This is a genomic window from Candidatus Poriferisodalis sp. (genome assembly GCF_965204125.1).
GTDB lineage: Bacteria > Actinomycetota > Acidimicrobiia > Acidimicrobiales > Poriferisodalaceae > Poriferisodalis.
In genome coordinates this window covers 1,941,271-1,998,941 of sequence record NZ_OZ241968.1, presented here as the reverse complement: position 1 = coordinate 1,998,941, position 57,671 = coordinate 1,941,271, and the positions used below count along the sequence as shown (strand labels likewise).

The 57,671-nt window shown below is 68.0% G+C and carries 46 protein-coding genes (2 of these 46 only partly in view); 17 read left to right on the top strand and 29 right to left on the bottom strand.

What is annotated here, in order from left to right; translation table 11 throughout:
* A protein-coding gene (locus ACOGXD_RS09370; RefSeq protein ID WP_419914472.1) for a recombinase family protein crosses the window boundary here: on the top strand, positions 1-320 show its end. 430 nt of this gene lie to the left of the window's left edge; the window shows 320 of its 750 coding nt (coding positions 431-750); its start codon lies beyond the left edge, outside the window; the stop codon is at positions 318-320.
* A gap of 321 nt (positions 321-641) precedes the next feature.
* On the opposite strand, the gene ACOGXD_RS09365 is transcribed toward ACOGXD_RS09370, so the two are convergent.
* The gene (locus tag ACOGXD_RS09365; protein ID WP_419914470.1) at positions 642-857 is read right to left on the bottom strand and encodes a hypothetical protein; all 216 of its coding nucleotides are present in this window, start codon (positions 855-857) and stop codon (positions 642-644) included.
* 163 nt (positions 858-1,020) lie between these two features.
* On the opposite strand from ACOGXD_RS09365, the gene ACOGXD_RS09360 reads away from it, so the two are divergent.
* The gene (locus ACOGXD_RS09360) at positions 1,021-1,848 is read left to right on the top strand and encodes an enoyl-CoA hydratase/isomerase family protein (RefSeq protein ID WP_419914468.1); all 828 of its coding nucleotides are present in this window, start codon (positions 1,021-1,023) and stop codon (positions 1,846-1,848) included.
* Positions 1,849-1,897: 49 nt separating this feature from the next.
* Positions 1,898-2,683: an enoyl-CoA hydratase gene (locus ACOGXD_RS09355; protein WP_419914466.1), complete on the top strand. Its 786-nt coding sequence runs from the start codon at positions 1,898-1,900 to the stop codon at positions 2,681-2,683.
* On the opposite strand, the gene rsgA is transcribed toward ACOGXD_RS09355, so the two are convergent.
* Both rsgA and ACOGXD_RS09345 read right to left on the bottom strand, forming a co-directional pair.
* Positions 2,670-3,788: a GTPase RsgA gene (gene rsgA / locus ACOGXD_RS09350; RefSeq protein ID WP_419914464.1), complete on the bottom strand. Its 1,119-nt coding sequence runs from the start codon at positions 3,786-3,788 to the stop codon at positions 2,670-2,672. The two genes, ACOGXD_RS09355 and rsgA, sit on opposite strands and share 14 nt — an antisense overlap.
* Positions 3,781-5,616, bottom strand: coding sequence for an ABC transporter substrate-binding protein (locus tag ACOGXD_RS09345; RefSeq protein ID WP_419914462.1), 1,836 nt, complete (start codon positions 5,614-5,616; stop codon positions 3,781-3,783). The genes rsgA and ACOGXD_RS09345 overlap by 8 nt, the downstream gene beginning before the upstream one ends.
* 144 nt (positions 5,617-5,760) lie before the next feature.
* Between ACOGXD_RS09345 and ACOGXD_RS09340 the strand changes: the two genes are divergently transcribed.
* Positions 5,761-6,939 (top strand): DNA recombination protein RmuC, encoded by a 1,179-nt coding sequence (locus ACOGXD_RS09340; protein ID WP_419914460.1) that lies wholly within the window; start codon positions 5,761-5,763, stop codon positions 6,937-6,939.
* Here ACOGXD_RS09340 and ACOGXD_RS09335 read toward each other — a convergent pair.
* From ACOGXD_RS09335 to ACOGXD_RS09265, 15 genes are all read right to left on the bottom strand, one after another.
* Complete coding sequence (locus tag ACOGXD_RS09335) at positions 6,936-9,272, bottom strand: xanthine dehydrogenase family protein molybdopterin-binding subunit (RefSeq protein WP_419914458.1); 2,337 nt, start codon at positions 9,270-9,272, stop codon at positions 6,936-6,938. The two genes, ACOGXD_RS09340 and ACOGXD_RS09335, sit on opposite strands and share 4 nt — an antisense overlap.
* A gap of 122 nt (positions 9,273-9,394) precedes the next feature.
* Positions 9,395-10,168: a 1,2-phenylacetyl-CoA epoxidase subunit PaaC gene (gene paaC, locus ACOGXD_RS09330; protein WP_419914456.1), complete on the bottom strand. Its 774-nt coding sequence runs from the start codon at positions 10,166-10,168 to the stop codon at positions 9,395-9,397.
* Positions 10,165-10,437: a 1,2-phenylacetyl-CoA epoxidase subunit B gene (locus tag ACOGXD_RS09325; protein ID WP_419914454.1), complete on the bottom strand. Its 273-nt coding sequence runs from the start codon at positions 10,435-10,437 to the stop codon at positions 10,165-10,167. The genes paaC and ACOGXD_RS09325 overlap by 4 nt, the downstream gene beginning before the upstream one ends.
* On the bottom strand, positions 10,434-10,940 hold the full coding sequence (locus ACOGXD_RS09320) for an iron-sulfur cluster assembly protein (protein ID WP_419914452.1): 507 nt from the start codon (positions 10,938-10,940) through the stop codon (positions 10,434-10,436). The genes ACOGXD_RS09325 and ACOGXD_RS09320 overlap by 4 nt, the downstream gene beginning before the upstream one ends.
* Positions 10,937-11,857, bottom strand: coding sequence for a 1,2-phenylacetyl-CoA epoxidase subunit PaaA (gene paaA / locus ACOGXD_RS09315; protein WP_419914450.1), 921 nt, complete (start codon positions 11,855-11,857; stop codon positions 10,937-10,939). Before paaA ends, ACOGXD_RS09320 begins: the two co-directional genes overlap by 4 nt.
* Before the next feature lie 97 nt (positions 11,858-11,954).
* Positions 11,955-13,319, bottom strand: coding sequence for an amidase (locus tag ACOGXD_RS09310; RefSeq protein ID WP_419914448.1), 1,365 nt, complete (start codon positions 13,317-13,319; stop codon positions 11,955-11,957).
* A gap of 88 nt (positions 13,320-13,407) precedes the next feature.
* Complete coding sequence (locus ACOGXD_RS09305; protein WP_419914446.1) at positions 13,408-14,094, bottom strand: ATP-binding cassette domain-containing protein; 687 nt, start codon at positions 14,092-14,094, stop codon at positions 13,408-13,410.
* Positions 14,094-15,869 (bottom strand): ABC transporter permease subunit, encoded by a 1,776-nt coding sequence (locus ACOGXD_RS09300; RefSeq protein WP_419914444.1) that lies wholly within the window; start codon positions 15,867-15,869, stop codon positions 14,094-14,096. Before ACOGXD_RS09300 ends, ACOGXD_RS09305 begins: the two co-directional genes overlap by 1 nt.
* Entirely contained in the window at positions 15,866-16,720 is an 855-nt protein-coding gene (locus ACOGXD_RS09295) for a branched-chain amino acid ABC transporter permease (RefSeq protein ID WP_419914442.1), read from the bottom strand. Before ACOGXD_RS09295 ends, ACOGXD_RS09300 begins: the two co-directional genes overlap by 4 nt.
* Before the next feature lie 109 nt (positions 16,721-16,829).
* On the bottom strand, positions 16,830-18,119 hold the full coding sequence (locus tag ACOGXD_RS09290) for a substrate-binding protein (protein WP_419914440.1): 1,290 nt from the start codon (positions 18,117-18,119) through the stop codon (positions 16,830-16,832).
* A gap of 185 nt (positions 18,120-18,304) precedes the next feature.
* A complete protein-coding gene (locus ACOGXD_RS09285) occupies positions 18,305-19,741 on the bottom strand; it encodes an ABC transporter substrate-binding protein (protein ID WP_419914438.1) in 1,437 nt (478 codons plus the stop codon).
* A gap of 9 nt (positions 19,742-19,750) precedes the next feature.
* On the bottom strand, positions 19,751-20,119 hold the full coding sequence (locus tag ACOGXD_RS09280; protein WP_419914436.1) for an ArsR/SmtB family transcription factor: 369 nt from the start codon (positions 20,117-20,119) through the stop codon (positions 19,751-19,753).
* Positions 20,120-20,261: 142 nt separating this feature from the next.
* A complete protein-coding gene (locus ACOGXD_RS09275) occupies positions 20,262-25,094 on the bottom strand; it encodes a fibronectin type III domain-containing protein (RefSeq protein ID WP_419914434.1) in 4,833 nt (1,610 codons plus the stop codon).
* A gap of 196 nt (positions 25,095-25,290) precedes the next feature.
* Positions 25,291-26,061 (bottom strand): S-methyl-5'-thioinosine phosphorylase, encoded by a 771-nt coding sequence (locus ACOGXD_RS09270; protein ID WP_419917383.1) that lies wholly within the window; start codon positions 26,059-26,061, stop codon positions 25,291-25,293.
* Positions 26,062-26,066: 5 nt separating this feature from the next.
* A complete protein-coding gene (locus ACOGXD_RS09265) occupies positions 26,067-27,413 on the bottom strand; it encodes an amidohydrolase family protein (RefSeq protein ID WP_419914432.1) in 1,347 nt (448 codons plus the stop codon).
* 48 nt (positions 27,414-27,461) lie between these two features.
* Here ACOGXD_RS09265 and ACOGXD_RS09260 point away from each other — a divergent pair, with 48 nt between their 5' ends.
* Genes ACOGXD_RS09260 through ACOGXD_RS09250 form a run of 3 tightly spaced genes read left to right on the top strand, consistent with a single transcriptional unit; the run spans position 27,462 to position 30,228 of the window.
* Entirely contained in the window at positions 27,462-28,424 is a 963-nt protein-coding gene (locus tag ACOGXD_RS09260) for a branched-chain amino acid ABC transporter permease (RefSeq protein WP_419914430.1), read from the top strand.
* Positions 28,421-29,635: a branched-chain amino acid ABC transporter permease gene (locus ACOGXD_RS09255; RefSeq protein ID WP_419914428.1), complete on the top strand. Its 1,215-nt coding sequence runs from the start codon at positions 28,421-28,423 to the stop codon at positions 29,633-29,635. The genes ACOGXD_RS09260 and ACOGXD_RS09255 overlap by 4 nt, the downstream gene beginning before the upstream one ends.
* On the top strand, positions 29,632-30,228 hold the full coding sequence (locus ACOGXD_RS09250; RefSeq protein WP_419914426.1) for a class I SAM-dependent methyltransferase: 597 nt from the start codon (positions 29,632-29,634) through the stop codon (positions 30,226-30,228). The genes ACOGXD_RS09255 and ACOGXD_RS09250 overlap by 4 nt, the downstream gene beginning before the upstream one ends.
* 52 nt (positions 30,229-30,280) lie before the next feature.
* Here ACOGXD_RS09250 and ACOGXD_RS09245 read toward each other — a convergent pair whose 3' ends face one another.
* The gene (locus ACOGXD_RS09245) at positions 30,281-31,117 is read right to left on the bottom strand and encodes an SDR family oxidoreductase (protein ID WP_419914424.1); all 837 of its coding nucleotides are present in this window, start codon (positions 31,115-31,117) and stop codon (positions 30,281-30,283) included.
* 52 nt (positions 31,118-31,169) lie between these two features.
* Between ACOGXD_RS09245 and ACOGXD_RS09240 the strand changes: the two genes are divergently transcribed.
* Both ACOGXD_RS09240 and ACOGXD_RS09235 read left to right on the top strand, forming a co-directional pair.
* A complete protein-coding gene (locus ACOGXD_RS09240) occupies positions 31,170-32,387 on the top strand; it encodes a CaiB/BaiF CoA transferase family protein (protein WP_419914422.1) in 1,218 nt (405 codons plus the stop codon).
* A gap of 54 nt (positions 32,388-32,441) precedes the next feature.
* Entirely contained in the window at positions 32,442-33,287 is an 846-nt protein-coding gene (locus ACOGXD_RS09235) for a response regulator (protein ID WP_419914420.1), read from the top strand.
* Positions 33,288-33,314: 27 nt separating this feature from the next.
* Here the strand turns inward: ACOGXD_RS09235 and ACOGXD_RS09230 are convergent, their stop codons facing one another.
* Positions 33,315-34,196, bottom strand: a complete 882-nt coding sequence (locus tag ACOGXD_RS09230; protein ID WP_419914418.1) for a thioesterase family protein — start codon at positions 34,194-34,196, stop codon at positions 33,315-33,317.
* Between the two features lie 151 nt (positions 34,197-34,347).
* On the opposite strand from ACOGXD_RS09230, the gene ACOGXD_RS09225 reads away from it, so the two are divergent.
* From ACOGXD_RS09225 to ACOGXD_RS09195, 7 genes are all read left to right on the top strand, one after another.
* Positions 34,348-35,172 (top strand): TRAP transporter small permease subunit, encoded by an 825-nt coding sequence (locus ACOGXD_RS09225; RefSeq protein WP_419914416.1) that lies wholly within the window; start codon positions 34,348-34,350, stop codon positions 35,170-35,172.
* A gap of 7 nt (positions 35,173-35,179) precedes the next feature.
* On the top strand, positions 35,180-36,748 hold the full coding sequence (locus tag ACOGXD_RS09220) for a TRAP transporter large permease (RefSeq protein WP_419914414.1): 1,569 nt from the start codon (positions 35,180-35,182) through the stop codon (positions 36,746-36,748).
* Between the two features lie 90 nt (positions 36,749-36,838).
* Positions 36,839-38,068, top strand: a complete 1,230-nt coding sequence (locus ACOGXD_RS09215; RefSeq protein WP_419914412.1) for a TRAP transporter substrate-binding protein — start codon at positions 36,839-36,841, stop codon at positions 38,066-38,068.
* A 60-nt stretch (positions 38,069-38,128) separates the two neighbouring features.
* Complete coding sequence (locus tag ACOGXD_RS09210) at positions 38,129-39,058, top strand: TIGR03621 family F420-dependent LLM class oxidoreductase (RefSeq protein WP_419914410.1); 930 nt, start codon at positions 38,129-38,131, stop codon at positions 39,056-39,058.
* 180 nt (positions 39,059-39,238) lie between these two features.
* Complete coding sequence (locus ACOGXD_RS09205; RefSeq protein WP_419914408.1) at positions 39,239-39,616, top strand: clan AA aspartic protease; 378 nt, start codon at positions 39,239-39,241, stop codon at positions 39,614-39,616.
* A gap of 44 nt (positions 39,617-39,660) precedes the next feature.
* On the top strand, positions 39,661-43,197 hold the full coding sequence (locus ACOGXD_RS09200; RefSeq protein ID WP_419914406.1) for a PD-(D/E)XK nuclease family protein: 3,537 nt from the start codon (positions 39,661-39,663) through the stop codon (positions 43,195-43,197).
* The gene (locus tag ACOGXD_RS09195; RefSeq protein WP_419914404.1) at positions 43,197-46,769 is read left to right on the top strand and encodes a UvrD-helicase domain-containing protein; all 3,573 of its coding nucleotides are present in this window, start codon (positions 43,197-43,199) and stop codon (positions 46,767-46,769) included. Before ACOGXD_RS09200 ends, ACOGXD_RS09195 begins: the two co-directional genes overlap by 1 nt.
* On the opposite strand, the gene ACOGXD_RS09190 is transcribed toward ACOGXD_RS09195, so the two are convergent.
* The 9 genes from ACOGXD_RS09190 to ACOGXD_RS09150 all read right to left on the bottom strand — a co-directional run bounded on the left by ACOGXD_RS09190 (position 46,745) and on the right by ACOGXD_RS09150 (position 57,449).
* A complete protein-coding gene (locus ACOGXD_RS09190; protein ID WP_419914402.1) occupies positions 46,745-48,115 on the bottom strand; it encodes an amidase family protein in 1,371 nt (456 codons plus the stop codon). The genes ACOGXD_RS09195 and ACOGXD_RS09190 overlap by 25 nt on opposite strands.
* A 113-nt stretch (positions 48,116-48,228) precedes the next feature.
* On the bottom strand, positions 48,229-49,287 hold the full coding sequence (locus ACOGXD_RS09185) for a TIGR03857 family LLM class F420-dependent oxidoreductase (protein ID WP_419914400.1): 1,059 nt from the start codon (positions 49,285-49,287) through the stop codon (positions 48,229-48,231).
* 63 nt (positions 49,288-49,350) lie between these two features.
* Positions 49,351-50,772, bottom strand: coding sequence for a hypothetical protein (locus ACOGXD_RS09180; protein WP_419914398.1), 1,422 nt, complete (start codon positions 50,770-50,772; stop codon positions 49,351-49,353).
* Positions 50,769-51,443 (bottom strand): RNA polymerase sigma factor, encoded by a 675-nt coding sequence (locus ACOGXD_RS09175; protein WP_419914396.1) that lies wholly within the window; start codon positions 51,441-51,443, stop codon positions 50,769-50,771. Before ACOGXD_RS09175 ends, ACOGXD_RS09180 begins: the two co-directional genes overlap by 4 nt.
* A gap of 93 nt (positions 51,444-51,536) precedes the next feature.
* A complete protein-coding gene (locus tag ACOGXD_RS09170; protein WP_419914394.1) occupies positions 51,537-52,748 on the bottom strand; it encodes a CaiB/BaiF CoA transferase family protein in 1,212 nt (403 codons plus the stop codon).
* A 24-nt stretch (positions 52,749-52,772) separates the two neighbouring features.
* Positions 52,773-53,630, bottom strand: a complete 858-nt coding sequence (locus tag ACOGXD_RS09165) for a TauD/TfdA dioxygenase family protein (protein WP_419914392.1) — start codon at positions 53,628-53,630, stop codon at positions 52,773-52,775.
* Positions 53,631-53,689: 59 nt separating this feature from the next.
* The gene (locus ACOGXD_RS09160; protein WP_419914390.1) at positions 53,690-54,694 is read right to left on the bottom strand and encodes an LLM class flavin-dependent oxidoreductase; all 1,005 of its coding nucleotides are present in this window, start codon (positions 54,692-54,694) and stop codon (positions 53,690-53,692) included.
* Positions 54,691-56,076, bottom strand: coding sequence for a cytochrome P450 (locus ACOGXD_RS09155; RefSeq protein WP_419914388.1), 1,386 nt, complete (start codon positions 56,074-56,076; stop codon positions 54,691-54,693). Before ACOGXD_RS09155 ends, ACOGXD_RS09160 begins: the two co-directional genes overlap by 4 nt.
* Before the next feature lie 5 nt (positions 56,077-56,081).
* Positions 56,082-57,449: an MFS transporter gene (locus ACOGXD_RS09150; protein ID WP_419914385.1), complete on the bottom strand. Its 1,368-nt coding sequence runs from the start codon at positions 57,447-57,449 to the stop codon at positions 56,082-56,084.
* Positions 57,450-57,574: 125 nt separating this feature from the next.
* Between ACOGXD_RS09150 and ACOGXD_RS09145 the strand changes: the two genes are divergently transcribed.
* Positions 57,575-57,671, top strand: partial view of a nitrilase-related carbon-nitrogen hydrolase gene (locus ACOGXD_RS09145; RefSeq protein ID WP_419914383.1) — the beginning only. It continues 746 nt past the right edge of the window; 97 of the gene's 843 nt are visible here — the first part of the coding sequence; its start codon is at positions 57,575-57,577; its stop codon lies beyond the right edge, outside the window.

The following is a 57,671-nucleotide window of genomic DNA, read 5'->3' as shown; positions in this document are numbered from 1 at the left end:
ACATGGCACGCGTCCGCACCAGCGAAGCACTCGAGATCGCCCGACAGCGCGGCACCCGCTTCGGACGACCCAGCCGCCACAGCGACACCGCCAAAAAGCTCGCATCCCGCCTGCGCTCAGCCGGCCACAGCCTCGCCCAGATCGCAGCAGCGCTCACCGACGCCGGCATCGCCACCCCCACCGGCAGCACCGCCTGGAGTCGCTCATCGGCAAGATCCCTGCTGCGCACCATCGACCACGACACCGCCGCCCAAGCACACCAACAGGCCTTCACGCGATCAGACAACGACGGCGACCCGCCAAAGCGGCACGCCGCGTAGACACCATCACCGCCCCGCTTGACACAGCACATCAAGCCTGTGCACAATACGAACGATTAAGGCACACCCCAAAACACCCTCTGACCAGCAGGTTCAGGCCGCCGCGCGGGTCCGGGGCCGAGGTTTGCACCCCGGAAATGACGCCCGAAGAACAACGAAAATCGACGGAATAGCACCACATCACTGCGGCCCGGGCATCCCAAGAACGCCGGCAACGACGCAGAACGGCACCCAGCCGCCGAAATCAGCCCCGGATGACCGCCCCGCTCCCGGCGAAACCGGTACCGACGTCCGACCTGCGCCGCCAGGCGGGGCAGATCGCTAGGCGAGAGTCGCCAGCACCTCGACAGTGTGCTCGTACGGCTGAGCGGTGAGGTGGGCGAAATGCGCTTCGTCGGAGCCGTAGATGACGCCCGTGCTCTGATCAGGCGGCAGAGGCGCGGCCCCGGCTGCAGCGCGGAGGTCTGCGATGGAAACCATGCCGTCATCGGCCGATGGGTCGGCGGCGGGATCAACTGGTTGCGGGGTTGCGGCCACGACGGCACCTATGCTCGCTATTCGTCATCATTGACGCTACAGCAGCCGCTAATGGGCACGAAAGCGATTTTCGCCGATGCTCCGCACAGCGTGTTCGGCCGCGTCGGCAGGTCATGCCTCAATGGCGACTCCTGGCCGAGCCCGGTTGCCTAGCATCGCCGCGATGTCAGAGAACCTTGCCGGCGACGGCACCGACGATTGCACGCCGACTGATGACCCGGACGCGGCCGTGCTCTATGAGGTCGCGGGCGGCGTGGCAACGATCACGCTGAACCGGCCCGACTACCGCAACGCGCTCAGCGTCGAGATCGTGAACGGCATCGGTGATCACTTCGAAGCGGCGCTGGCCGACCCCGGAGTGCGAGCGATCCTGTTCACTCACGTGGGCAACACATTCTGCGCGGGTGCGGACCTGCGTGCCGCCCAGCCCGGCGTGCCCCAGCCGACGCTGCGCCACAACTTCGTGGAGATCCTCGAGAAGATCATGACCTGCGACAAGCCGGTGGTGGGCCGGCTTGCAGGTCATGTCACCGCGGGCGGTGTGGGGCTGGCTGCAGCGATGGACATCTCGATCGCCGCCGACGACGCCATCATCGGCTTCACCGAAGTTCGCATCGGCGTGGCGCCGGCCGTGATCTCGGTGGTCTGCCTGCCGAAGCTGCGCCGGGCCGATGCCAGCGAGCTGTTCCTCGAGGGCGAGCGGGTACCTGCCCCCCGGGCAGCAGCGGCCGGGCTGATCAATCGAGCAGTGCCGCGCGACCAGCTCGACGACGAGGTGACGGAAACGCTGCGTCGCCTGGTGCGGGGCGGCCCCAACGCGCTGGCCAACACCAAGCAGCTCGTCACAAGAGTGCCGCAGATGCCCCGCAGCGAAGCATGGGAGTGGACTGCCGAGTTGAGCCAGCGGCTGTTCCAGAGCGACGAGGCAGCAGAGGGCATCGCCGCATTCCGCGAACGCCGCGACGCCAGCTGGGTCCCGCCCGAATCCTGAGTTCGGCTGATCCGCGCCGGATCGACTCCGGGCGGTAGCGTCAGCCGCCGTGAGCGGGCAGGTGCATCTCGAACGCGACGGCCACGTGGGCCGCATCATCCTGGACCATCCGGAGCGGCACAACGCCATCAGCGCGCAGATGTGGAACGGCATCACCGATGCCGCGACCGATCTGGAGAATGACCACGAGATCCGGGTAGTGGTGATCCGCGGCGCCGGCGAGCGCGCATTCGCGGCCGGTGCCGATATCAGCCAATTCGGCGAGCAGCGGTCTGACGCGAGCGGCAACCGTGACTACGACGACACGACGTCGAGAGCCCATGCCTCGCTGCTGGGACTGTCCAAGCCGCTCATCGCTGCCATCCACGGCTACTGCATCGGCGGCGGTCTGGCGGTGGCACTGACGGCTGATTTGCGCGTCGCGGCGGAGGATGCGCAGTTCACAATCCCCGCTGCTCGCTTGGGGCTCGGCTACGGCGCCGCAGGGATCGGAACGCTGATGCGGCTGGTGGGACCCTCAGCCGCGAAGCGCATCTTCTTCCTGGCCGATCGCTTCGGAGCGCAGGAGGCCCTGCAGATGGGTCTCGTCAACCGGGTGGTGCCCAAGGCGCACCTCGAAGCGTCGGTCACCGAGTGGACCGACCTCATCGGCCAGAACGCCCCGCTGACCATCGCTGCCGCCAAGGCGGCGCTGACCCAATGGCAGAAGCCGGAGTCCCAGCGTGACTTCACCGATGTGGAGGCAATGATCCGGACGTGCTTCGACAGCGAGGATTATCAAGAGGGCGTCGACGCGTTCATGAACAAGCGCCGCCCGGAGTTCAAGGGCCGCTGAGCGAGTCGCCTGCTTCCATGTCGGCGACGAGCTGGAGGTAGGTGCTCAGGCGCTCGGCCGCCAGCTCGCCGGATTGCACCGCAGCAATGACCGCGCAGTCGGGTTCGACCGTGTGTGAGCAGTCGGCAAAGCGGCAGTGCTGAGCGAGCGCCGTGACATCACCAAACGTCCGCTCTAGGCCGTCGAGCACGGACGCGCCCGCCGGGAGGCCCAGATCACCGCTCCAAGGGATCAGATCCTGCAGGCCCGGGGTGTCCACGAATGTCCCTCCGTCGGGCCCACCGACCGGTACAAGCTGGCGCCGCACTGTCGTGTGCCGACCGCGGCCGTCTGGACTCAGCGGGGCGACCGGCATCACATCGGCGCCGGCGAGCCGGTTGACCAGTGATGACTTGCCGACCCCGGACGGTCCGCCGAGCGCGACTGTCGCACCGTCGCCGGCCAAGGCGCCGAGGCCGTCGAGCCCGCGACCGTCGAGGGCGCTGGTTGCCAGAATCGGCACCTCGGCCGCTGCGGAGCCGAGTCGACGACGCAGCGCATCGACGGTCGCTTGATATTCGGCGCCCGACACCGTGTCGATCTTGTTCACGACGATCACCGGTCGAGCGCCGCCGCTGAACGCCGCCGTGAGGTACCACTCGATCCGGTGGCCTGCGGCGTCCGGCGCCACCGAGCCGGCAGCCCCAGCGAGTGCCGCATCGCTGGCAGGTGCGGCGGTTGTCACTACCGCCAGCACGTCGGCGTTCGCTGCCACCAGTTGCGGCCGCGCGCGTGGCCCCGCTGCGCGCCGGCACAGCAGCGAACTGCGATCCAACACGCTGGTGATCGCCACACGGCGGTCGTGCCGAACGTCGAGCGTGCGCACGACCCAGTCCCCGACGGTCGGGTAGTCGAACGGCGTTCGGGCAGCGCGGCGTGCCGCGGCGTCGAGTGCTCCGGTGACTTCGCCATTGCTGTCGAAGAGTTCGTAGGCACCGCGGTGCTCCACGGCGACGCGGCTGACGGTCTGCCCGCTCGGCACCTGGGGTAGCGGAAGGGCGCGACGCTGCCAGCCGAGCTGTGCCAGCGCCGGCGCGGCGGCGGATGGATCGGTGCTGTCACTCACGGCGCAGCCACACCTCGTCGTAGCGACCGACGCCGAGTCGTTGCCCTTCGACCACCCTGCCGTCGGGCAGCGACACTCGCCCCAGCCCGGCCACATCTGCCGGTGCCGCCACGACGCTCGACGAGTAGGCCAGGAACACGTAGGGAGCTTCATTGGCGAGTTCGGCCATGAACTGCGCTACTGCGTCGCGCCGGTCGTCTCCCGCATCCGTCGACTTGATCAGGCTCACCAAGGCACTCAAGTGCTCACCGGTGACGTTGGACGCGTTCAGCGGCGTGGTGCGCACCGGTCCGACAGCGGCCGACGCCAGCACCGCCGGGTCAGACTCGCCGCCCACCCGCCAACACGTTGCGCCGAAGTCGCCAGCGAACGACGGGCTCTGGACCACCGAGCCCATGACCCGGCTGACGAGTCCCGTGCGGGCCAGCGTTTCAACGTCGACGTTGACGAGACCGGTGCTCTCCCACTGGCGCTTCAGCTCGGCGGTCATCCGGCCGAGGGCGAGGTCGTCGGTGCACAGCACCCTGACTCGCACCGGCTCGCCCGGATCCCGGCCGTCGGAGCGTTCGGGATCCTCCGTGTACTCACGCAGCAGCGCATGGGCGCGCTCGGCGTCATGGCTCGGCCAGGCCGCTGCAACCTCCTCCGAGTACCAGATGCTCGCAGGCGACCACCATTGCGTTGCGGGCAGCGAGTCGACGTCAGGCCCAAGCGCAGCGACGAGCCGGGACTGGTCGGCAGCAGCCAGCAACGCTCGCCGCACGCGGATGTCGTCGAGCGGAGCGCGCAGCAGGTTGAACAGCACCGCTCCTGCGTTGTCGTCGTACCGCTGGACGGCAGTGAGCGGTCGGCCCCCGCCGTCGGTTGCCGCGGCCACCGCCGTGGACAGCTCGGCCGATCTCGACATCAGAATGTCACCGCGGCCGTCGAGCAGTGCTTCGAGCCGCTGGCGCTCGTCGGGGATCTCGGTGAAGACGATGTCGTCGGCCCACGGCAGTGTCGAGCCATCTGCCGCGGTGCGCCAGTAGTCGGGGTTCGCCTCCAAGACCGCCGGCTCCCCCACCGACCAGCGCCGGAAGACGAACGGCCCGGTGCCTACCGGCGCTCTGGCGAAGGTCTCCGGCTCGGACTCGGCGGCGACGGTCGAGAAGACCCGCCCGACGGGGCCGGCCAGTGCAGCGGGAAGGCCGGCGTTGGGTTCGCCCACTTCGATGACCAGCGTGAGCTCGTCGACGACGATGACCGAGGTGATGCGGGCCTCCCGCAGGTGGCTGCTGCTGGCTCGACCCGAGCGCAGGTAGTCGTCGATGCCGGTCTTGACCGTGAGCGCATCCAGCGGCTCGCCGTCGGTGAACGTGATGCCCGGCCGCAGCGTGACCGTCCATCGCTGCAACGAAGGGTCCGCGGACACCGACTCTGCCAGCCAGGGTTCCACCGATCCGTCGGGCGCCACGACGGTGAGCGTCTCGAGCACGTGGTCGAGCACATTGCGGCATGACCATGCGCAGACGTGATCCCACGGCGTCCAGCCGGTGATGGGCGTGGGGTCGGCAGCCAGCAGCACGCGCAGCGTGCCGCCCCGGCGCGGTGACGCGTCGGGCAACCGCTGCGTCGTCGGCACATCTGCCTGCCCGGTTTCGCCAGTCGTTGGGGTGTCGTCGGCAAGTCCCTCGCCGTCAGCGATCGTCGGCGTCGGAGCGGCCGACGTCGCCGGGGTGTCGTCAGTGGCGGTGCTGCACGCCCCGGCCAGCAGCAGAACCGTGGCCAGGGCCGGAATGCCGGCGCGCAGCGATCTCAGGAGACGCAGCCTTTGCTGCTCGTGACCCATGAACGCGTGCTGGCGTATGTGCTGTGCACCATTTCTGACGCTAGTGGCGCGATGATCATGACCGATTAAGGAGTGAGCCCTATGTCCACCGGTCTTGCCGTCGTGCTGGGTCTCCTGGCAGGTCTTGCCGTCGGGGCGGTCATCGTGTGGGCCGCGCTCTCCCGCCGGTTGGCCGATGAGAAAGTCGAGCGCGAGCGGCTCATGGGCGACATCGCCGAACGTGACCTTGAGCTGGTCAGGACGCGAGCCGCTCAGGAAGCGCAGCGTGGCCTGGATGAATCACGCTCGGAGCTGACCGAACAGTTCAAGGGCATCGCCGCACAGATCACCGAGTCGAACCGGGAAACCTTCCTGAAAGAACTCAACCAGTTGACGAACCGCCAAACCGAGGCAGCGGAGAAGAACGTCAAGCAGCTTCTCGATCCTGTTCATGCTGATCTTCGCGACTTGCGCAAGCACGTCGATCGAGCCGAAAACGCTCGTGAGAGTCTTGCGAGTGAGACGCAGCAACTGCGTCAAGTGCTTGGCGACTCGCGGATGCGCGGGGCTTGGGGCGAACAAGGGCTCCAGCGAATCGTCGAGCTGGCAGGGCTGCGCGAGCGGGTTGATTTCGTGACCCAGACCGCTATTGGTGCTGACTCGCAACTGCGGCCGGACATGGTTGTTCATCTTCCCGACGACGTAGACGTGGTGATCGACGCGAAGGCACCCCTCGACGCGTACAAGCGGGCGATTGAAACCAACGACGAACGAGAACGTGACGAATACCTGCGTCAACATGCCGAAGCCCTCCGGGGCCGTGCCAAGGAATTGGGCGATCGCAACTATGCAAACTCGCTGGAGAACGCTCCCGAATTTGTCTTGATGTACGTGCCGACCGATCCGATCTTGGACGCGGCGATCGACGCACGGGAAGACATCTGGGAGGAGGCCTGGACTAAGCACCGTGTGCTGATCACCAGCCCGAGTCTCTTGATCGCCGTGCTGAAGTCAGTCGCGTTCGCATGGAAGCGGCGTGATGTCGAAGAGAACGCCAAGCAGATCGCACAGCTTGGCCAGAGGCTCTACGAGCGCCTGGGCACTCACGTCTCCCATCTCGAACGGGTCGGCACCAATCTCGGCCGGGCCGTCACTGCCTACAACCAGAGCGTCGGTTCGCTCGAGGGTCGGGTGCTGGTCACTGCCAGAGAGTTCGACAAGCTGGGGGCGGTCGAGGCCGGCACCGAGATGCCTGACCTAGAACAACTCGAAGCCGGAGTACGGCCGCTTACCGCACCGGAACGACGTGCAATTGAGGACGCCGACGAAGGTGAGACGCCCTAGTTGTTCGAAGACGTGGCGTCGGTGATGGCTTGCCAGACGCGCTGGGGGGTGAGCGGCATGTCGATGTGGCGGATCCCCAGGTGGGCGACGGCGTCGACGACGGCGTTCTGGACTGCGGGCGTGGCACCGACGGTGCCCGACTCGCCGATACCCTTGGCGCCGAGCGGGTTGATGTGCGTGGGCGTCTCGAGCACCACGCGGTCGAAGAACGGCAGCTCTGCCGCAGAGATGATCGGGTAGTCGGCGAAGTTCCCGGTGAGCGGGTTGCCGTCGGGGTCGTAGACGAACTCCTCGTACAGCGCCTGGGCCGCACCTTGTGCGAGTCCTCCGTGCACCTGCCCGGCTGCGAGCAGCGGGTTGAGGATGGTGCCGGCATCGTCGCAGGCCACGAGCCGGCGAAGCTCCACCTCGCCGGTGTGGCGGTCGACCTCCACCACGGCGACATGGGTGCCGAAGGGGAACGTGGGTGCTTCGGAGTCGAACACCTCCTCGGCATGCAGCAGGCGCGGCCCCGCAGCCCTGTCGCCGTCCGAAGTGCCGTCGCTCTCTGACGCCTCGGCGGCCGACGCGAGATGTTCGGCGATCGCCGTCCAGCCCACCGACACCGCCGGCGTGCCCACAACGTGGAACGCGCCGGCCCCGGTGTCGAGCGTGATGTCCGCCGGGTCGGCTTCCAGCAGGGTCGCCGCCACCGAGCGGGCCTGATCGACCAGCGTGCCGGAGGCTTCCCAGATGGCCGTACCTGCCAGCTGCACCGAACGCGAGCCGCCGGTCACTTCGCCGCGGGGTACCTCGTCGGTGTCGCCATGGACGATGTGGATGCTCTCCATCGGCACCCCGGTGCGGTCGGAGATGAGCATGGCCCATGAGGTGTGGTGGCCCTGCCCGTAGGGCGATGAACCGGTGCGAGCCACGATGCGACCGCCCGCCAACAGTTCCACTGCCCCGTACTCGGAGCGTCCGATGCCTGCGGTGCGCTCGACGTAGGTCGCCAATCCGATGCCGAGCAGCTTGTCGTCGCCGTCCGCACGGCGGCGGGCCTGCTCTGCACGCAACTCGCTGTAGCCGGCCGCGTCGAGCGCAGCATCCAGGCTGGCTTCGTACGCGCCGGTGTCGTAGGGCATGCCGGTGCGGGTGGTGAGCGGGAAGACCTCCGGCTGCAAGAAGTTCTTCCGGCGCACCTCGGCGGGGTCCATGCCGATCTCGGCAGCGAAGACGTCGACCGCACGCTCGATGGCCGCCGCCGCTTCGGGCCTGCCGGCGCCGCGGTAAGGACCGGTCGGCGTGGTGTTGGTGAGCACCGAAACCGAGGTGAAGCCCAGCGTGGCGATGTCGTAACAGCCCGCGAGCATCGCCCGGCCGTTGTTCGGCAGCGCCGCACCCATGTTCCCGTAGGCGCCGGCCTGCTGCACCACGTGCACTGCAAATGCCGTGATGTGCCCGTCGCGGCTGCCGCCGATGCGGCAGTACTGGATCTGCCCGCGGCCGTGCACGAGACCCACCATGTCGTCGGTGCGCGAGGGCACCCACATGACCGGCCGGCCGGTGCGAGCTGCCAGCCAACCCAGCAGCGCTTCCTCGGGATGCGGGCGAGCCTTTGCCCCGAAGCTCCCTCCCACGTCGCGCGAGAGCACGCGCATCTGGGAGCGGTCGAGTTCGAGCATCTTGGCGAGTCCGGCGCGTACCGGGTGGGGTCCTTGGCCGGCATTGACATGGTGCAGGCGTCCGTCGTCGGCCCAGCGGCTCGCCGCAACGCGCGGCTCCAGCGGGCACGGCGCAATGCGGTTGTTGACCGTGCGGACCTCGGCGACCGCCTCGCATGAGTCGAAGTCGGCCTGCTCGCCGTCGAGCGACATGCGGATGACGACGTTCGGCTCCGCCATGCCGTCGAACAGTGCGGGGCCCTCGAGCGCTGCTTCAGGATCGACGATCGCCGGCAGCGGCTCGTAGTCGACGATGACCAGCTCCGCTGCGTCGATCGCCGCGGCCGGACTGTCGGCCACCACGACGGCGACGGGCTCGCCCACGAATCGCACCCGGTCGGCGGCCAGCATCGGCCGCACGATGGCGGCGTCAAAGGCCGGATTCGGCGACGGGTAGGGCGCCAGACTGACATCGGCTGCCGTGACCACATCGACCACACCGGGCGCGTTGCGTGCCGCGCTCACATCGATGCCGCTGATCTCGGCGTGGGGAACCGTCGACGTCACGTAACAGGCGTGCGCCATGGGTTCCCAGTCGGCATCGACGGCGAGGTTGGCGACGAACTGTCCCTGGCCGCGCAACAGCGACTCGTCCTCGCGCCGGACGACAGATGTTCCTCGCAATGCCATGAATGCCCTCCGTTGCGCGACCCGGCTCTGAGCCCCGGCGATTGTGGCAGGTCCGCGCTCGGCTCACCTGCGCCCGCCACGCCCCGGGCTTCGCCGGCGCCGCCGAACCGATGGGCGTGGAGCTACCAGACCGCCGTCGGGTCGATGGAGAGCACTTCGACCATTTCGGCGTGCAGCGCCGCAAAGTGCGCCGAGCGCCGACCTGCGCGGCCGTTCGCCGATGCTGCGTTGGCGCTGCCAGCGGGCCACTGTGGCTGGTATCCGGCGCTCGCCACAGCCTCGTCGACCGCTTCCTGCCATTCGGCACGCTGGTCGCTCAAGGGACGAGCCATGATGCCCGCAGCAACGAGGTCATCAGCAGCGCAGCCGGGCGGCAGCTCGAACAGCTCGCACGCCAGCGGCGTGAATTGATCGAACAGCGGGAGCAGCTGCGAACGACCTGCCTCGGTGCGCAGCAGCCGTGACAGCAACCCAGTCGCGTGGCGCAGGTGCGATCGTTCTTCGGCCAGGGCGCGACGCGCAACCGCGCCGAGGGCTTCCCACGAGGAGTCGGCCAGCGCTGCCCAGCGGACGGTCTCGGCGGTGTCGTACAGGAAGTGCCGGACCAGGGTTTCGCCCCAGTCGCGGCACGGCAGCTCGGTGAGGTGCGCGCTGCGGTACTCGTGCGCCTGGCGTCCATAGGCCAGCGCGTCGACGTCGTCGCCGAGCAGCCCGTACAGCGCCCGAGCATGACCCAGCTCGTCCTGGCTGATCGACGTGAGTGCCAGATCCTCCTCGAGGAACGGGCCGACAGCGATCCACCACGCCAGGTTCTGGCCGATGCACAGCTCGTCATCGGCGAGCGCCAGCACCATCTCGCGCGCGCCGTGCGTGCTTGCCGGGGCCGAGTCGGTCATGAGGCTGACTGGTCTCCGGCCTGCCGCAGATCCCGCAACAGCGCTCCGTCATTGTGGCGGTGAGGTCGGTCTGCCATCTCGAGCTCGACAGGGTCGGCGACCAGCAGATCCTCGCGGGCCACCACCCACATCTGGTCTCCCTCAGAGCGCCGGGTGTAGCAGTCGCGGGCGAAGCTGAGGGCCAGATCGTCGTCGGGCGCTTCGAGCGCGCCGACATGGATGAACGGATCCTTGCCGGGACGCTTGAGGAACACCTCGTAGGTCTTCATGCCAAAGCCGGCATATCAACCCTGCCGACGACCTCGATCGGGTTGCGGCAGCTCGGGCACCATTCCACGCTGCGGCACGGCGTGGGCCCGAAGTCTGACCGGTGCTCCAGGGCATCGTTGCCGCAGATAGGGCAGCTCGCGGTCGCCGACCGGCTTCGCACTGCCACTGAATACTCCCGAGCCAGGAAGCCCACCGCCGAAGGCGCGATCCGATCCGGCGTCCACACGGGGTCGTCGACGAAGGTCACTTCGATCGAGACGTCGGCACCGGCACACGCCGTTCGCGCAGCATCGGTGACATCCCGGGCGATGACATCAAGTGCGGGGCAGCCCAGCATGGTCGGCACGAGCTCGATCCGAACGGTCGAGCCGCCGTCGCTGCTGCTGACTCGTTCGAGGATCCCCAACTCCGCGATGGTCACCTCCGGGTATTCCGGGTCGCACACCTGCGACACCGATCGGCGCACAGCCGCGACGACGCCAGCGAGAACCGCTCGGCTCATGCGGGCACCGCCGCGGCCTCGTCCAGCGCGGAACGTACCCACGCTGCCCCATCCCAAGCGAGGCGCGCATCGTTCAAGCGGCGAGCACTGTCGGGCCCACGGCCGGCGATGGCTGCCTTCAGCGCATCCCAGTCGATCTTCCCGCTGACCCAACGACCGGTTTCGGAGTCCTGGTGCAAGTCCGGGTCGGGAATGGTGAAGCCCGCGGCGGTCAGCTGCGGCACCATCTTCTGCACAAACCGGTCCCGCAGATCCTCGTTGCGCTCAGACTTGATGTGCCAGCGCAGCAGCACGTCGTCGGGCCTCGTGTCGGGCCCGAACAGCTGCACTGATGGCCACCACCAGCGGTCGATGCCTTCCTGCATCATCTCGTGCTGCTGCGCGGTGCCTTTGGCCATCTTCAGCAACAGCTCCTCGCCGTTGCGCATGTGGAAGCCCTCCTCGGCGATGATCCGCCGCAGGATGCGCTTGTAGGGCCCGTAGCTGCAGTTCTTGAAGACGGCCTGCTGGCTGGCGAGCGCCGCCGCATCGACCAGGTACGCAATGGCGATCTGATCGCCCCACGAGTACGCCCGGTAATGGAACACGTTGTGAAACGTGGTGCGCCCCGCAAGCAGGTCGGCGGTCATCTCGTCACGGGTCTTGACGCCCATGTCGGCCGCCACCATGTACAGCAGGTGCGCGTGGCCGATCTCATCCTGGGTCTTGGCCAACGCAGTCAGCTTGTTCGTCAGCCCCGGCGCCTTGGCGATCCAGTCGCGTTCGGTCAGGCCGCCCATGTACTCGCTGTTGGCGTGCAGCTCGATGAACCGAAACACCGCCTCGCGGTATGCGTCTGGCATGTCGTCGTCGGGCTCCACCAGCCCGCCGTCATCCAGAAAGGCCTCGAAGTCGTCCATCGAGTCCCAGCTGCGCATGATCACCTCACTGTCACGGGGGACAGTGCGAATGCTACGCCTGCGCTGTGCAGGGTTGACCGCGCCCTGGACCCCGCGTCGCACATAGAGCGCTGTGTCACACCGGCGGTGCGTGGGCATGATGATCGGTGACCCGCTGGAAGGCCTCGCCCACCGCAGCAAGCGTCCGCTCGGCGTACGGCCTGCCGATGAGCTGGAAGCCGATGGGCAGACCGTCGGGAGCGAAACCGCCCGGCAGGGCGATGGCGGGCAGCCCGGCCCCGTTGACCGGGAAGGTGAACTGGGTTGTTGCGGGAATGAGCGGCACCCCGTCGAGCTCGACCGCGCCATGGGGCAGCACCTGATTGGGGTTGACCGGGGCGATGATCAGGTCGACGCCCTGCTCGTCGAACACGTCCATGCACGCCCGCTCGAACGTCACCCGCTGTGCCTGCGCTGACGCAAGCTCTGCTCCGGAGATCGCAGCACCCGCTTCGAGAATGCCCCGAACCTCCTCGCCGACCAGGTCGGTGTGGTCGGTGCGCAGCTCTTCGAGCAACGCCGCCGACTCGGCGAAGACGATCGTGACGCCCGCCGGCATGTGCTCGGCGCTGTTGGGCACCTGCACTGAGCTGATGTCGGCCACGATCGTGCGGAGCACGTCGACTGCTGCGTCCATCACCGCACCGACGTGAGGATCGACGTCGATCCCGTCGAAGAAGCTGTCGCTCGGCACGCCGAGGGTGAGTTCGCCCGGGTCCGCGGCGTCGCTCAGCGGCGTCTTGGACGAGAACGGGTCATCGGGCGAATGGCCTGCGATGACGTCCAGCAGGATCCGGCAATCCTCAGCGGTACGCCCCATCGGGCCGACCGTGTCGTAGGTCCATGAGAGCAGGTGCAACCCGTGTCGGGGCACGACGCCGCGCGTCGTCTTGATCCCTGTCGTGCCGCAGCAATTCGAGGGGATGCGTACCGAACCGCCGGTATCGGTGCCGAGCGCACCGAACACCTGCCGGGCGGCGAGGCTCGCTGCGCTGCCTCCCGAGGAACCGCCGGTCGAACGCTGCGGATCCCAGGGGTTGTGCGACGCCGGGCAGGAAACGCCGAACGCCAACTCGTGCGTGTTGGTCTTGCCGACGATCACGGCACCGGCCTGACGTAGGCGATGCACGACCGTGGCGTCGTGGTCTGGCACGAATCCCCGCAGGGCTTCGCAATTCGCCTCTGTCGGAACGCCTTCGGTGAAGAACAGGTCCTTGAGGGCGATGGGCACGCCGTGCAGCGGGCCGGCGATCCCTCCGCCGTCGAGCTGTTGGGCCACCGCACGCGCAGCATCAGCCCCGATCGAGGCAAATGCGTTGACCGTGGACTCCGTCCGCTCGATGCTCGCGAGGCAGGCGTCGAGCAACTCGACCGCACTCAGATCTCGGGCTCTGATGGCCTGCGCTGCCGCGGCGAGGCTCATCTGGGTCGGTTCGGTCATGGTTGCCGTCCTTTGTACTTGGTCGTCTGTTGTCGCATGACTGATGTGTTTGGGCTGATCAGGCTGGTTCGGTCTCGCTGGGTTGACCTCATAGGGCGAGGCGGCCCGACAGTCGGTCCGCCAGACCGGCCTCGCCGGCAGTGCCTGTGTCGACGATCTCGCCCTTCTCGAGCACGATGAACCGGTCGGCCAGCCGCAGCGCCAGCGCCAGGTGCTGCTCCACCAGCAGCACGCCGCGGCCCTCCTGCCTCGCCACCGCGAGGGCGTCGCTGAGCAACTCGACATTCGAGGGCTGCAAGCCCTCAGTCGGCTCGTCCATCAGCAGGATGGACGCAGTCGAAGCGAGCGCCGACGCCGCCGCGAGCATCTTCTGCTCGCCACCCGAGAGGGTGCCCGCTCGCTGAGCCTCGCGTCCCGCCAACGACTCGCCGAACATTGCCAGCACGCGGCCGTGCTCGGCCGCCGGATGCCCGCTCAGCCGCAGGTTGTCGCCCACCGAGAGCTGGCTGAACAGCGAGCGCTCCTGGAAAGCAGCTCGCAGCCCGGCCCGAACACGGCGAGAGGGCGGCACCCGCGTGATGTCGGCGCCATCGAGCCTGATCTGCCCGCCGGTCGCCCTCAGCAAGCCGATCATCGTGCGGACCAGAGTCGTCTTGCCGGCGCCGTTGCGTCCGACCAGCGCCACGATCTCCCCTTGGGCGACACCGAAGCTGATGCCGTGCAGCACCGGCACGCTGCCGTAGCCCGAGCGCAGCCCGTGCGCTTCGAACCGCATCAGCTGTCGACCCCCGCGTAGATCGCCTGCACATCAGGGTCGCTCTCGACCTCGGCGACAGTGCCGTCGGCAATGACCTCGCCGCGCGCGAGCACCGTGACGCGATCGGCCACGGCGCGGATGAACGCCATGTCGTGCTCCACGATCACGATCGGCAGCCGATGAGAACGGTGGAGCTCACGCAGCAGCGCGGCCGCTTCGAGGCTCTCGGCAACCGTCATGCCAGCGGTCGGCTCGTCGAGCAGCAGCAGCCCGCAGTCCCCTGCCACCGCCATCGCGATCTCCAGCCACTGCTTGTCTCCGTGGGAGAGATCGCCCGCCCGCATGTCGAGCCGCTCGCCGAGCTGCGTGCGTTCGAGCACTTCCAGCGCAGGCCGCGGCACCGCCGTAGCCCAGGGGCGACGGATCAGGTTCCAGGGCGACGAACGAGTCCCCCAGGCTGCGATGGCCACGTTCGTAGCCACAGACAGGTCGTCGATGAGCTGGGGCGACTGGAACTTGCGACTCACCCCGTGTCTCGCGAACTCCCAGGCTTGGCGGCCCGTGTGCTCGGCGCCGAGCACCAGCACCCGCCCAGACTGGCAGCCCTGCTGGCCCGACAGGATGTCGAGCAGCGTGGACTTGCCCGCGCCGTTCGGCCCGATGAGGCAGCGGAGCTCAGCGTCATCCATGGTGAGCGTGACGCCATCGAGCAACCGGAAGAAGCCGAAGCTCTTGTGCACTTCCCGGGCTTCGAAGACTGCCGCAGCGGCAGCCGACGGCGCCTGCGTGCCTGCGCCTGGGCCCGACGTCGCGTCACCGTCGGTGGCAGCGGGCCGCAGCGTCGGCTGCTGGCGGCGGCGGGCCGGCCGGCCTGCCAACCGCTGGGCGCTGGGGACCAGCCCATGGGGCATCACCACCACGACGGCCACGAAGATCAGGCCGGTGGCGAGCGTCCAGTACTGCAGCCAGACGTCGGCCAGCGTCGCGGAAGCAAAGTTGATCGCCATCGCACCGATGACTGGGCCCACGATGGTTCCCCGCCCGCCGACCAGTGTCCACAGCACCACGCTGGTGGCCAGCGAGAACCCGAAGATCTGCGGCGACACGAAGCTTGTGCGGTGCACGTACAGCGCACCGGCGAAGCCCGCGAGCGCGCCGCCCACGGTGAACGCCCAGATCTTGATCTGGACGGTCTTGTAGCCCAGCGCCTCCATGCGGCGCTCGTTGGAACGGATGCCGATCAGCACCGCGCCGATCGGTCGCGTGAGCAGCGTGCCGACCACGGTGATCGCAACGATGGCCAGCACACTGATCGCGACATCCTGCGCTGTATCGGAGAGTTCGATCCCGAAGGCGCCGAGGCGGGGGACGCCGGTCAGCCCGTTGAAGCCTCCCGTGAGGTCTCGCCACTGCTCGGCGAGCTGCTCCAGCGTGAGCGACAGCACCAGCGTGAGCAGGCCCACCACGACCGCGGACGGCCGGCGTCGCAGCATCGCCACGCCGAGGGCCGCGGCGACACCGGCGCCCACCGCAGCGGAGCCGACAAGCATCGGCACGCTCAGCGACGGCGCCGCGGCGGCGACCTTCGCCGACGTGTACGCAGCGATGCCGAAGGGCAGCAGCTGGCCCAGCGAGAGGATGCCGGAGTAGCCCCACACGAAATCGAGGCTGACGGCGAGCGCGGCGAATACCAGGAACAGCGAGAGCTGTCCCGAGCGGTAGCCGCCGAATGCGCCGCTGAATGCCGCTGCCACGACTGCACAGGCCGCGCCGAGGGCGAGTGCGCGCCTCATGCCGCGGCCCCCTCGACGGGCACCCGGCGAAGCTGCAGCATCAGCACCGCGAGAGCAAGCGAGGCGATCTGCGCCCAGACGGCGTCGTAGAAGTGGATGACACCGGTCTGCACCGCCGCCACCACCAGCGCTCCTGCGATCACGCCCCACAGCCGGTTGAAGCCGCCGACGATCACCACCAGGAACGCCCCGGGCAGGTAGGCGAGCCCGGCCTGGGGCTCGATCGCACCCAGCGGAGCGACCAGAGCACCCGCGACCCCGGCAGTCGCCGCGCCGATGCCGAATGCACAGAAGTTGGCGATGCCGGTGCGCACGCCGCAGGCATCCGCGAGGTCGCGGTCGGCGACGATCGCCCGGACGGTCAATCCGAAGCGTGACCGGGTGAACGCGAGCAGTGTCACCACCACCACGACGACGGCGATGCCGATCAGCACGTAGCGATATGTCGGAAAGAGCACGCCGAATGCCCGGGTCGCGCCGGGCACCGGGTTGGGAACGCCGCGGAAGTCCTTGGTGAAGATCAGCTCGACGGCCTGCCGCAGACAGATCGACAGGCCGAACGTGGCCAGGATCGTCACCTCCGGCCGGCGATGGATGCGTCGGATCAACCCAACCTCGATGCAGGCGCCCAGCACGAACAGCACGACTGCGGCCAGCGGCAGCGACAGCCAGTGGCTGAGCCCGTTGGCGTGAGTGACGTAGGCGACGTACGCCCCGATCATCACGAACTCGCCGTGGGCGAGGTTGATGATCCCCATCAGCCCGAACACAATGCCGAGGCCGAGCGCGACGATCGCAAGCGTCGCGAACAGACTCAGCCCGTTGAGCAGTTCGAGCGTCAGCGCATCCAAGGGACTGAGCTACGAGGCTGAGCCGCCCGGGCCCGAGCGGCCCGTGAGCGAAGCGAACAAGAGCGGGAAGCAACAGGCGGCTCCGCGGGAAGGCTCATGATGTGCGCGTTCACTCGGGACTGCAGGTCTCGTCAGGCTCCACCGCCGGGAACGACTGGACGATGAGCTGTGAGCCGTCGGACTGGATCTCCGCCACATAGATCGGCTGCGCGAGGTGACGGCTGCCGGAGACGGTGATGTCGCCAGTCGGCGTCGAGAGCGACAGTCCTTCGAGGGCCGCTGCGACAGCCGCCGTGTCGGTGCTGCCCGCAGCGTTCGCCGCGGCCGCATACAGCAACGCGGCGTCATAGATGTGCGAGCTGAAGGTCATGTGCGGCGGCGCGTCAGCCCCGAACTGCTCGAAGTAGCGAGCCACGAATGCGTTGTTGGCAGGGTTGTCCACTTCCTTGAAGTAGCCCAGCGTGACCCGCATGCCGGCGGTGACCGACGGTCCCATCGCTCCGAGCACGTTCTCCTCATAGATGTTCGCGAGCCGCGGGATGGCGCTTTGGCCGATGCCGAAGTCGACCGCCTGGGTCTCGAAGGCGATGGCGTCGCCGCCGACGAGCGCCGGGAAGATCAGGTCTGCGCCCGAGCCTGCGATCTGCTGGGCGACAGAGGAGAAGTCCTGGGTGCCGAGCGGGACGTATTCCTCGCCCACCACTTCGCCGCCTGCGGCTTCGATGTACTGCCGGGCAAGCTCGAAGCTCCGCCGAGGCCACACGTAGTCGTTGCCGAGCAGGAACCAGGTGTTGCCGCCGGTCTCGTCCATCATCCACGGGATGACCGGTGCGAGCTGCTGGCTGGGCACCTCGCCCGTGTTGAACATCACTGGCGAGCACTCGCCGCCCTCGTAGAGGGCTGCGTAGATGTACAGCACGCCGGCATCCTCGGCGAGCGGCTTGGCGGCTTCACGTGTCGCGCTGGAATGGGTGCCGAGCACCACGTCGACGCCGTCCGATTCGATGAGCTGCTCCATTGCCTGGCGCCCGACGGCGGGATCGGTGGCGTCGTCGGCGAGGAACGTCTCGACCGGTCGGCCGTTGATGCCGCCAGCGACATTGATGTCCTCTTCGATGAACTCTGCGATGTTGGCCGTGGGCTGGCCGAAGATGCCAGCGGGACCGCTGTTGGAGAACAGGATCCCGATGCGCACCGGCTCCCCCGACGGCTCGGCGGGCTCGTCCGGCGCGGTGGTCGCAGGTGCTTCGGTGGGTTCGGGCGCTGCGTCGCTGTCGTCGGCTGGCTCGTCGGCAGGGGCAGGCGCCGCCTCGGCCTCGGTCGCCGCCGGTTCAGCGACTGCGGGCTCATCGTCGCTCGTCGCGCACGCCGCTGCCATCCCCAGCAGCAGCGCCATCATGATTGCTGCGGTTCGAGAACGGGACCGCGTCCGTGGTTTCAGTGTGCTCCCCACGGCGTCAACCTCCCCCAATATGTGAGTAGATGTTGACATATTGTCCCGTCAAACGGCCCGGGTCAAGCGCGGAGATACACGAGCGGACGGCCCCGGCGCCGACGCGGCGGGTTCAGCCAGAAGCCTGAGAATCAGGCGGGCGCTGCGACGGGAAGCTCGTCGATCACCCGGACCCCCGCCGGCGTCGCCTCCCCCAGCAGCAGCGACTCCAGCGAGCCGCCTCTGCCGCAGCGGCGCGGGCCGCGGTAGGTGCTGGTACGCAAGCCGTTCAGCAGCGACGAGGGATCGGTGCCCCCGCCCGACCTGCAGGCGGCCGCCCAGGTGTGCACTGCCTCGTACACGCCTTCCGCTGCTGCAGACACCGGAGGGGCGCACTCGCCGAACCGGTCTGCATAGCGCCGCAGGAACTCCCGATTCTCTGCGGAATCCATGCCGACGAAGTAGCCGAGAGCGTTCCAGATGCCCGCAGCCGAATCGCCGAGATGCTCCACCACGGCGTCATCCATGAGCGGTGCGAACGTACGGGTGGTCGAGCGAAGCCCCGACGACGAGAACTCGCTCTCGAAGCGGACGTGGTCCTGCCCGACGAAGCTCGACACGACATGGTCAGTGCCGTGTTCGCCGATGGCCGAGATCACCGGCGTGAAGTCCTCGGTTCCCAGCGGTACGTAGCCCTCGCCGCTGACCGTGCCGCCCATGCGCTCGATGACCGCCCGCGCGGCCGTGCCGACCGCGCGGGGCCACGAGTAGTCGTTGCCGGCGAGGAACCAGCGGCTCCCGCCGGTCACCTCGGCCAGGAGCGGGAGGGCTCGGTGCAACTGGTCGAGCGGCCGCTCGCCGAAGTGGATCAGCAGCGGATGGGTGGGGACCGCCTCGCTGGTGGGCGTGTAGAGGTACGGGATGCCCTGGGCGACAGCGATCGGCGAGGTAGCCGAATAGGTCGCCGAGGAATGCATACCCACCACCGCGGCCAAGCCCGACACCCCGCAGAGACGGCGCATCGCGACCACGCCGGTGCCGGGATCGGTGGCGTCATCCGTGACCATGAGTCGAACGTCTCGACCTGTCACGCCGCCGTCAGCGTTGATTTCCTCCACAGCTAGCTGCGCGCAGTTGACCGTTGAGCGGCCGAGGATCCCCGCACTCCCCGACAGCGAGGCGAGCAATCCGAGCGGAATCTCCCAGCCCTCGGCGTCGGCTCCGCAGAGCAGCCCCAGGTCGGCCCCGAAGCGCATGAACTCGCGGTCGTCGATGCTGACTCGGATGCGCAACCGGGTGCCGCCGCTGCGCAGCGGATCGAGGTGACATGCAACATGCCCGAACCAGGGCGATTCGTGCACCAGGTCAATCCGTCGGACGGGTTTGCAGCTCAGCACCCGTGCCGTGCCGTGCACCCGTGACCCCTCGCCGATGGGCAGGGCGAGCCGAACCAGCGCACCGGGCGCCAGCACCTCGGCCTCGGAGCCGAACAGCCAGCCCAGCGCTGGATCGCCGGATCCGAACAGCGCGAACAGCTCGCTCGGGTCTGCCGCTAGCCGCACCTCGCTGCTGAGAACGAGTTCAGCCATCGCAAGCCCTTAGGCGCTCAGCCCGTCGTCTCGCTGGCCAGCGTCGCCGCTTCCGGCGCCAGCGACCGCTTCGTTCATCGCGTCCGCCAACTGCTCGAGCGAGTTCTGGTACACGGAGGCGAGAAAGGCCACCACCGTGTCTGCGGGCGTCGAGGTGAGCGAGTAGTGGCGGTAGCGGCCGTCACGGCGCTCGGTGATCAGCCCGGCAAGGCGCAGGATGCGCAGATGCGACGACACCGCCGTCCGGCCGACGCCGTCGAACCGGGAGGCGATCTCCCCCACCGTCAGCTCGCCATGCTCGCCGATCAATCCCAAGATCGCCCGGCGCGTCTGGTCGGCCAGAGCCGAGAACGTGGCATCACTGGTGGGATCGGTCATGTGCCCAGCCGTATCAGTACGTCAATAGCTGTTCACACATAGTGCCATACAGGAGCAGTGACGTGACCAGCGCGTCAGCGAACCGTCAGATCATCTGCACCGCGCAGCCCACCAATGAGCGGCGCTTGGCTCGCGCGGCCCGCTAGGCCGACGTGGGCCTCGCCGTGGCCATGGACGACCATGCGCCCGATCCCTGAGTGTTCAGGGCCCTGACTCGAACCTTGTAGGTCTTGCCATTCGTCAGGGACGAGAGCACCGTGCGCAATTCCTCAAAGTCATTGTGGGACACGGGCGTCTGCCAACCAGTACCGCCGACAGCGGAGCAGTCGTCGTCGGTGTCGTTGCAGTACGCCACTTCGTACGCGGTGATGTCCGAGTGGTTCTTGGCGGGCGCCGACCACCGCACGGTGATCTCTGCATTGCCAGCCGTCAGTCGAGGCGCCGAGGGAGGATTCGGTGCGCCCGGTGTCGCAGTTGCTCTGCTCGTCCAGGCACTCTCGCCATGGCCTCTGCTGATGGTGCGCATCTCGACGAGGTGCTCGTTGTCGTTGGTGAGCCCAGAGATCGTGTAGCGCGTCGAACCCGAACCGATTCCGGGCCTGGTCGTCCAGTCGTCGTAGTCACTGGTGCAGTCGTTCGCGGTGTCCCCGCTGTCGCAGTACCGCAGTTGGAAGCTCGTGATCGTCGACCCCCGGGCATTCGGCTTGGGCCACGTCACGATCAGCTGCCGATTACCTGATGCCAGCGTCACCGTCGGCGCATCGGGCGCGCCTCTCGGCATGCCCATGGCAGATGATGACCACGGACTCTCACGGTTGTCGTCGGTCGTCGCACGGACCCGTACTTGGTACGCGGTGCCGTTGATCAGGCTTCCGATGGTCGTACTGGTGCTGTCATCGGCATGGGTGTGCGTCTCCCATGTGGCGGCCCATGTCGGATTCGTGGCGCAAGTCAGCACCCTCATGTCGGAGTTGGTCGCGGTGCAGGCCCGGTAGCGCACGTCATAGCCGTCGATGGTCGAACCGTTGGATCGCGGCACGATCCAATTGACCGTCAACGCCATGTTGCCTGTGGTCACCCTGGGCGTAGTGGGTGCTGATGGCGCGCCCACAGGTGTGCCGACGGCCGGCGTTGCAGTCCACGGCCCCCAGCCTTTCTCGTTCTCGGCCCGCACCCGCACCTGGTACGCGGTGCCATTGGTCAGGCCCGTGATGATCCTCGACAGGCTGGCACCGGTATCGCCGTGAAGCCGCCAGTTCCCCCAAGTCGGATTCGGGTCACACGTCTTGACCGTGGTGACGGAGTTGGTTGCGGCGCATGCCCGGTAGGCCACCTCGTAGTGCTCGATCGTCGAGTCATGATCCTCTGGCTCACTCCAGTTGACGCGCAGCTGGCGATCATCGGCAGCCAGTGTCGGCGTAGCCGGAGCGTCGGGTACAGCAGCGACGATGGCTGACTTGATCTGCGACCAACCACTATTGCCAGTGCCGCTCGTGGCCCGCACCCGCACTTGGTACGCGGTGTCGTTCATCAGGCTGCTAATCGTCGTTGTCGTGGTGTCGGCGGCGACGGTTACCGACGTCCATTGCTGGTTCCACTTCGGGCTCGACGTGCAGTCCTTTCGTGTCGCCGTGCAGTCACGGTGCTCAACCTGATAGCCGGTGATGTCCGCGCCGTGCGATGCCGGCTCGCTCCACGACACAACCAGCTGTGTATTGCTGGGCTCCAGGGTCAGCCCGGCGGGTGTCGACGGAGCCGCCAATGGGATGGTGTCGACAGAGTCCGACCACGGCCCAACGCCGTTGGCGTTACGGGCTCTCACCCGCGCCTCGTACTTCGTCCCGTTGGTCAGCCCGGTGATCGTCGCAGCGGTGCTGCTGGCCGCGTAGCTCCGCTCAGCCCAGTTCCCCCACGTCGGGGTGGCGCCGGTGCAGTCTCTCGGCGTTGCGGTGCATGCCCGGAATCCAAGGATGTACTGGGTGATCGCCAGCCCGTTGCTGCCTGGCTCGCCCCACGAGAGGCTGAACTTCCGGTCGCCCGGGTTGATGTTCGGCGCAGCGGGAGCGTCAGGTCGCAGTGACGGCGTGCCCGACGCAGATGACGACCACGGGCCCAGGCCCTGGCCCGCGCCGCCGACACCGTTCACGGCCCGGACGCGCACCCTGTACGTCGTGCCGTTGTTCAACGAGGTGATCGTGTAGGTGGTCGCAGGTGGGTCTCCGCCGCTTTCCGTGACAGTGCCTGGCGACGACCAACCTTGTCCGTCGAGACTGCAATCTGCGGTGCTCACGCAGTGCGCGACGTCGTAGCGGGTGATGGCAGAACCGTTGTCGGCCGGTGCCTTCCATGTCACCACGAGCGATTCGTTGCCCGGGGTCAGCGTGGGCGTCGCGGGCTTGGCCGGCTTGCCGAGCGGCGTTGATTCTTCCGACGTCGAGTACGGCCCGACGCCAGTGGAAATGCGAGCCCTCACTCGCACCTCGTACTTGGTGGCATTCGTAAGGTTCGTGATCGTCAGCGCGAGGTCGCTGAGGTCCGTGAGGGTTCTTGTCTGCCATCCACCCCACCGAGGATTCGCGCTGCAGTCTCTCGGCGTCGCCGTGCACGCCCGGTACTGGACGTCGTAGCGATTGATCGTCGTGCCATTCGGCTCTGCCGGATTCCACGAAACATCGATCTGGCGGTCACCGGCCACGAGACTCGGCGCGTCGGGGGCGTCGGGAAGGGCCTTCGGCGTGGCCGACCTGATCGACGACCACGGGCCCAAGCCCAAGCCTGCGCCGCCGAGATCGTTGATGGCCCGGACGCGCACCCTGTAGGCCGTGCCATTGACGAGACCGGTGATCTCGTGCCTTGGATCGGTGCCCGAGTGAGCTGGAACGTCAGTCCAGTCTTCTGAGTTGCTGGCGCAGGTGCCAGTGCAGTGCTCGACGTCATAGCCGGTGATGCTGAGACCGTTGTCGGCCGGCGCAACCCAGGTCACCACCAGCGATTGATGGCCCGGTTCGACAGTCGGGGTGTTCGGCCTCGCCGGCACCGAGACCGGCTTCGCCTCCCCGGCTGTCGACCACGGCCCCACGCCGTTGGCGTTGCGAGCCCGCACCTGTACCTCGTAGGCGGTGCCGTTGGTCAGTCCCGTGATCGTCGAGACCTTGCCGGTACCCGAGTGGCCGCGCGCCCTCCAACTGCCCCAGGCCTCGGTCTCGCTGTCAGAGCAGTCCTTCGGCGTCGCGGTACAGGCCCGGTACTGCACGTCGTAGTCGGTGATGGCCGACCCGGAGTATCCGGGCTCGTTCCATTGCACGAGGATCTGCCGGTCGCCCGCCGTCAAGTCGGGAGCACGCTCGAAGCTCGGCAGCTCCTCAGGTGTTGCCGACTGAGTTGGCGACCAGTCGCTCTCGCTCCCGCCGCTGCGGGCGCGCACCTGCACCTCGTGCTTGACGCCGTTGCTCAGCTTGGTGATCGTGGTGGTGGTGCCGGTGCCCGAATGGCTGTGGGGCGTCCAGCTGCCGCATGTCAGGCTCGAACCGCACGTCCGGTATCGAACCTCGTAGCCGTCGACGCTCCCGCCGCTCGGGGGCGTCGACGGCGCCCACGTCACCTTCAACTGCTCGTTCGCGGCCTCCACGGTCAGGCGGGCCGGTACCGAGGGCCGTCCGGTCTGCACTTCCGGTATGCCCGACACGATCTGCGACCATGAGCCGAGCCCGAAGATATTGCGGGCCCGCACCCGCACTTGGTATGCGGTGCCGTTGGCGAGACCGGTGATGGTGGTGCTGGTGCCGGTACCCGAATGCGCATGTGCGGTCCAACCGCCCCAGCTCGCACCGGACGTGCAGGTGCTCGGCGTGGCGGTGCACGCGCGGTACTCCACCACGTAGCCGGAGACCGCTGCACCGACGGCGCTGGTGGGTGCCCTCCACGACACTGCCAGACCGGCATTCCTGGTGGTCGCCGTGAGCGACGTCGGTGCGCTCGGCGGATCGGTGCCGATGGCCGTCAGCGTGCCTGCCGCGGCACGGGCCGCAGTGTCGATGCGGTCCGACCCGCTGATCCTGTGCAGAGCAGCCGTCGGAGCGAGGGTGCGCAGGCGGGCATGCAAGCTGGTGTCGAGCGCCGCGCTCCCGCCGACCAGCACGATCGCACGCGGCCGCAGCTCCTCGATGCGTCGCTCGGTGGGAGCGGTCAGCGCGCTCGTCTGGGAGTACAGCACTGCTCCGCCGGTGGTGATGGCCGCGTAGGCAGCGGCGACCCCCATGTCTGCTGGACTCCACCCGTTCGCGATCACCACGGTGGTGGAGAGGTTGGGCGCGGCCGCTGCTGCGGTATCGGTGCGGGACGCGCCGCTGTGGCGCGGCACGCTCTGCACCGAGGGCGCGAGCTCCCGGACACGATCGGCGAGCGATGCTGCGAGCACCACCGTGCCGCCGACGAATTCGACCTGCGAGGGCTGCTGTTCGCGAATGATGCGTTCGGTCGGCTCCGTGAGGTCGTCGGCGTTGGCCAGCAGCACTGCTGCGTTGGGACGTGTCGCCGCCAGGGCGGCCGCCACGCCCGTGTCTGCGGCGCTGAAGCCGTTCGCCACGATGAATGTGGTGGCGTTCGACGGCACCGCCTTCGCAGCCGTATCGAAGCGGTCGGTGCCCTCGATCCGCCGGACTGCAGCACCGCCGACCAGTGCGACCACCTCATCTTGCACTGCGGTTGACAGCGCAGCCGTGCCGCCGACCAGGATCACCGCCGACGGCTGGCGGTCTCGGATGAAGCTTGCTGTACGGGCGGTGAGCTCTCTCGAGTTCGCATAGAGCACCACGGCGTCGGATTGGCTGCCGCTCTCGAGGGCTGCGAGGGCCGATGCAACGGCCGAGTCGGCAGAACTCCAGCCGTTGGCGATGACCACCGTGCCGATGGACCGAGTCTGCGCCGACGCCGCAGGTGCCAGCACGGCCGCGATCAGCACCAGGACGGCAAGCATCGTCGTGCCTCGGCGCGCGCTCCGGCGCAGCGCCGAGCAGGTGCGCATCAACCGCCCCGTGAGTGCGTGAGAGCCGCCCCAAAATCGCAGGCGCGGCACGCCGAGCGGTCCAAAACGCGTCCATGCAGGCATCACGTCGGACTCTATTTCTCGCCAGTCTGCGGGTAGGGGATGGCAGATCGGCTTCAGGCCGACGTCAGATCGCCGAGACGGTGCGGCCGAGCAGAGCGAACAGCGGTTCCTTGGTGGCCGCGAGCGCCGCCGAGACTTCTTCGTGCGAGATCTCGCCGTCGAACATCCCCGCGGCCATGTTCGCTACGACGGCGATGCCGGCGTACGGGATGCCGGCCTCACGGGCCAGCGCCACCTCCGGATAGCCAGTCATCCCGACGACGCTGCCGCCCATCTGCGCATACATGCGAATCTCCGCGGGTGTCTCGAAGCGGGGCCCGTTCGTGCAGACGTAGGTGGCGGTGGGCGCCACGTCGATGCCCTCGGTCGCTGCCGCGGCAACCAGCGCAGCACGCAGCGACGGGTCGTACGGCGTCGTCATGTCGGTATGGGTGACCTGCCCCGGCTGGTCGAAGAAGGTGGCAGCTCGGCCGGTGGTGAATTCCAGATAGTCGTCGAGCAGCAGGAATGATCCGGTGCCCCGCTCGGGCACCATCGAACCCACGACGCTCACCGCGAGGATGGCCGTGGCCTCCAGATCACGAATCGCCGCGATGTTGGCCCGGTAGTTGATGGCGGACGGCGGGATCGAGTGGTCGCCGCCATGGCGCGGCACGAACACGATGCTGCGGCCACGCCAGCGGCCGGTCATGGCGTGCGCCTCGCCCCAGTCGGTCTGCACCATCTGGTGCTCGGCCTCGCTCAGGCCGGGAAGCTCGTAATAGCCGGTTCCCGCGATGATGCCCACCGGGGGGCGCTCGCGGCCTGCTCCGCTGGTGTCGCCCATCTCGCTCATCTCGCTCACGTCCCCGATTCCTGCGCCAGCCGTTGCGCACGATGCTGCACTTCATAGCGAGCCCGTGACTCGTCGACGGTGAGGCATACCCGGTCCGCGACCACCCGCTCGCCACCGACCCACACTTCGGTGACGTGGCGACTGCCGCCGGACCATGCCACATGGGCGATCAGCTCCTGCGGGGACGTGACCGGGACAAACGCAACATCATCGATGTCGAGCCGGATCATGTCGGCCCAGCGGCCCGCTTCCAGCACGCCGACATCCAAGCCGAGCGCCTCGCCGCCGCTGCGAGTGGCCATCGAGATGACCTGCTGCGCGCTCATCACGGTGGGGTCGAGCGCGGTCACCCGGGCCAGGAGCGAGGCAATCTTGATCTCCTCCCACAGGTCCAGATCGTCATTGGACGCAGGCCCATCGGTAGCGAGCGACACCGTGATGCCCCGCTCGATCATCTCGGGCACCCGCGCCACGCCCGAACCCAGCTTCATGTTGCTGACCGGGCAGTGCGCCACGGCCACGCCCGCCGAGGCGTAGATGTCGAGGTCGGCATCGTCGAGCCAGACACTGTGCGCAGCCAGCACCCTTCCTTCCAGCGCACCGGCCTCAGCAAGGAGCCTCGGCACGCTGGCGCCGCTGTGCATGTCGGCCAGCGCGTCGCCCTCATCGGCGGTCTCGGCGACGTGAATGTGCAGCAGGGCGTCGCGCTCCCGGGCTGCAACGGCGATCTCCGCGCACGGGCCCACGCCGAGGTCGTACGCCGAATGCGGTGCAAACCCGATGGTGACGCGGCCCAATGGGTCGTTCTGCTCGTCGTGTACCCGGGCGATCTCGCCGACTCGATCGGCGACGCTTCCGGTGTCGTCCAAGTGCGCCACCGACAGCACACCCGGACACATGACCTGCCGGATGCCCGCCTGGCGGCCCGCATCGATCACCTCGTGTTCGAAGGCGTACATCTCGCATGTGGTCGTCACGCCCGAGCGCAGCATCTCGACTGAGCCGAGCGTCATCCCCCACCACACATCGGAGGGGCGCAGGCGGCCCTCACGCGGCCACATCACCTCGGTGAGCCACGCCATCAGCGGCAGCCCGTCGCCTGCGCCGCGCACGAGCGTCATCGGCGTGTGCGCATGGGTGTTGACCAGGCCGGGCATCAGCAGGCCGCCCAGGTTGATCACCGGTGCGTCGGTGGCCGGTGCGTCAGCAGCGGCACCGACCCAGGCGATGCGCCCGTCTGCCCCCACGTCCACGGTCCCGCGCTCGATCATCGCGAAGTCCTCGTCACAGGTCAGCACGACATCGGCGAGGTAGCGAGTCTCACCGGAGCGGGCATCAGAACCGTTCGGCACTGCCTCATCTTCGCACCGGCAGGCGGCGAAGGGTCAACGCGCCCGCCCGTGACACAATCTGCGGCCGTGACCCTGTTCCTGCAGCGGGTCTTCGACTCGTTCGCCAACGGCTCTGCGTACGCAGCCTTGGCGGTGGCGATCTCGATGGTGTTCCGCTCGACCGGGGTGCTGAACCTGGCGCAGGGTCAGATGGCGATGCTCTCCGCGTACATCGCGGTGGTGTTCGCTGCAGGCGCCGACCCTGGCGTGGCGTTCTCGGGCTGGTTGACGCCGTTCGCCACGCCGTGGCCGATCTGGGCCGCGGTTGCCGGCGCGGTGGTCGTGTCTGCGGCAGTGGGCGCCCTGCTCGAATACACGGTCATCCGGCCGATGCGCGGCGACCCCGTGCCGACCATCGGTGCGACGCTCGGGCTCTACCTGCTCATCGGTGTGTTCGTGGTCAAGCACTTCGGCGGTCGCCAGCGGTTCCTCGGCTCGCCGTTCCCGCAGGAGCACACCGACCGGTTCATCATCGGCGGTGCTCGGCTGTGGTTCGACACCATCGGGCTGACACTCACGATGCTGGCGGCCATCGGCCTGCTCGCGCTGGTTCAGCGCACCACGAAGGTGGGCCTCGCATTCCGGGCCATCACGTCCAACCGCGACAGCTCTGCGCTGGTGGGCATCAGGGTGGAGTGGGTGGTGATGGGCGGCTGGGCTGTCGCCGCGGCCTTGGGAGGGCTGGCCGGCGGCCTCATCGCCGGTGAGCTGAACGTGCGCCCCGACATGATGGAGCGTCTGCTGATCTTCGGCCTTGCAGCCGCCACCCTCGGTGGCCTGCGCAGCCCCGCCCTGGCGCTCGCCGGGGGCTACCTGTTCGCCTTCGCCGAGACGATGATGGCTGGCTACGTCGGCTTCATCGACAGCCAGGTCACGCTGGTGTGGGCGCTCGGCGTGCTCATCGTGGTGCTGTCGGTGCGCCCGTCGGGCCTGCTGTCGCGCAAGGCCGCCCGCGAGGGGCTGCGGACGTGAGCGATCCGCCGACTCCCGATTCCGACACACCCGTGTTCCGCCTGGCGCTGCGCGAAGCCCCCGTCCCGCACGGCAGTGTCGCTGCGAGCATTCCGATCCCCCGGGCCGGCGAAACACCCCCATCCTCCGAATCGGAGACGCCGGCCATGCCGGGCGAGCGAAGCGCCGGCCAGGAGGCCGAAGCAGCGGGCCGTGCGCCGCCGTCATCCGAATCGGCCCAGTCGGCCGCGGCAACGTGGCCGAACCGGCTGACTGCCGTGGCACTGATCGCGATCGCCGCTCTGGCAGTGGTCGTTCCGCTGCGCGCGTCGTCCACCTTCCTCACCGATGTCACCCAGCTCGCAGCGTTCTGCCTCGTATTCGCCGGGCTCTGGCTGCTGACGCACCGGATGGGGCTGCTGTCGGTCGGCCACGGAGCATTGACCGGCGTGGGCGCCTATGCCGCCCTGCACGCGGTGAACGATTTCGGCTTGCCGCCGATGCTGATGCCGCTGGCCGGCTTTGCCGCGGGCTGCGCGGTGGGTGCGCTGCTCGGCATCCCGGCGCTGCGCTTGCCGAAGGCGTACCTGGCGCTGCTGACCCTGTCGGCGGCAGTGGCGTTCCCGATCGTGCTGCGCCAGCTCGACGGCCCGCTGCCGGTCACCCTCGACAGCGAGTTCATCGCGCCGACCTGGACCGGCATCGCGCCCAACGACGAGCACATCTGGGAGTTCTGGATTGTGGTGGCGTGGGTGGCGGTCGCCTTCTGGCTGCTGCATGGCCTGCTGACAGGTCCGATCGGGCGCGCCCTGGTCGCTACCAGAGACGAGCCCACTGCGGCCGCGACGTTCGGCGTCTCGGTGTACCGGCTGCGCTTGGCCGGGGTGAGCCTCAGCAGCGGTCTCGCTGGCATGGCCGGCGGCCTCATGCTGATCCCGGTGAACTTCAACGACCAGTCGCTGTACCCCGAGGAGCTGTCGATCAAGCTGTTCGCCCTCACGATCGCCTTCGGCAGCACGGCGATCGGGGGCAGCCGGCTCATCATGACAGTGCCCGCAGCGACCGTCCTGGTGCTCCTGCCCGTCTGGCTCGTCGACCGGCCCGGCTGGGTCACCCAGGGCGGCTGGATCGGATTCCTGAAGTCGGAGTTCTTCCTGTATGCAGCGCTGCTGCTGGTGGCCGCCTACGCACGCAGCCGCCGGGCGCGCGCCGTGCGGCTGTACGACGCATGAGCGCCGCAGACCGCTGGAACGCCAAGTACGCCGACTGCCATGAGCCAGGGTCGCCGTCAGGATTCGTGATGGATCAGGCCGGGCTGCTGGCCGACTGCCCGACGGCGGTTGATCTGGCGGGCGGCGCAGGCGGCACAGCACTTTGGCTCGCCGAGCAGGGCATCGAGACCACGCTCGTCGATGTCTCCGAGCGCGCGCTGCAGATTGCCGAGAACGCTGCTGCGGAGCGGGGTGTGCGGCTGCAAACGATCTGCACCGACCTCGAAGCCGATCCCGTGCCGACCCCGGGGCAGTTGAGTCGGCTCGCAGGCGCGGCGGTCCCTGATGGTGGCTGGCACGCGGCGGTGTGCACCAACTTCCTGCACCGACCCCTGCTGGGCGCGCTTCGCGACTTCCTCGTGCCCGGCGGTATCGCCTTCGTGCTGATCGCCACCGTCGAGAACCTGCTCGTCAACGCGCGCCCGAGCCGCCCGTTCCTGGTGGAGCTGGGCGAGCTGCCCGAGCTGTGCTGCGGCCTCGAGACGATCAGCTTCGACGAGGAGTGGTTCGGCCAGCGCCACGAGGCACGCTTCGTCGCGAGCCGCCCGGGCTGAGGCGCATCCGGCGGCGCGCCGGATGCAATCGGGCCCGACCCGACGGCGGCGTTCAGCTGAGCAGCCAGTCCGCAGGGGTGATGTCCGCGTCGGCGTAGAGCCGCGACTGGAAGCGACGCATGCCCGACAGCCAGCGGTCGATGTCGGACGCTTTGCGCTCGCGGTAGGTCTGCACTTCAGGGTGGGGCAGCACCAAGAAGCGTTCCTCGGCCATCGCCTCGATGACGGTGTCGGCCAACTGCGAGGGCTGCAGGATGCCGTCGCCGGCGGCGGCGCCCGGCGTGCCTCGCTCCTGGTCGCCATCGCCAGTGCGGTCAGGGCTATTGGCCAAAATGTTGGTCTCGACCGCCTGAGGGCACAGCATCGACACCACGATGCCCTTATCGCCGTAGGTGATCGCGAGGAATTCACCCAGCGACACCGCGGCGGCCTTGGTGACCGCATATTGCATTGAGCCGAGTTGGGTCAACAGGCCGGCCGCCGACGCCGTGTTCAACAGGTAGCCGCCGCCGCGTTCGACCATGACGGGAACCGCCGCGCGAGCCGCATACACGTGGGACATCACGTGCACTTCCCACATGCGCTGGATCTCGTCGTTCGCCGCTTCCAAGCCGCCCTGGGTCACATAGCCGGCGTTGGAGACGAATACGTCGAGCGCACCATACGCTGCGACGGTGTCGGCGACCACCGCCTTGATGGCGTCCTCGTCGGTGACGTCGAGCCCGACGGCTGTGCCGCCCACCCGATCAGCCACCGCCTGCGCGCCGGCCTCGTCACGGTCGACGACCACCAGTGCCCGCGCCCCTTCTGCCTTGAATCGCTCGATGAGCGCTTCCCCGATTCCGCTCGCACCGCCGGTGACGACAGCGACCTTCCCAGCAAGTTCCATGGCCCGGCAGCGTAATCTCGCGGCCCGGACTCGACGCTGGCTTGGAGGTCCGATGGCGGCACCGTTGGACGATGTGAAGGTGATCGAGGTGGACAGCTGGATGGCCACGCCCTCGGCGGGCGCGATCCTGGCCGACCTCGGCGCCGATGTCATCAAGGTGGAGCCGCTCGACGGCGACCCGATGCGGGGTTACAGCCGTCCGGCGAAGCTGCCGCCGGAGATCAAGGACTACGACTTCCAGTTCGACGTCGACAACCGCGGCAAGCGCTCGATCGCGGTGGACTTGGGCTCGCCAGAGGGTCAGCAGGTGGTCCACCGGCTCATCGCCGGCGCAGACGTGTTCATGTGCAACCTGCTCGTCCACCGCCAGGAACGATTCGGCCTCGACCAGGCCACAGTCACTGCCGTGAACCCGCGCATCGTGCACGCCACGCTGACGGGCTACGGCACCACCGGTCCCGAGGCATGGCGCCCTGGCTACGACGTGACCGCATTTTTCGGCCGTTCGGGCATCTACGACGCCATGCGGGAAGGACCCGACGGCGCAGTGCCGATGGCGCGCCCCGCCCAGGGCGACCACACCACGGGCCTGGCGCTGGTGGGCGCGGTGCTGGCGGCCCTGCGGCTGGCCGAACGCACCGGCGAGGCCCAGGTGGTCGAGACATCGCTCTACGAGACAGCCGTGTGGACCCAGGCGTCCGACTACGCCATCACCGCCGTCGACAGGGCACCGCTTCGCCAGCGGGCCCGCGAGAACATGATCGTCCCCACCGCCAACCGCTATCCCTGCGGCGACGGCAAGTGGGTGGTGCTCAACATGCCCCAGGAGAGTGCTTGGCCGGCGCTGTGCCGCGTCATCGAGCGGCTCGACTGGCTCGACGACGAGCGCTTTGACGACATTCGCGGCCGGTTCGCCCACATGCCCGAGATCGTGGCCGGCATCGACGAGGCGCTCGCGCACCGCACCCGCGACGAGTGGGGCGAGATCTTCGATGCTGAGGGAATCATCTGGGGGCCGGTGCTGGGCCTGCACGAGGTGGTCGACGACGCGCAGGCCGAAGCGCTCGGCATGTTCCCCACGCTCGACAGCCCCGACATCGGCCCCTACCGAAGCGTCGGCATCCCGATGCGATTCGCCAACGCCGACGTCGGCCCCCGCGGACCTGCGCCGAAACTGGGCGAGGGCACACGTGACGTTCTGGCCGCCGCGGGCATGTCCGAGGCTGAGATCGACGGACTTGTCGCCGATGACGCTGTGCGCGAGGCATAAGGGCCTCGCGTCTAAGTTCGCTTTCACAGACCGACCACCGAGGAGGTGCCCGGAATGCGACACGTCTTGATCGTGGCCAACCAAACTCTCGTCGGCAGCCACCTGCATGAGCGCGTGGAGCACATCCTGGCCGTCGATCCCGAGACCCGGTTTCACATCGTCGTGCCCGCGACCGGTGCGAACGGTCCTGATCCCGCGCGGGCGCTCGCCGGTGCACGCCGCCGGCTCAGCCAGGCGTTCGAGGCGCTCGACGACATCGGTGCCCGGGTCACCGGCGAGGTGGGCCCCGCGCATCCGGTCGTGGCGGTCAACCTGGCCATTGACCGGCTGAATCCCGACCTCATCGTCTTGAGCACCTTGCCTGCCGGTGCCAGCAGGTGGCTGCATCTCGACCTGCCGCATCGGCTGCAGCGGCGCTTCGGCGTTCCCGTCGAGCACGTCTCGGCGGAGACGCAAACCGTCGATCGGGCAGGCACCTTCGAACCACCGGTGATCCACGCTCCGGACGACACGGTTCATGTGCTGCTGGCCGAGGAGAATCAGCACGACGTCGACGTGATCACCATGGCGCTCGCGGAAGCCGGCACCCGCAACCAGCTTCGGGTGGCCCATGACGGCGCGAACGCCCTGGCGTTCATGCGTGCGGTAGGTCCGTCGGAGATCGACCTCGTCCTGTTCGACCTGAAACTGCCGGTGGTCAGCGGTTTCGATCTGCTCGCCGAGACGCGTGCCGCCGACGAATTCGACAAGGTGATGATGGTTGCGCTCACCACCGACGAGGCCGCGGACGACCGTGCCCGCGCGTATGACCTCGGCGCAGATGCGTTCGTGATGAAGCGGCCCGATTACAGCCAGATGGCCCACGTCATCGACGACCTGCTGGCTGAGGTCGCCGGCTAACCGGCGATAGTCCAGATACGTCGCCGGCTAGCCGGCCGTGGCCTCGCGCATGGCCGCATTGCGCGACGCAGCCATGCCGCCAGGGAAGCCGATCTCCGCTGGCGCTTCGATTTGGCTCTGCAACACCCAGCCGAGCAGGCCGTGCTGGTCGCAGATGGCCGTGTGCGTGCCCGCCAGCCCCTGGGGTGCCACCACTGTGGCCGCGTCGAAGTAGAACCACTCCCCCGCTGGCACGCGCAGCAGCTGCAGCGTCACGTCGGTGTTGATGTAGGCGCCGCCGGACGGCGAGAAGTCCCACCCGACGGCCGCGCCGAGATCGGCCAAGGTCGCAACCCGCACCAGCGGGGACGTCTCCTCACCGGCCATTAACGGATGGTCCAACCGCAGCCATGTGCGGCCCGGGCCCGGCTCCTCCGTCGAGCCGCCGACGAAGCGAAAATCCACGGCATCGGCGTTGAAGCCGGGACGCGGGTAGTCGATGTCGGGATTTGCTCCAGGGTCCGCGCGCTCGGCCGGGATCGGCGGCAGCGATTGCCCATCGCCCCCAGGGTCGCCGTCCAAGGGCGCTGTGGGCGTCAGCCACTGAGATGAAGCTCGCGCCACCAAGCGCCCGCCTCTCCCAGCGCCGTGTACCTCGCGCACCTCGGCATCGACCAGCGCAGTCCGCTTGCCGCCCTTCACCATGGTCGCAGTGACCTCATAGGTCGCCATCGGCATGCCCGAGAGGATCTCCACCGTCAACCGGCTGCACACCTGCGAGATGCCGAGCTGCCGCTGCTCGCGCTCAACCGCCCAGCCCAGCAGGCCGCCAATGGCGCCGCCGTGCATCACCTGATGCGCCCACGGACCACGCGTCAGCTCCGTCGCGCACACACCGTCGGCCTCCTGCACGAAGAGCGCTGGCGGCATCACCCCCGGGGGCGGCGGTTGGGGGGAGCAGGAGTTTGCGCTACTCGGCTCGGATCCGATGTTCACCACGGCGACAAGCTAGGTGGCAGGATGTTGGATCGCCTGTTATCGCGTTGGAGCGGCGCCGGCGAGCCGGAGGGGACGGGGCGACGTGACCGACACTGCCACCCCCGCTCCCCATGCACCGCCACTGGCCACGGCGAAGCCATGGTGGGCGCGCCTGCATCCGATCGGCTGGCTGGCGGGGTCCACCATTGTTCTCGCGTTCGGGGCCCGGCTGTTCTGGGACACCGAATACTGGATCGGCAACCTGGCGTGGTGGAACTGGCTGGTGCTGGCGGGCGCAGTGGCGATGGGCGCGTGGCACGACGGGCTGGACCGGCTCCGGCGGGGCGTGGAGTCGATCGCCACATTCAGCTTGACCGTGGCGTGGATCCTGGCGTGGGTGGTCTTCCTGCTGCAGCTGTTCAATGTCATCACCCGCTACGGCAATGACCTCGTCGAGACCGACATCCTCTTCGGCGAGACCACCAGCCTGGCGTGGCAGTCGTTCGGACTCATGTTTCTCATCGCCATCAACTTCGGCGTGCGCGAAGGCGTGAACCCGCGTATCGACTTCTGGTGGGCCAACTTCAGCGCCAAGCGCAAGGCATGGCTCGACTTCGTCGTTCACTCGGCCCTGCTGCTGCCGTTCATCATCATGGCCATCCGGATCCTCAAGGGCTACGCGGCCACCTCGCTGGGCCGCCGGCACAACGGCGAGTGGCCGAGCGGCTGGCGGGTATGGGAAACCTGGGAGGAGGCGGTCGACGCCGGCGGTCTGCCCGTCGGGCCGATCAAGGTGATGATCCTCGTTGCGTTCATTCTGTTCGGCCTGCAGATCCTTGCGGAGATGATCAAGACCGGCTTCGTGATGATCGGCGACGACGAGAAGGGTGACCTCGTCGAGCACGAGTCGCCGCTGCGCGTCGAGTAGCCCCCTCATGAGCGACCTCTTGGCCATCTTCGGCATGGATACGGGCGTCTTCCTGGCCCTGACGATGTTCATCGTGTTCATGGCGATGATCCTCACCGGCTACAACGTCGCGTTCTCGTTCGCCGCGACGGCCTTGGCGTTCGCGTTCATCGGCGATCTCACAGGGGCGTTCAACACCGCCACGCTGAATACGCTGCCGGCGCGCTGGTTCGTGGCCATCAGCGACCCGGTGCTGCTCGCCGTGCCGCTGTTCGTGCTGATGGGCGCGATCCTGGAACGATCCGGCATGGCCGAGCGGCTGCTGAACGCCGTCGGCATGCTGATGGGCGCGCTGCGCGGCGGCGTGGCCGCTGCAGTGGTGCTGGTGGGCACGCTGCTGGCCGCTGCCACCGGCGTGGTGGCGGCGACTGTCATCGTGATGGGCCTGCTGTCGTTGCCGGCGATGGTGCGGCTCGGCTACGACAACAAGCTCTCGACAGGCGCCATCACAGCTTCGGGCACGCTCGCGCAGCTGCTGCCGCCCAGCATCGTGCTGATCCTGCTGGCCCAGCAGATGGGTGTGGGCATCCTGGGCCTGTTCGCCGGTGCACTGCTGCCCGGCCTGATGCTCAGCGGCCTCTACGTGGCCTACGTGCTGATCGTGTCGTGGTGGAAGCCCGACATGGGCCCGGCCATGCCGCTCGAAGAGCGCAAGCTGGAAGGCAACCCGTCGATCCAGACCAAACTCCTGATCGCAGGCCTGCTGGGCTTCATGGTCGGGTGCGTGATGCTGCTCGCGAACCTGCGGGTAGCAGCCGTGGCGGCGGTGCTGGTACTCATCGTGAGCTTCGCGATCATGGCGTTCACCCGGATGCTGGCGTGCGAGGTGCTCATCGCCATCGTGCCGATCGTGGTGCTCATCCTCGGCGTGCTGGTGTCGATCTTCCAGGGGATCGCCACGCCTTCCGAATCGGGCGCAGTCGGCGTGTTCGGAGCGCTGGCGCTCACGGGCTTGAACTGGCTGTTCGACCGCCTGCTCATGCGCGAGGGCGCCACTCACATCAGGCCCCAGTGGCGGCTCAGCCGCGCTGCGGCGGTGCAAGCGGGCAAGTCGACTGCCAGCGTGGTGGTGCTGGTGATGACGCTGCTGTTCAGCTCCACCTTCTTCAGCGCCATGTTCTTCCAGCTCGGCGGCTCCGATCAGACGTCGGCATGGCTCACTTCGATCGGCGGCGGCAAGCTGGGCTTCGTCATCGTCGCGATGGTCGCTGTGTTCCTGCTGGGCATCAATCTGGAGTTCCTCGAGATCACCTTCATCGTGGTGCCCATCTTCGTTCCGGCCATGGAAATTCTGGGTTTCACCCAGGACGAGAAGATCTGGTTCGCCGTGATGATGGCGGTGAACCTGAACATGGCGTTCATCTCGCCGCCGGTGGGCTTCTCGCTGTTCTACCTGCAGAGCGTGGCCCCGCCCGAAGTGCGCACCGCCGACATCCACAAGGGCGCCATCCCGTTCATGGGGCTCCAATCCATCGCGCTGGTCATCCTCGGCGTATTCCCTGGCATCGTGTACACGTCGCTCGAGCTGTTCAGTTAGCTGCGCAGCCTGTCCGGCCCGATTTCGGCGCGTGCTAATTTCGCGCGACGTAGTTGGCGCGACTTGCGCGCCTGCGGGGAGGCACTACCTATGACTATGCACGACGAGGCCAGTCCGGAGACTGCCCTCGATGAAGGCATCGAAGATGCCGGCTTCGACCGGCGATCGTTCCTCAAGGCCGGTCTCGGCGTAGCCGGATTCGCAGCGGCCGCAACGGTGCTCAACGCCTGCACCTCCGACGACGGAGACACCGCAGCGACCACCGAAGGTCCCGCCGCCACCGACGCGCCGGCCACATCGGTGGCGCTCACCCAGGACGGCCCCGAGATCGAGTGGGAGATGGCGACGAGCTGGCCGGCGGCGCTGGTGACCCTGTTCGGCTCGGCGAACTTCTTCGCAGAGCAGGTGAGCCGGCTCACCGGCGGCCGGTTCAAGATCAATCCCCGACCGGCCGGTGAGATCGTGGGCGGCCTCGAGGTGCTGCCCACCGTGCGTGACGTCGGCGTGCAGGCCGGTCACACAGCCTCGTACTACTACGTGGGCCTCAGCCCGGTGCAGCAGTTCGGCACCGCTGTGCCGTTCGGGCTGACGCAGCGCCAGCAGAACGCCTGGCTGTACAAGGGCGGCGGCCTCGACATGCTCAACGAGTTCTACGCCGAAGAGCATGGCGTCATCGCCTTCCCGGCCGGCGGCACGGGCTGCCAGATGGGTGGCTGGTTCACCAAGGAGCTCAATTCGGTGAGCGACCTGCAGGGCCTGAAGATGCGCATCCCCGGCCTTGCGGGGCGTGTGCTCGAGAGCCTCGGCGGCGAGCAGGTCACCCTGGCGGGCGGCGAGATCCTGCCTGCGATCCAGCAGGGTGCGATCGACGGCGCCGAGTTCGTGGGGCCCACCGACGACTTGATCCTGGGCCTGGACCAGTTCACCGGCGATCTGTTCTACTACCACCCCGGCTGGTGGGAGCCCGGCACGGCGGTGGAGGTGCAGTTCCCGCTGTCGCTGTGGAACGACCTGCCGGCGGAATACCAGGCGGCCATCGAGATTGCGGCGGCATCGGCAAACATCAACACGATTGCCGACTACGACGTGCGCAACCAGGCCGACCTCCAGCGGGTCAAGGAGTTCGCCAGCATCCGCCAGTTCCCCGACGAGCTGATGGCAGCTTTCAAGGAAGAGACCGAGAACGTGCTGGACGCGGTGGCGGCGGACGATGCACGCTTCGCCGCCATCTTGGCGCCGTGGCGGGAGTTCCGTGACGGCATCGCCGAGTGGCACGGTCTGGCGGAGCGTTCCTTCCTGGACCAGCAGACGCAGATCTAGCGCCCAGACTGGCGCTGCGGCCGACATCGGCGGCGCATCGGCTCCACCTAGCCTGCCGCTGTGCATCCGTTCAGATTCGGCGTCCAGTACGGCAAGCCGGAGAGCCCCGCAGCGTTCCGGGAGACGGCGCGCAAGGTCGAGGGCTTGGGCTACTCGTCCCTGTTCTGCCACGACCATTTCTGGGACAGCTGGTCGCCCATCGTGCATCCCGCTGTTGCGGCGGAGATCACCACGACGTTGCGGGTGGGGACGCTGGTCTTCGCAGCCGATTACCGGCACCCCGCGGTGCTGGCGAAGGACTTCGCCACGCTCGACCTGCTGGCAGAAGGCCGCACCGAGTTCGGCATCGGCGCCGGCTGGCTGACCGAGGACTATGAGCAGTCGGGCATTGCGCTCGACCGGCCCGGAGTGCGCATCGACCGCATGATCGAGGCGTTGGAGGTCATCAAGGGGCTGTGGACCGGCGAGCCCTTCGACTACGACGGCGAGCACTACCAGATCTCCGGCATGGTGGGCCGCCCGCTGCCCCACACGCCGGGCGGGCCGCCCGTCATCATCGGCGGCGGCGGCAAGCGGGTGCTGAGCGAGGCGGCCCGCCTTGCCGACATCATCAGCCTGAATCCCAATCTGCGGTCTGGCACCGTGGGCCCCGATGCTGCCCGCACCTCGGTAGCGGACAAGTTCGTCGAGCGCCGCCAGTGGATTGCCGATGCCGCCGGCGACCGATTCGCCGACATCGAGATCCAGCTCAACACGTTCATGGCGTTGGTGTCCGACGACGCCGACAGCATTCTCGAGCAGTTCGCGCCTGGCTTCGGGCTGACACTGGAAGAGGCGCGCGAAGTTCCCTTGGTGCTGGCCGGCACGGTCGACGACATCTGCGGGCAGCTGCATCACCATCGCGAGACCTACGGCGCCAGCTACATCATCATTCACGACCCCGAGGTCGACGCGATGGCCCCAGTGGTGGCCCGGCTCGCCGGCACCTGAGCCCTGTCGCCCGCCGTGTCGCGAATGACGCGATTGCACTGCGACAATGAATCCATGACATCAACGCAGGAAGACTCAACGCCCGAAAATGATGGTGACGCGTCTCACGGCGCGCGCGAGGCTCAGCGACGCAGCCGTCGGCTGCCGTCTCTCCGCCCTGTTCGACAGAGGAGGCCTCCTGTGGGCACCACGCACGTCACCGTCACCGTCAAGAACCCAGCAGCACGCGATCGCGCCTGGCAAGGCGAGTTCCTGGTGGACACCGGCGCCATCGAGTCGCTGGTGCCGCGCCAGCACCTCGAAGCCATCGGCATCGAGCCGTTCGGATCTCGCACATACGAGATGGCCGACGGCCGTCGGCTGCAATTCGACATCGGAGGTGCCGAGCTCGAGTTCATGGACGAGATGGTCATGGGCACCGTGGTGTTCGTCGACGACGACGTCGAGCCGTTGCTCGGCCTCACCGCGCTGGAGTCAGCCGGCATCGAGGTCGACCCGCGCAACCAGCAGCTCAAGCGCCTGTCTGCCGTACGACTCAAGGCGCTCGCTGCTCACTGACCCCAACAACATGGCTGTCACACCGCTGACGTAGGTTCGCCGGGGTGCAGCAGCTCTCGATTCGACGTGTCGGCTATGGACGCCCGGCCTGCGACGAGCTTGAGGCGTTCGTGCGCGATGCCAAGGTCGATGATCCGTTCGCGCCGATCACGGTGGTGGTGCGCAGCAACTACGAGGGTGTTGCACTTCGCCGGCAGCTCACGCGACAGCGTGCCGAATCAGCAGGCCCCGAGCAGGCTCACTGCGGGCTTGTCGCCATCGAATTCTGGACCTTGCAGCGAGTGGCCGACGAGCTGGGATCCGCCGACTTGCGCGCGCGGGGGCGCCAGCCCGTCAACGACCTCGTCATCGCTGCGGCGATTCGTCAGGAGCTGGCCGAAGCCGCCGGCATGTTCGCCGACATCGCCGATCATGCAGCCACCGAGATCTCACTGGCACGGGCATTCGCCGAGGTGCGCTCGCTGCGCCGCGATCAGCGAGACCGGCTCGAAACGTCCGACTCCGCACGCGTGCGCGAGGTGGCGGGCTTCGTCCAGCGAGTCTGGGAGCGATTGGAAGCACAGAACTACTACGACCCGAACGGCTTGCTGGATCACGTCGTGGGCCGTCTGCGAGGTCGCGCCGACACAGCAGCGGAGCGCGCGCGGCAGCGCCTCGGTCGCCTCCTGCTGCACCTGCCGCGAGACCTTTCGCCGAACGAGATTCGACTGGTGCAAGCGCTGGCAGGCACCACCGACATCGTCGTGCACTTCGGTGTCACCGGCAATCCAGTGGCGGACCGCCCAGCGCACGAGCTTCACACGGCCTTGAGCATGCCCGGCACGGATTGGGCGGCCTCACGGCACGTCGACGAGGCCGGAATCGACGAGGCCACCGCCGACCGCATCATCAGCGTCACCGATCCCGACGAGGAAGTGCGTACCGCGGTGCGGTCGGTGCTCGAAGATCTGGGCGACGGCATACCGGCCAACGAGATCGCCGTCCTCATTCCTGCCCGTGACCCGTATGCGCGTTCGCTCGCCGATCAACTCGAGGCGGCGGGCATCGCGTGGAACGGCGACGCTGCCCAGTCGCTCTCGGAATCTGTCGTCGGGCGCTTCGTACTGAGCCTGATGCGGCTGGTCGTCGATCAACGGCTGCGACGTGTCGATGTCATGGCGATGCTGGCCGAAGCTCCCGTGTGGAGGCCCATCCAGACGGCGGACGGCACGCGCAGCCGTGCACCAGTACCGGCAGCCGCCTGGGAACGGCTGGCACGAACCGCCAACGTCGTCGAGGGATCCGACTGGATCCCCTCCGAGAGCCAGAACGCTCGATCCGGTGACCCGTCCACTCGGCTCGGCCGCTACATGCGCTTGCTCGATTCCCAGATCGCCACCGAGGAATCCGACCCCGAAGCCAGCGATGCCCGGCTCTCCCGCCTCCGGGCAGACCGGGAGCGCTGCGGCGACCTAGCCGAGTTCATCTCCGACTTGTCCCAGCACATCAGCCGTGCCGTATCGCTGCGCAGCTGGAACGACCTCTCCGCGTGGTTGCGCAGGCAGGTGACCGCCTTCCTTGGTCGCACGACCGACGACGACTGGGCGCCAGGCCTGCCCGCTGGCACGACCGGCGCCCACCGTCCCGACGACATCAGCGATGGAGGCCCCTCCCAGCTCAGGGACGCCGGACTCAGCGACGCCCAAACGCGCTGGGATGTCGAACGGGCCGCTGCTCAGCGAATCGATCACATCGTCGAAGGGCTCAGCACCCTCGGCACCGTCGAGCCAGCCGCCGATGCATCGCTGCTCCTGCGCACGCTGCAGTCGCAGTTGGCCAGTCCGCATGGGCTGAGCGGCCGGGTCGGCGCCGGTGTCTTCGTCGGCAGGATCGGCAGCCACCCCGCCATTCCCCGACGACGGCTGTACATCTTGGGCTTGGCCGAGGGCATCTATCCCAACCGTCAGCTTCCAGACAGCCTCATCGGCGATGGCGATCGGCATCGAGGAGCGCTGCGGACCCGTTCGGAGCGCACCGATGCGCAGCACCGCGATCTGCTGGCGGCGCTGGCGTGCTGCATCGGGCGCAGCACCGTCACCATCCCGCGCGGCGATCTGCGCCGGACGGCCGAGAATGTGCCCTCGCGCTGGCTGCTGCCGACGGCGCAGCAGCTTGCCGCTGCGGCCGAGCAGCCCAGCGACGACTTCTCCGGCGGCTATCTCGACGCCGACAACCTGACGTCGGCGGCAGCATCGGGGTCCATCGGCGGCCTCACCGTCAGCCATTCGTTCCTGAGCGGCTTGCTGCATGCGCGATTCCCTGCGACCGAGGCCGAGTTCGACAGCCGCGACCTGCTCAGCGCAGCCGCCGGTGGCGACAGGGGCAGCCATTGGCTGTTCGCCGACGAGGCCGAGCCTGCATTCGCACGCGGCGTTGCGCTGTGGCGCGGGCGCCAAAGCCGCCGCTTCACCCGTTTCGACGGCAACCTCGGCGATGTCGTTATCGCAGGCGACGGCTTTACCCAGGTCCTCTCAGCCAGCCGCCTGGAGACGTGGGCCACATGTCCGCGCAAGTACTTGTTCTCGTACCTGCTCGGCATCGACGAAGTCGTCGAGCCGGAGTCCGTCGTTCGTCTCAGTCCCATCGACCGGGGACGGCTCATCCACGAATCACTCGACGAACTGCTGCGCGAGCTGATCGCTGCGTCCGCGACGCCCGAAGATCTGCCCGGCGCGAAACGCAGCTACGGCAGCGCCGACCGCGATCGCCTCCTCGAGATCGGCGCCGCCAAGGCAGCAGAGTTCGAGGCGGCCGGCGCCACCGGCTTTCCGTTGCTGTGGAGCTTCGACCGCGAAACCGTGCTCGCCGACCTCGTCGAGGTGCTGGTGCGTGACGAGCAGCGCGCTGTCACGCCTCACGCCGCAGCACGCGGCACGGTCGTCGCTTCGGAACACCGCTTCGGGCTCGGACCGTCGTCCCTTGGCGACGGAACGAACGCCGCCGTGCCCTACGACCTCGAGCCAGGACGCGTCCTGCACTTCCGCGGCGCGATCGACCGGGTCGAGCTCATCGATGACAGCGCGGCAGACAGCTCCCAAGGCGAGCGCGGCCGCCTGGTGGTCATCGATTACAAGTCCGGCTCGGAAAGGCCCTACGTGGGCATCCGCGTCCCGACGACACGCGCCAGCCGCGGAGACGATCCAACGCTGCGCGGCACCAAGCTGCAGCTCGGCGTCTACGCGCTCGCAGCCGCCCACCACTACGCACCTGACACCGCGGTGACCGAAGCGGTACGCGAAGCGGCCTACTGGTTCGTCTCGGCACGCGCGGGCTGGGCGTGGGTGTCGCGCCCCATGGACCAGCAGTACTTCGAACGCTTCGACGAAGTGGTGAAGTCCGTCACCGACGGCATCGACTCGGGCGTCTTCGTGGGATATGTGCGCGCGGGCGACGATCGCGCAGGCTTCACGCCCTGCCCGTACTGCGATCCCGACAGGATTGGCACCGCGGACATCGCGCGGCAGTGGAAACGCAAGCGTGCCGACAGCGAGTTGGCCCGCTTTGTCGGTTTGGCCGAGGCCCCTTTGGACGAAGGCAACTGATGCTGACCGACCAAACCGAGCGCGATCTGATCGCCACCGAGTCGCGTCAGCTGCTCTTTGTCGAGGCGGGCGCTGGCACCGGAAAGACCACCGTGCTCGTGAATCGGATCGTGTCGATGGTGACCGGCGCAGGCAGCTTCGATCCGGTGCCCATGTCGTCTGTCGCCGCCATCACGTTCACCGACAAGGCAGCCGCCGAGCTCCGCAACCGCGTTCGGGCCGAGCTGAACAAGGCGCTGCAGACCGCGTCGGGTACCGAACGCGATCTGGTGGTCGCCTCCTTGGGCGAACTCGACGGCGCCGCAGTGGGCACCCTGCACAGCTTCGCTCGCCGCATTCTGGCTGAGCACCCGGTGGAGGCCGGCTTGCCCCCGTCGTTCGAGACGCTCGACGAGATCGCTTCAGAAGTCGCGTTCGACGAGCGTTGGGACACGTTTCTGTCGGAGCTGCTCTCCGACGAGTCGATGCGCTGGCCGGTCGGCATGCTCGACGCGGTAGGCGTCACTCCAGCGCACCTGCGCGATCTCGCCCGAGCGCTCAACGCCAACTCTGACCGGCTCCATTGGCCTGCCCATCCGCCCAACAGCGCACCGATCGGCGCGGCGCACATCAGTCAGCTCGCGACGCACCTGCTGGAGCGTCGCAGCGAGTGCACCAATGCCGGCGCCTGCAAGCTGTACATCTCGTTCGGCGCCATCAGCGCCTTGGTCGAACGCCTCGCGGATGCCCGCAATGACCGCGAGATCCTCCGGGTGCTGATGCGCGCGGACGTTCCCAAGGTCGGCAACAAGGGGAACAAGCGCGACTGGCCCGACATCGCGGACGTGCGAGCTGACTTCGCCCGGCTGTCCGACGAAATCGCCAGCACGGTGGCATCGGTGCTGGCAGAAGCCCTGGCGCAGGTCACCGAACGCCTCCGCGTATTCACGATTGAAGGCGTCGAGCACCGTCGGCGCATCGGCAGCTTGGAGTTCCATGATCTGCTCACCCAAGCCAGGTGGCTGCTGCGTGACAGTCCCGCCGCCGCCCAGGTGCGCGCAGCACTGGCAAACCAGTACCAGCGGCTGCTGCTCGACGAATTCCAAGACACCGACCCGATTCAGATCGAGCTAGCACAGCTCATTGCATTTCCCGACGGCGTCAACGCGGATTCGGCGCGGCCTGAGCGGCTCTTCTTCGTCGGCGATCCGAAGCAGTCCATCTACCGCTTTCGCCGAGCCGACATCGCGCAGTACCGGTCCGCCCAGGCGAGCCTGGGCGAAGAACTCGGATCGGTGCTCACGTTGAGCACCAACTTCCGCACCCTGCCGGGGATCATCGATTGGGTCAACGAAGTCTTCGACAGCCTGATCAACGAGGTGCCTGCGCTGCAACCTCCGTACCACGCGCTGAAAGCGGGTCGGCAGCTGCCTGACGCCGTTCGGGCAGCGAGCGACGAAGGCATCGACATGGGCTTGCGGCGTGTCAGCGGACCTCGGGTCAGTGTCTTGGGACTCAACCCGCGTGACCGCAGGACGCCGATCAGCGAGGTGCGTGAGGCCGAGTCCGAAGACGTTGCGGGCGCGATCGCAGCAATCATGAATGAGCGGTGGATGGTCATCGACCCGGACACCGGCGAAGCGCGGCCGGCCCGTCCCAGCGACATCGCCGTGCTCATTCCCAAGCGGACGGGCCTGCCGCAGCTCGAGGAGGCCCTGTCCGACGCCGACATCTCCTACCGGCTCGAGGCCGCGTCGTTCATCTGGCGAACGCAGATGGTGCGCGACCTCATGATGTGCCTGCGAGCCGTGTCGGATCCCACCGATGCATTGGCGATAGCCAGCGCGTTGCGGACGCCTGTCTATGGCTGCGGAGACGACGACCTGTACGTCCACCGGGTGAGACAACAGGTCTCGTGGAACTACACCGATCCACGGTTGAGCGACGCGGAGCCCACACCGGCAGTCGAAGCGCTCCGGCACCTGCTCTCGCTGCACCAGCGCAGCGCCACCTTGGGTCCGGCCGCGGTCATCGATGCGCTCGTGCGGGAGCGGCGACTGTACGAGCAGGTGGCGACTCGGGCGCGGCCGCGTGACGGCTGGCGTCAGATCCGGTACCTCGTCGACCAGGCGCGGGCATGGTCCGACAGCCAGCACGGCGGCATGCGCGGCTTCCTGGCCTGGGCCAAGGGGCAGGCAGCAGAGAACGCGCGTGCGACCGAATCGATCCTGCCCGAGTCCGACGACGAGGCGGTGCGGGTGATGACGATTCACGCTGCCAAGGGTCTCGAGTTCCCGATCGTCATCGTCGCGGGTCTGCAGGACCGGCCCCGCAGGCGAGCTGGCGTGCAGGTGATCATCTCACGAGACGGCTTGCCGCCTGAGATCCGCCTGCGCGGCGAAGTGAGCTCGCTTCGCTTCGAGGAACGCAACGAAGACGAAGTCGTGGCGCTTCACTACGAACGACTGCGCCTGCTGTATGTGGCCTGCACCAGGGCGCGCGACCATCTCATCGTCTCGGTGCACCGCAACGAACCGCCTCTCCGCTCCAGCGGTGACCACAATCTTGAGAGCGGGGAGTTGCTGAGCGCCGCGTTGAGCTTGTGGGGCAGCGCTGCCGCGGACGAGCCGCTGAGCGGGGTCACCTGGCGCCAAGACGACTTCCGGCCCGATCGTGACGTTTTCGGCGCACACGCGCATGACGAATCCAACGGTGCAGGCCGTGGGCCCGCGACCGTCGATGTCGTTGCGGATCCAACTGTGATCTTCGCTAGCCGCGAGGAGTGGCTGCAACGGCACGCGGCAGCGGTGGAGGCGAGCAAGACGCTGTCGCATCTCAGCGCCTCTGCGCTCGCCAAGCATCACGCCGCAGCCACCGTCACCAACGGCAGCGCAAGAGGTGCAGATCCCGATGCAGAGCTGGATGCAGCGGGGTTGTCCAAGGACGATGTGGTCACCGACACCGGCGCTGCTGTGGCCGATGCTGGCGGCGAGGGCGGCTACGCCACCGCAGGGGAACCGATGGTGCGCCAGGGTCGTTACGGCACCGCTCTGGGCAGCGCGGTGCATGCGGTACTGCAGAGCATCGACATCTCCGACAGCTCCTCACACGACTCCAAGGCGCTGCGAGCGCTCGCTGCGGTCTGTGCGCGCGACCACGGTCTGACCGGGCAGACGAGCGAGATCACACGTCGGGTGGAAGCTGCGCTTGCGAGCCGCACGGTGGCAGAGGCTGCCCGCGGGCGCTACTGGCAGGAGGTGTTCGTCACCGCCCCGCTCGACGACGGGCTCGTGCTCGAAGGCTTCATCGACCTGCTGTACGAGACACCCGACGGGCGACTGGTGGTGGTCGACTTCAAGACCGACGCCGTCGCGGACAGCAGTGTTGTCGAGCAGAAGACCGGTTACTACCGCCTTCAGGGCGCCACCTACGCCTGGTGCGCACAGCAGGCCACCGGCATGGAAGTGGAGCGCATCGTGTTTCAGTTCCTGGCTCGTGACGATGTCGCCGAAGGTGTGATCGAGGGCGAAGATCTCGCCCGGGCACTCGACGAGGTGGCTGCTGCAGCTCAGAGTGCGCGGGGTGGGGGCTGATAGCCGCCGGTGAGCTCGCCGATGCGGCGGGCCAGCGCCATCGTGGTGCGGTCGCCGCCGTAGGGGCCGACCACTTGGAATCCCACGGGCAGGCCTTGGGTGGTGAGGCCCAGCGGCGGCACGGTGGCGGGCAGGTACGACATGCCGGTCAGGATCGTCCAGCGGGTCATCTCGATGTAGGGCCGCTCGATGCCGTTCGCGGGGATGCGGCGCTCGGCGAAGGTTCCTTCCTGCATGTGGTCGAAGGGCGGGTGGAAGCTCACCGGCATGAGGATCGCGTCGTAACCGGTGAAGAAGTCCGCCCACTTGCGGCGGCACTCCTCGCGCGCCATGTGGCGCTCTAGCCACTCGCGATGGCCCGGTCCTTCGCCGCGGCCCGCAAGCGTCATGGCGGCCCGCACCAGCCACAGCCCCGTCTCCCATGCCGGCATCGGATCGATGCCTGGACGGGCCGCGTGGTCGACGCTCACGCCGCTGGCCTCGAGGGCCGCCACAGCCGCATTCATCACCTCGAGCACGTCCCCATCGACCGGGCAGTAATCGTCGTCAAGCCACGCCACTACCCGCAAGCTGCTCACATCATCCGGGGCGGGTGGCAATTGCGGCACCCACGGCGCTTCGTCGCGCAGCAGCACGTCGAACAGCAATTTGAGGTCGTCGCAGCTGCGCGTCAGCGGGCCGAATACGTTGATGTCGGGCTCCGTGGTGCCGCCGCGCACGTGGTCGAGATAGCCGGTCGTAGGGATGACGCCGAAGCTCGGCTTGTGGCCCCAGATGCCGTTGTACGAGGCCGGGAATCTGATCGAGCCGCCGATGTCTGTGCCGATCTCGAAGCCGGTGAAGCCCATGGCGGTCGCCGCTGCGGCACCGCCCGACGAGCCGCCGGGCACCTTCGTCAGGTCCCACGGGTTGTTGGTGGTGCCGAACAAGTCATTGAACGACTGGTTGTCGGCCGACCAGCGCGGCAGGTTTGTCTTGCCGATCACGATGGCACCCGCAGCGCGGCAGGCCGCCACCACCGCCGCATCAGTGTCGGGAACGTTGTCGGTCAGCTCTCGCGCCCCGCCGGTCGAGCGGATTCCCTCAGTCATCAGAGCGTCCTTGGCGGTGAACGGAACCCCGTGAAGCGGCCCGAGCGCACCGCCTCCGGCCTGCACAGCGTCAGCCGTTGCCGCTCGCTCCAGCGCCCCTTCGAAATCGCGCGTCACCACAGCGTTGACGTCGCCGTCGAGCCGTTCAATGCGATCGATGACGTGGCTCGTCAGCTCGCGGCTCGACAGCTCCCCCGCGGCGATGGCCGCTGCCTGCTTGCTCGCACTCCACAGTCCCGGGTCATCGCTCGCCATCTCGTCCCCTGATCCCCAAGCGCCGATACAACCCGGCGCAGCGCCGACGTTAGTTCTGACGTGACAGGCAGGTCCCGGGTCGAACGCTGTTGTGGCCGGGTCGGCCTCAGCGCTTACAAGCTGATCTGCCGGTAGGCATCGATCACCGATGCCAACTCGGCAGGCGTTGCGCCGTGCATGAGCACAGCGTCGCAGCCGAGGTCGATCTGGCGTCTCACCGCCGCAGCGCACTGGGCGGGAGTCCCCGTCGCCATCGGGGCCAGCCATTCATCGGGCAAGAGCGTGCCGATGTGCTCGAGCTCGGTAACCGAGGCCGTGCCGTCGATCGGAGCCAGGAACTTGGACACGACCTCGTCGGCACGGAACTGCGCCAGCACATCGGGGTCCCAGCGGTTCACTCGCACCAGCACATCGCCGTAGTACTGCAGGTAGGTGGCCAAGCGTCCGACCGTCTTGCGCAGCCGCAGCTCAGGCGGTACCTCGTCGCTGACCACGACGAAACACGACCACACGTTCACCTCAGCCGGATCGCGTCCGGCCTGCTCGGCCGCCGTCGTGACCGCATCCACTGAGCGCACCACGGTCTCGTCGGAATAGAACGGATGCAGGATGACGTCGTCGAAGCAGCGTCCGCCCAAGGCCAGCGTGTTCGGCCCCATCGCGCCGAGTGCCAATGGCAGATGCTCGTCGAGCGTCTGGTCGAGCAGCAGGATCGGTACGCGGCCGGTCGGACCGTCGTAGTCGCCGATGATCTCCCCCCGGAACAACCGGCGCATCATCAGGGCGAAGTCCTCCAGCTCCGCCGTGGTGACGGGCTCAAGGCCCATGATCTGCTGCGCCACGGCGACGCCGCGCCCGAAGCCCATCGTGAATCGTCCGCCGGCCAGGCTCTGCACTGTGAGCGCGAGGCCCGCCGTGAGCGTCGGGTGGCGGGTGTTGATGTTGGTGACTCCCAGCGTGATGCCGATGGAGTCGGTCACCGCTGCGGCAGCGCCGCAGATGGCACCGGCTTCCTTGCGATTCGGTCGTTCACCGAGAAACGCCCGGCCGATCCCCATCGCTTCGGCAGCCTGAATCTCGGTGAGCGCATCCGACGAGTCGTCTGCATCGCCAGGCAGCATGTAGAAGCCCAGTTCCGGAAACTCTTGCGGTGCCACTGCTCTGTCTGACATCTGCGAGACACTACGACACCGTTTGCGCGTGAAATCGATTCATCGGCGGCATGCGGCGCGCAACTACTCGGTGCGCTCCACGATGAACAGCGTCTGTTCTGGCTTGCCGACGACGACCGCGAGATGCTCGCCCGCCCTGCCGACCTCCCCGTTGACCTGGTTCAGCTCCTCGTCGGCGATCGGGCAGACCTCCCACGTCTGACCGCCGCGCCGCAGCATCGCCATGCCATGGCTGACGTGCACCGTCGTGGCGACATCCATGACGGTGGTCTCGTGCAGGGCCACGGTTGCGGCACCCTCGTCTGCCGATCGGCTGGGAGAGAGCTGCAGCGCAGCGACCGTGTACTTCGGCGGGCTCGTGGTCATCCACTCCAAGTCAGCACCGGATGCTGCGGCGGCATCGGCATCGGAGCGAGCCACGTTCGGCCAGTGATCCGCGAACCCCCCGTCCAACCGTGCAAGCGGCCAGCTGTCACGCCAGATCTCGCCGAGTTCCTCCAGTTCGGCGACGAGTTCCGCTGCCGCACCGGTCGGCGCTTCGAACTCCGCAGTGCCCGGGCATTGCTCGTCCAGCCATAGACGCTCGACGCGCTCGAGTTCGATGGCGGTGTCGGTGACGCGAATCCGGGCGTCGAGCAGCTCCCACCCCACCGTCGGCGGCGTGTCGTCATCGACGCGGACGTAGCTCCACCGCTCGCCTGTGCTCACCGCCACCACCTGCTCACGGGCGCATTCGAGCGGTCGAACCACACCGAACACGGCAATTCGCCCCGATCCCGACAGATCGACCGCCACGACCTCCATGTCGCCAGGCAGACCCACCAACTGCCAGTCCGCGCCGTCGTAGGCGTACCAGTCGCCGGCTGCGCGGGCGACGGCGTGCGCGCCGCTGAACGAGTAGCGCATGTCTGCGCCCTCGGCCTCCGGCGGCGGATTCACGATCGACACGGTGGTGGCGAACACCGCGGTTTCAGGGTCGCTGCTGGCAGGTGGCTTGCCGTCCCAGTTCTCCGACTCGCCGGCCAGGGCCGGTTCGAGCGTCTCGCCGACGGGGGGCGTGGCGGCGCCCTCCGCCGCGTCCTCCGACATCTCCTCTGCCTCCTGCTGGGATTCGTCGTCGCTGGCTGCTGCCGCGGTCACGATCTCGCCGGCGGCCTCGTCGGCCATTTCCTCTTCGGCCATCTCCTCCTCGGCGACGCTGAATGCGACAGCAGCAGTCGTCGCGGCTGTTGGCAGGGCCTCCTCCTGCTGTTCTGCAGCCACCACGGAGTCGGAAAGATCACTGCGCCCGCCGTCCCGCAGCGACACCACGCCCACGAGCGCGACGGCCACGAGCGCGAACGCGCCAACTCCCCCGCGCACCGCATTGCGCCGGCGCTGCAGTCGGGCTGCGCGCGCCTGGACGCCCGCAAGCGAGCCTGAGCCCACCGGCATCTCCGATGCTGCGCTGCGCAGCCGCCCGCGGAGGAGGTCCTCGTCGGTCACGACCCGTCCTCATCGTCAGCCACCGTCTCCAGCACCTCGCGCAGCTGCTCCAGGCCGCGGCTGAGACGGCTCTTGACCGTGCCTGTCGCGATGCCCAGCGCATCGGCGGTCTCGGCCACCGACCAGTCCAAGTAGAAGCGGGCCACGATCACCGCGCGGTGCGCGTCATTGAGCGTCGCCAATGCCCGCTCGAGGTCCACGTCGCGCGCCCGGTCCTCGGTGGCGTGCGGCTGGGCCAGCAGCGGTCGCCGTTCGCGCTCCCGCCGCACCCGCCGCAGCCACGACCGCGCCCAATTCAGCCCGACACGGAATACCCAGCCCTGCGGATTCGCATAGGCGCTGACCTGTCCCCAGCGCTGGCACGCGCGTGCAAATGCCTCGTCGGCCGCTTCGGCGCCCAGCGCGCTGTCCCGCAGCGCCAGCCCGAGCGCACGCGCCAACTCGTCGCGATGGGTCGCATAGAAGTCCTCGAACCGGACTGCGACGGCATCGACAGGCGCGGCCCCGGTCGAGGGCGCGCCCTCAGCGGCACTCACCGTCAGTCCAGGGCGGATGGTGCCCGAGCCGATCGTGCCCGATCCCGCCAGCGGGGCAGCCATCAACGAGGCATCGAACCGCAGATCCAAGCTCATCACTGCCGGAATCGTCAATGCAATGGGCGCGCCAGCCATGCCAAGTCCCCACGAAGACTGCCTATCCCCTCAGACTCCTGCCGGACTGTTTCGGTTCCATGAAGATCGTTGCATGAACGTCATGATCGACGGTCACCGTCGACCGTGTGAGCGCCCTTCGGTAGCGAATCCGTCCTCGATGAGCACGCCCGCTGCGCGCAACGCGTCGATTTCGGAGCGGCCCGCGCCCAGCCACTCCGCCAGCACCTCGCCGTTGTGCTCGCCGAGGTACGGCGCCAGCGAGTCCGATGTCACCCCCGAGACCGCCCCCGAATCCGCAGCAGCACCGGCAAACCGGTACGGCGTCTGGGTGACGCGCCGCGTGCCGCCGTCGCGAGCATCGATCTCCACCGAGGAACGCCTATGGGTCGCGGTGGGCGATTCGTGCGCCTCCGCTGTCGTGCGGATGTCGCCCCACGCCAGGTTCGCCGCATCCAGCGCAGCCAGCATCTCCGCACGGGTTCCGAAGGAACTCAGAAATGCGTTGATCGCATCGGTGCGGTGCGCCCGCTTGGTGGGGATGTCGGCATCCGGGGGCGACGGGTCGGCCAGCCCGTGGGTCTCGCTCAGCTGCCGCCAGATCCATCGGAAGTCGCCTGCGGTCAAGACCGGCCCGTCGACGCCGTCCCACACGAGCCCGCCCTGGGACGTGTAGTTCCCGCCGTCGAGCCCCGCCTGGCTCCCCTCATCGGTCGCCAGGAACGCTTCGAGCATCGCGATGTCGATGTGCTGGCCGTGCCCGGTCGCCTCCGCGACGCGCAGCGCGGCGAGGACGCCGATGGATCCGTGCAGTGCTGCGTTGGTATCGGCGACGGCTAAGTACGGCTCTTGGAGCGGCTGCTGGTGCATCTTGGCGGCGCGAGCCATCCAGCCCGACTCGCCGTGCAGCACTGCTGCATAGGCCGCCCGCTGCGAATCGGGGCCGTCCTGTCCGAATCCGCTGATCGACAGCATCACCAGGGCCGGATTCACCTCGCACAGCTCGGCAAACGACAGGCCGTGGCGCGCCATGACACCCGGTCGGAAGTTCTCTACGAGCACATGGGCGTGCGCCACGAGCCGCTTCACCGTCTCGGCGCCGCCCTCGGCCCGCAGGTCGATGCAGACGTTTCGCTTGCCCACGTTCTGCTGGGTGTAGAAGCCGGCGAGCCCGGCTCGGTTGACGCCCCACAGGCGCGAGATGTCGCCCTCGGGCGGCTCCACCTTCACGACGTCGGCTCCGAGGTCGCTGAGAATCCGTCCGGCGAGCGGGCCAGCCAGAACACGGCTCATGTCGACCACGCGGATGCCTTCCAGCGGTCTCATCGGCTCAGCCTCCCGCGCAGTGGCTCAGCGAGGCCGGTCGCCGGCGATCGTCACCCGGAGCATGTGCCGGCGCTGCCCGTGGTAGTCGTTCAGCGCGTAGTGCTGGACGCTGCGGTTGTCCCACATGGTCAGCGTTCCCGGCTCCCACCGCACCCGGCACGTGAACTGTTCGCCGACCGCATGGCTCCACAGCATGTCGAGCAGCGCCTTCGACTCGTGCCGGCGCATGCCCGAGATGGCCTCGGTGAACGCCCGATTCACATACAGCGCCTTCGCGCCGGTCTCGGGATGGGTCCGCACGACCGGATGTGTCAGCTGTGCGTGCGCCTCGTCGGACACCTCTACCTTCATCGAGCTGCGCTGGCCGGCGTACCGGTCTGAATCGCCTCGCCGCCCGTACTGGCGGGCCGCGGAGTGCACCGCGCTGAGGCTCTCGGCGAAGTGCTTCATCGTGTCGGACAGCCCCGTATAGGCCGCCTGCTGGTTCGCGAACAGCGTGTCACCGCCGAAGCTCGGCACCTCCACCGCATACAGCGCTGTCGCCATCGGGGGGCATTCCAGGAACGACATCTCCGAATGCCACCCGCCGCCGAAGTTGACCGTCTCGTGTGGTTCTTTGATGACCGGCACCACCTCGGGTTCATCCGAGGTGCCGCCGAGATAGGGGTGACGCTCCAGCTCGCCGAAGCGACGGCCGAAACGTGCGAGCGCTGCCGCGTCCATCTGCTGGTCGCGGATCACCACGACGTGGTGCGTGCACAGTGCCTCCCGGATCGCTGCGCACCCGGGGTCGTCAATCGCGGTGACATCGAGCGGCTCGCCGTCGGGGGCCCAGAGCTCGGCACCGAGTGCGCCGGCGAGGGGCTTGGCCGTGATGCTCATGACGGCCCTGTCACGTTCGTTGCTGTCGCGTTCATTACGGCGTCCTTGCCTCGATCAGCTCACTTCGGCGTCGTGACGGCATCGACGGTTCGGGCGCTGACCCCGAGTGGATCCGCCTGCCTCAGCCGTCGTGCCACTTCCCCCGCGGCAAGTATCGCCTCATCGGGGTTCCCGCCGCACAGCGTCATGTTGATGTGGCGGCAGCCGGCGTCGAGGTACGGCATGAAGAACTCGACGATGTCGTCTACCGTGCCGCAGGGCGTGTACTTCTCGAACGCCCTGAACGGCACCCGGTAGAAGCGTTCCAGCTCGGGTCCCACCCAGCTGGCTGCTTCTTCGCGGCTGTCGCCCAGGCCGATCCACAGCTGGATGCCGTGATCGGGCGCTTCGGGCGCCGGAGCGTCGATCGCCCGCTCCGCGGCGGCCGTCTCGGCATAGAGGCGCAGCGCCGCTCGGTAGTGCTCGACGGTGCACCAGATGCCCAGCCAGCCGTCGGCAAAGCGACCGGCCCTGCGGATGGCCGCATCGGAACGGCCGCCGACATAGCTAGGGATGGGCGGGTCCGGCACCGGCACGATGCGGGCCTCTTCGAATGAGAAGAACTCGCCGGCGTGATCGACGGTCTCGCCCGCTAGCAGCCGCAGCACGATGCCGAGCGATTCGTCCGTGCGGCGCCCGCGGGTGCGAGGATCGACGCCGCACACTTCGACTTCGTGGCGGTCGTCGCCGCCGATGCCCACGCCAAAGCTGATCCGTCCCGGTGCCATCTCGGCCAGGTTCGCGAGCTGACGGGCGACGGGAATCGGGTGGCGCAGCGGCAGCAGGTACACGCCGAGATACACGCCCAGCGTGGGATGCAAGTTGGCCAGCGCCGCAGCGGTGACCATGCCGTCATTGCCGTGCCCGATCCGGAAGCTGACGTGATCCGCGAAGAACACGTGGTCGATTCCCGCGTCGGCGACGAGCTCGAGCATGCGTCGGCGCTCAGCCCACGGCCGTGACCAGAGCTTGACGTCGGGTGTGACGCCGACCCGGATGGGCGGCGCAGCGGGGCGCCCGGTCACAGCGACGCCGCCTCGCGGCCGGCAGGCGCATCCCAGAGCACCGGCAGGTGCTTGAAGCCGTGCTGGAAGTTCGACAGCAGGCGTTCGGGCCTGCGGGCCGGGTCGAGGCGCAGGTTCGGCATGCGCCACAGCGACTCAGTGAACATCGCGGACATCTGGCGGCGAGCCAGGTGAGCGCCCAGGCAGAAATGCGGCCCTGCCCCGAAGGTGAGGTGGTCGTTGGGGCTGCGCTCGATGTCGAACCGATCGGGCTCGGCGAACACGGCCGGGTCGCGGTTGGCCGCCACATGGAAGACCACCACCTTGTCGCCCGAACGCACGGCGCGGCCGCCGAGTTCGACATCGCGCGAGGCCGTGCGGCGGAAGTGCACCACCGGCGGTATGAACCGCAGCATCTCCTCGATGGCACTGGGCAATAGCCCAGGGTCGGCGAGCAGCTTGTCGAGCTGTTCGCGGTGCTGCAGTAGCGCCCAGAGCCCGCCGGGTATGCCGTTTCGCAATGTCTCGTTGCCGGCTACGGCAAACAGGAAGAACATGGTCTCGAACTCTTCGTTGGTGATGCCGCCCTCCGCGTCGTCGGCAGCCAGCAAAATCGACACCACGTCAGAGCCCGGATTCGCCCGCTTGTAGGTCGCGAGATCGTGCGCATAGGCGTACATGTCTGCGAGGCCCTCGCGCGAGCGAGGGTCTGGCATGCGACCGTCGGGACCGGGGCGGATCTGGTCCCGCACCTCGCAGGCGCGCCGCGCCATCTCTGTTCCAGTAGCGGGATTGAATGCGTCCGACACCGAGTACTCGGCGTCCTGGTAGCCGATGACCCGGTTGGACCAGTCGAACAGCAGCATCCGATCCTCGGACGGCACGCCCATGATGTCGGCGAGCGTCAGCAGCGGCAGCTCAGCCGAGACCTCCTTGGCGAAGTCGGCGTGCCCGCGCTCCACCACAGCACTCACCAGCCGCTCGGCCCGAGTGGAGATGGTGGCCTCCAGCTCAGCTACGGCGCTCGGTGTGAATGAGCGCATGAGCAGGCGCCGCAGCCGAGTGTGCTGCGGCGGATCCTGATTGAGCATCATCCGCTGGACGAATTCGAGCATCGCAGCGGTCTGAGGGTCGCGGATCTGCGTGCCGCCGAGGTGGGACGAGAACGTCCCCGGATCGCGCAGCACCCGGTTCATGAGCTCGTGCGTGAGCACCGCCCAGAAGCCAGGTCCGGCCTCCCAGCCCATGAGCTCCGGTTCGGGCACCCAGTGAACCGGAGAGCATGAGCGCAGCTCGGCAATCAGATCGTGGGGCACACCGTCGAGATACGTGCGGGGATCGAACAGCGGCGCTGGGTCGGCTGCAGCGATGTTCGAGCCGCCGGCGGCACGGACGGTGCTCACGGCGCTCAGCCTGCCACCTGACGCCGAGCGGAACCCACGTCAGCGCCGTCGCGCGAGCCCGCAGCGATGCCGGGCGGGTCGACATCGCTGCTGTTCGGCTGGGTGGCGGTGCTGCGGGGACCGCTGCTGCCTCGCCTCGGCGGGGCGGGAGGCTTGGTGATCACGAAGAACAGCATTCCAGCGGCGGTGATGACGGCGAGCGCCACGAATCCGGTGACGTAGCTGCCGGTGGTGTCAGCCAGCCACCCTGCGACGAGCGGGCCGACGATCGGCCCGATCATCACGATGAGCGAACTCACGCCCATGATCGCAGCGAACGCCGAGGAACCGAAGTAGTCGGCTCGCAAGGCTTGCATGAGCGGCCCGCGCGCTCCCCACGCGAGCCCGTGGAAGATCACGAACAGCACCACCACGAACGCGTTGGGAGCCCACGCCAGCAACAAGATGCCGCCGGCGTGCCCGAACATGGCGACCGATGCAATGAGCCGCTTGTTGATCCGATCGCCGAGCCAGCCGCCCACGGCCATGCCGGCGAGCTGCATGAGCGGCAGCGCTGCAGCGAACAGGCTGGCCTGCTGCAGCGAGTAGCCCCGTTCTGATGTCAGATAGAGCTGCAGGTGCGCCATCACTGCGCCGACCACGAACAGGGCACTCAGGTGACCGAACGAGATCGTCCAGAACGCTCTCGTGCGCATCGCCTCCTTCGCCGTGAAGTGGACGTCGGTCAGCCCTTCGGCGCGGACCGTCCTCCCGTTGGCAACGATCTTGGCCCCGCCGTCGACCTCTTCGCCGAATTCAGCAGGGCTGCCGTCGAGGTACTTGGCCAGCCACCATGCGACAGCAGCGCCCCCGACGCCGGTGACCGCAGCGGTGGTGCGCCAGCCGAACCACGTGAACGACAGCACCACGAGCGGGACGCACACGCCGCCCGCGGCGAGGCCCATGCCGCCGAACGCCAGCGCGCGGGCGCGCAGCCGTTCGAACCATCGCACGATCGCAACGGTGACAGTCAGAAAGCCGCAGAATGCGCTGCCGACGGCCATGACGAAGAAGGCGCCGTAGAACTGCCACAACGAGTGCAGCTGGCTGAACCACACGAAGCCGATCGCCATGCCCACAGCGCCTGCCCGGGTAACGGCTTTGGGTCCGAACCGGTCAATCAGCCAGCCCTGCGCCGGTCCTAGCAGCGCCGTCTCGGCACGATTCACCGCAAATGCGCCCGACAGGGCCGTCTTGCTCCAGCCGTACTCCCGCTCGATCTCCACCAGGTAGGCACCCAGCGCATGCATCACGAATGCGCTCTGGAGCCCCTGGACCACTGCCCCCGCACCCACCACCTTCCAGCCGCGGAAGGTGGTGTTGCGTTTGGACATCGTTACATCCTGCCTGATGAGGCGGCTGCTGCGTCGGTTCAGGACCCCTCTTTGGGCTGATCTAGACTCGTTTTTTTCCTCCAGCCACGCACCAAGGACTCCCAACGGAGCGAGGAGGGCACAACATGGCACGCAAGGTGACGGCGGCAATCGTGCAGACCGCCTGGACCGGCGACAAGGAGTCGATGATCGAGCTCCACGAGAAGTACGTGGCCGAGGCGG

Coding starts and splice junctions, on each gene's coding strand:
- ACOGXD_RS09360 (WP_419914468.1), top strand. CDS start 1,021: ATGTCAGAGAACCTTGCCGGCGACGGCACCGACGATTGCACGCCGACT.
- ACOGXD_RS09345 (WP_419914462.1), bottom strand. CDS start 5,616: ATGGGTCACGAGCAGCAAAGGCTGCGTCTCCTGAGATCGCTGCGCGCC.
- ACOGXD_RS09335 (WP_419914458.1), bottom strand. CDS start 9,272: ATGGCATTGCGAGGAACATCTGTCGTCCGGCGCGAGGACGAGTCGCTG.
- paaC (WP_419914456.1), bottom strand. CDS start 10,168: ATGACCGACTCGGCCCCGGCAAGCACGCACGGCGCGCGCGAGATGGTG.
- ACOGXD_RS09325 (WP_419914454.1), bottom strand. CDS start 10,437: ATGAAGACCTACGAGGTGTTCCTCAAGCGTCCCGGCAAGGATCCGTTC.
- ACOGXD_RS09320 (WP_419914452.1), bottom strand. CDS start 10,940: ATGAGCCGAGCGGTTCTCGCTGGCGTCGTCGCGGCTGTGCGCCGATCG.
- paaA (WP_419914450.1), bottom strand. CDS start 11,857: ATGCGCAGCTGGGACTCGATGGACGACTTCGAGGCCTTTCTGGATGAC.
- ACOGXD_RS09310 (WP_419914448.1), bottom strand. CDS start 13,319: ATGACCGAACCGACCCAGATGAGCCTCGCCGCGGCAGCGCAGGCCATC.
- ACOGXD_RS09305 (WP_419914446.1), bottom strand. CDS start 14,094: ATGCGGTTCGAAGCGCACGGGCTGCGCTCGGGCTACGGCAGCGTGCCG.
- ACOGXD_RS09300 (WP_419914444.1), bottom strand. CDS start 15,869: ATGAGGCGCGCACTCGCCCTCGGCGCGGCCTGTGCAGTCGTGGCAGCG.
- ACOGXD_RS09290 (WP_419914440.1), bottom strand. CDS start 18,119: ATGATGGCGCTGCTGCTGGGGATGGCAGCGGCGTGCGCGACGAGCGAC.
- ACOGXD_RS09285 (WP_419914438.1), bottom strand. CDS start 19,741: ATGGCTGAACTCGTTCTCAGCAGCGAGGTGCGGCTAGCGGCAGACCCG.
- ACOGXD_RS09280 (WP_419914436.1), bottom strand. CDS start 20,119: ATGACCGATCCCACCAGTGATGCCACGTTCTCGGCTCTGGCCGACCAG.
- ACOGXD_RS09275 (WP_419914434.1), bottom strand. CDS start 25,094: ATGCTTGCCGTCCTGGTGCTGATCGCGGCCGTGCTGGCACCTGCGGCG.
- ACOGXD_RS09270 (WP_419917383.1), bottom strand. CDS start 26,061: ATGAGCGAGATGGGCGACACCAGCGGAGCAGGCCGCGAGCGCCCCCCG.
- ACOGXD_RS09250 (WP_419914426.1), top strand. CDS start 29,632: ATGAGCGCCGCAGACCGCTGGAACGCCAAGTACGCCGACTGCCATGAG.
- ACOGXD_RS09245 (WP_419914424.1), bottom strand. CDS start 31,117: ATGGAACTTGCTGGGAAGGTCGCTGTCGTCACCGGCGGTGCGAGCGGA.
- ACOGXD_RS09240 (WP_419914422.1), top strand. CDS start 31,170: ATGGCGGCACCGTTGGACGATGTGAAGGTGATCGAGGTGGACAGCTGG.
- ACOGXD_RS09235 (WP_419914420.1), top strand. CDS start 32,442: ATGCGACACGTCTTGATCGTGGCCAACCAAACTCTCGTCGGCAGCCAC.
- ACOGXD_RS09230 (WP_419914418.1), bottom strand. CDS start 34,196: ATGCCGCCAGCGCTCTTCGTGCAGGAGGCCGACGGTGTGTGCGCGACG.
- ACOGXD_RS09220 (WP_419914414.1), top strand. CDS start 35,180: ATGAGCGACCTCTTGGCCATCTTCGGCATGGATACGGGCGTCTTCCTG.
- ACOGXD_RS09215 (WP_419914412.1), top strand. CDS start 36,839: ATGACTATGCACGACGAGGCCAGTCCGGAGACTGCCCTCGATGAAGGC.
- ACOGXD_RS09195 (WP_419914404.1), top strand. CDS start 43,197: ATGCTGACCGACCAAACCGAGCGCGATCTGATCGCCACCGAGTCGCGT.
- ACOGXD_RS09190 (WP_419914402.1), bottom strand. CDS start 48,115: ATGGCGAGCGATGACCCGGGACTGTGGAGTGCGAGCAAGCAGGCAGCG.
- ACOGXD_RS09185 (WP_419914400.1), bottom strand. CDS start 49,287: ATGTCAGACAGAGCAGTGGCACCGCAAGAGTTTCCGGAACTGGGCTTC.
- ACOGXD_RS09175 (WP_419914396.1), bottom strand. CDS start 51,443: ATGGCTGGCGCGCCCATTGCATTGACGATTCCGGCAGTGATGAGCTTG.
- ACOGXD_RS09170 (WP_419914394.1), bottom strand. CDS start 52,748: ATGAGACCGCTGGAAGGCATCCGCGTGGTCGACATGAGCCGTGTTCTG.
- ACOGXD_RS09165 (WP_419914392.1), bottom strand. CDS start 53,630: ATGAGCATCACGGCCAAGCCCCTCGCCGGCGCACTCGGTGCCGAGCTC.
- ACOGXD_RS09150 (WP_419914385.1), bottom strand. CDS start 57,449: ATGTCCAAACGCAACACCACCTTCCGCGGCTGGAAGGTGGTGGGTGCG.